This window comes from Microbulbifer mixtoriginis (SeqCode), assembly GCF_052466695.1.
In genome coordinates, this window is sequence record NZ_CP174285.1 from 4,305,172 (window position 1) to 4,362,209 (window position 57,038).

54 protein-coding genes (2 of these 54 only partly in view) are annotated in these 57,038 nt (G+C 50.1%); 19 read left to right on the top strand and 35 right to left on the bottom strand.

Going from position 1 to position 57,038, the window contains the following annotated elements; translation table 11 throughout:
* The 10 genes from ACJJI0_RS18810 to ACJJI0_RS18855 form a co-directional block, all read right to left on the bottom strand.
* Positions 1–19 carry the 5' portion of a VWA domain-containing protein gene (locus ACJJI0_RS18810; protein ID WP_252084568.1) on the bottom strand. Its footprint begins 986 nt before the window's first position, so the window shows 19 of its 1,005 coding nt (coding positions 1–19); its start codon is at positions 17–19; the stop codon falls past the left edge of the window.
* Positions 16–1,098 (bottom strand): VWA domain-containing protein, encoded by a 1,083-nt coding sequence (locus tag ACJJI0_RS18815; RefSeq protein ID WP_444883765.1) that lies wholly within the window; start codon positions 1,096–1,098, stop codon positions 16–18. Before ACJJI0_RS18815 ends, ACJJI0_RS18810 begins: the two co-directional genes overlap by 4 nt.
* Positions 1,088–2,392, bottom strand: a complete 1,305-nt coding sequence (locus tag ACJJI0_RS18820) for a hypothetical protein (protein WP_444883766.1) — start codon at positions 2,390–2,392, stop codon at positions 1,088–1,090. The genes ACJJI0_RS18815 and ACJJI0_RS18820 overlap by 11 nt, the downstream gene beginning before the upstream one ends.
* Positions 2,393–2,439: 47 nt before the next feature.
* Positions 2,440–3,234: a MotA/TolQ/ExbB proton channel family protein gene (locus tag ACJJI0_RS18825; protein WP_252084571.1), complete on the bottom strand. Its 795-nt coding sequence runs from the start codon at positions 3,232–3,234 to the stop codon at positions 2,440–2,442.
* A gap of 25 nt (positions 3,235–3,259) precedes the next feature.
* Entirely contained in the window at positions 3,260–3,466 is a 207-nt protein-coding gene (locus tag ACJJI0_RS18830; protein ID WP_444883767.1) for a hypothetical protein, read from the bottom strand.
* A 13-nt stretch (positions 3,467–3,479) separates the two neighbouring features.
* Positions 3,480–5,570, bottom strand: a complete 2,091-nt coding sequence (locus ACJJI0_RS18835; RefSeq protein WP_444883768.1) for a PEGA domain-containing protein — start codon at positions 5,568–5,570, stop codon at positions 3,480–3,482.
* Between the two features lie 274 nt (positions 5,571–5,844).
* Positions 5,845–7,398, bottom strand: a complete 1,554-nt coding sequence (locus tag ACJJI0_RS18840) for a tetratricopeptide repeat protein (protein WP_444883769.1) — start codon at positions 7,396–7,398, stop codon at positions 5,845–5,847.
* Positions 7,399–7,493: 95 nt separating this feature from the next.
* Positions 7,494–8,717, bottom strand: coding sequence for a hypothetical protein (locus tag ACJJI0_RS18845; protein ID WP_444883770.1), 1,224 nt, complete (start codon positions 8,715–8,717; stop codon positions 7,494–7,496).
* Positions 8,718–8,734: 17 nt separating this feature from the next.
* On the bottom strand, positions 8,735–9,892 hold the full coding sequence (locus tag ACJJI0_RS18850; RefSeq protein WP_444883771.1) for a hypothetical protein: 1,158 nt from the start codon (positions 9,890–9,892) through the stop codon (positions 8,735–8,737).
* A 166-nt stretch (positions 9,893–10,058) separates the two neighbouring features.
* Positions 10,059–11,354 (bottom strand): tetratricopeptide repeat protein, encoded by a 1,296-nt coding sequence (locus ACJJI0_RS18855; protein WP_252084577.1) that lies wholly within the window; start codon positions 11,352–11,354, stop codon positions 10,059–10,061.
* A gap of 585 nt (positions 11,355–11,939) precedes the next feature.
* On the opposite strand from ACJJI0_RS18855, the gene ACJJI0_RS18860 reads away from it, so the two are divergent.
* The 3 genes from ACJJI0_RS18860 to ACJJI0_RS18870 all read left to right on the top strand — a co-directional run bounded on the left by ACJJI0_RS18860 (position 11,940) and on the right by ACJJI0_RS18870 (position 15,098).
* Positions 11,940–13,007 (top strand): branched-chain amino acid aminotransferase, encoded by a 1,068-nt coding sequence (locus ACJJI0_RS18860; RefSeq protein ID WP_444883772.1) that lies wholly within the window; start codon positions 11,940–11,942, stop codon positions 13,005–13,007.
* A gap of 373 nt (positions 13,008–13,380) precedes the next feature.
* A complete protein-coding gene (locus tag ACJJI0_RS18865) occupies positions 13,381–13,977 on the top strand; it encodes a Yip1 family protein (protein WP_252084579.1) in 597 nt (198 codons plus the stop codon).
* 185 nt (positions 13,978–14,162) lie between these two features.
* A complete protein-coding gene (locus ACJJI0_RS18870; protein ID WP_444883773.1) occupies positions 14,163–15,098 on the top strand; it encodes an alpha/beta hydrolase in 936 nt (311 codons plus the stop codon).
* A gap of 15 nt (positions 15,099–15,113) precedes the next feature.
* Here the strand turns inward: ACJJI0_RS18870 and ACJJI0_RS18875 are convergent, their stop codons facing one another.
* The gene (locus tag ACJJI0_RS18875; RefSeq protein ID WP_252084581.1) at positions 15,114–15,599 is read right to left on the bottom strand and encodes a hypothetical protein; all 486 of its coding nucleotides are present in this window, start codon (positions 15,597–15,599) and stop codon (positions 15,114–15,116) included.
* 257 nt (positions 15,600–15,856) lie between these two features.
* Here ACJJI0_RS18875 and ACJJI0_RS18880 point away from each other — a divergent pair, with 257 nt between their 5' ends.
* Complete coding sequence (locus tag ACJJI0_RS18880; RefSeq protein ID WP_444883774.1) at positions 15,857–17,158, top strand: parallel beta-helix domain-containing protein; 1,302 nt, start codon at positions 15,857–15,859, stop codon at positions 17,156–17,158.
* The gene (locus ACJJI0_RS18885; RefSeq protein WP_444883775.1) at positions 17,151–18,305 is read left to right on the top strand and encodes an SO2930 family diheme c-type cytochrome; all 1,155 of its coding nucleotides are present in this window, start codon (positions 17,151–17,153) and stop codon (positions 18,303–18,305) included. The genes ACJJI0_RS18880 and ACJJI0_RS18885 overlap by 8 nt, the downstream gene beginning before the upstream one ends.
* A gap of 92 nt (positions 18,306–18,397) precedes the next feature.
* Here the strand turns inward: ACJJI0_RS18885 and ACJJI0_RS18890 are convergent, their stop codons facing one another.
* From ACJJI0_RS18890 to rsxA, 7 genes are all read right to left on the bottom strand, one after another.
* Entirely contained in the window at positions 18,398–19,108 is a 711-nt protein-coding gene (locus ACJJI0_RS18890) for a TetR/AcrR family transcriptional regulator (protein WP_444883776.1), read from the bottom strand.
* A gap of 354 nt (positions 19,109–19,462) precedes the next feature.
* Positions 19,463–20,176: an electron transport complex subunit E gene (locus ACJJI0_RS18895; protein WP_252084585.1), complete on the bottom strand. Its 714-nt coding sequence runs from the start codon at positions 20,174–20,176 to the stop codon at positions 19,463–19,465.
* Positions 20,176–20,880 carry an electron transport complex subunit RsxG gene (gene rsxG / locus ACJJI0_RS18900; RefSeq protein ID WP_444883777.1) on the bottom strand — a complete coding sequence of 235 codons (705 nt, stop codon included), beginning with the start codon at positions 20,878–20,880 and terminating at the stop codon, positions 20,176–20,178. Before rsxG ends, ACJJI0_RS18895 begins: the two co-directional genes overlap by 1 nt.
* A complete protein-coding gene (locus tag ACJJI0_RS18905) occupies positions 20,880–21,932 on the bottom strand; it encodes an RnfABCDGE type electron transport complex subunit D (RefSeq protein WP_444883778.1) in 1,053 nt (350 codons plus the stop codon). The genes rsxG and ACJJI0_RS18905 overlap by 1 nt, the downstream gene beginning before the upstream one ends.
* Entirely contained in the window at positions 21,932–23,959 is a 2,028-nt protein-coding gene (gene rsxC, locus ACJJI0_RS18910) for an electron transport complex subunit RsxC (protein WP_444885954.1), read from the bottom strand. Before rsxC ends, ACJJI0_RS18905 begins: the two co-directional genes overlap by 1 nt.
* 116 nt (positions 23,960–24,075) lie before the next feature.
* Positions 24,076–24,690 carry an electron transport complex subunit RsxB gene (rsxB, locus tag ACJJI0_RS18915; protein WP_444883779.1) on the bottom strand — a complete coding sequence of 205 codons (615 nt, stop codon included), beginning with the start codon at positions 24,688–24,690 and terminating at the stop codon, positions 24,076–24,078.
* 9 nt (positions 24,691–24,699) lie between these two features.
* Positions 24,700–25,275, bottom strand: a complete 576-nt coding sequence (rsxA, locus tag ACJJI0_RS18920; RefSeq protein ID WP_444883780.1) for an electron transport complex subunit RsxA — start codon at positions 25,273–25,275, stop codon at positions 24,700–24,702.
* Between the two features lie 354 nt (positions 25,276–25,629).
* On the opposite strand from rsxA, the gene yghU reads away from it, so the two are divergent.
* Positions 25,630–26,505, top strand: a complete 876-nt coding sequence (gene yghU, locus ACJJI0_RS18925; RefSeq protein WP_444885955.1) for a glutathione-dependent disulfide-bond oxidoreductase — start codon at positions 25,630–25,632, stop codon at positions 26,503–26,505.
* Between the two features lie 83 nt (positions 26,506–26,588).
* On the opposite strand, the gene ACJJI0_RS18930 is transcribed toward yghU, so the two are convergent.
* The 4 genes from ACJJI0_RS18930 to ACJJI0_RS18945 all read right to left on the bottom strand — a co-directional run bounded on the left by ACJJI0_RS18930 (position 26,589) and on the right by ACJJI0_RS18945 (position 28,701).
* Positions 26,589–26,831 (bottom strand): hypothetical protein, encoded by a 243-nt coding sequence (locus ACJJI0_RS18930; protein WP_444883781.1) that lies wholly within the window; start codon positions 26,829–26,831, stop codon positions 26,589–26,591.
* Complete coding sequence (locus tag ACJJI0_RS18935) at positions 26,809–27,303, bottom strand: hypothetical protein (RefSeq protein WP_444883782.1); 495 nt, start codon at positions 27,301–27,303, stop codon at positions 26,809–26,811. Before ACJJI0_RS18935 ends, ACJJI0_RS18930 begins: the two co-directional genes overlap by 23 nt.
* A gap of 41 nt (positions 27,304–27,344) precedes the next feature.
* Positions 27,345–27,593 carry a hypothetical protein gene (locus tag ACJJI0_RS18940; RefSeq protein WP_252084591.1) on the bottom strand — a complete coding sequence of 83 codons (249 nt, stop codon included), beginning with the start codon at positions 27,591–27,593 and terminating at the stop codon, positions 27,345–27,347.
* A 169-nt stretch (positions 27,594–27,762) separates the two neighbouring features.
* The gene (locus ACJJI0_RS18945) at positions 27,763–28,701 is read right to left on the bottom strand and encodes a D-2-hydroxyacid dehydrogenase (protein WP_444883783.1); all 939 of its coding nucleotides are present in this window, start codon (positions 28,699–28,701) and stop codon (positions 27,763–27,765) included.
* A gap of 147 nt (positions 28,702–28,848) precedes the next feature.
* Between ACJJI0_RS18945 and ACJJI0_RS18950 the strand changes: the two genes are divergently transcribed.
* Positions 28,849–29,751 (top strand): EamA family transporter, encoded by a 903-nt coding sequence (locus ACJJI0_RS18950; RefSeq protein WP_444883784.1) that lies wholly within the window; start codon positions 28,849–28,851, stop codon positions 29,749–29,751.
* 28 nt (positions 29,752–29,779) lie between these two features.
* Here ACJJI0_RS18950 and metG read toward each other — a convergent pair whose 3' ends face one another.
* Positions 29,780–31,807: a methionine--tRNA ligase gene (metG, locus tag ACJJI0_RS18955; protein WP_444883785.1), complete on the bottom strand. Its 2,028-nt coding sequence runs from the start codon at positions 31,805–31,807 to the stop codon at positions 29,780–29,782.
* A gap of 214 nt (positions 31,808–32,021) precedes the next feature.
* Between metG and apbC the strand changes: the two genes are divergently transcribed.
* Positions 32,022–33,173 carry an iron-sulfur cluster carrier protein ApbC gene (apbC, locus tag ACJJI0_RS18960; protein ID WP_252085959.1) on the top strand — a complete coding sequence of 384 codons (1,152 nt, stop codon included), beginning with the start codon at positions 32,022–32,024 and terminating at the stop codon, positions 33,171–33,173.
* Positions 33,174–33,910: 737 nt separating this feature from the next.
* Complete coding sequence (locus ACJJI0_RS18965; RefSeq protein WP_444883786.1) at positions 33,911–34,303, top strand: hypothetical protein; 393 nt, start codon at positions 33,911–33,913, stop codon at positions 34,301–34,303.
* A gap of 3 nt (positions 34,304–34,306) precedes the next feature.
* Here the strand turns inward: ACJJI0_RS18965 and trhO are convergent, their stop codons facing one another.
* Positions 34,307–35,308 (bottom strand): oxygen-dependent tRNA uridine(34) hydroxylase TrhO, encoded by a 1,002-nt coding sequence (trhO, locus tag ACJJI0_RS18970; protein WP_444883787.1) that lies wholly within the window; start codon positions 35,306–35,308, stop codon positions 34,307–34,309.
* A gap of 199 nt (positions 35,309–35,507) precedes the next feature.
* On the opposite strand from trhO, the gene ACJJI0_RS18975 reads away from it, so the two are divergent.
* On the top strand, positions 35,508–35,768 hold the full coding sequence (locus ACJJI0_RS18975; protein WP_252084598.1) for a hypothetical protein: 261 nt from the start codon (positions 35,508–35,510) through the stop codon (positions 35,766–35,768).
* 243 nt (positions 35,769–36,011) lie between these two features.
* Positions 36,012–36,521: a hypothetical protein gene (locus ACJJI0_RS18980; RefSeq protein WP_444883788.1), complete on the top strand. Its 510-nt coding sequence runs from the start codon at positions 36,012–36,014 to the stop codon at positions 36,519–36,521.
* Positions 36,522–36,759: 238 nt separating this feature from the next.
* On the opposite strand, the gene ACJJI0_RS18985 is transcribed toward ACJJI0_RS18980, so the two are convergent.
* From ACJJI0_RS18985 to ydiJ, 4 genes are all read right to left on the bottom strand, one after another.
* Entirely contained in the window at positions 36,760–37,161 is a 402-nt protein-coding gene (locus tag ACJJI0_RS18985) for a 3D domain-containing protein (protein ID WP_252084600.1), read from the bottom strand.
* An 809-nt stretch (positions 37,162–37,970) separates the two neighbouring features.
* The gene (locus ACJJI0_RS18990) at positions 37,971–38,372 is read right to left on the bottom strand and encodes a 3D domain-containing protein (RefSeq protein WP_444883789.1); all 402 of its coding nucleotides are present in this window, start codon (positions 38,370–38,372) and stop codon (positions 37,971–37,973) included.
* Positions 38,373–38,889: 517 nt separating this feature from the next.
* Complete coding sequence (locus ACJJI0_RS18995) at positions 38,890–39,642, bottom strand: tetratricopeptide repeat protein (RefSeq protein ID WP_444883790.1); 753 nt, start codon at positions 39,640–39,642, stop codon at positions 38,890–38,892.
* 68 nt (positions 39,643–39,710) lie between these two features.
* On the bottom strand, positions 39,711–42,749 hold the full coding sequence (ydiJ, locus tag ACJJI0_RS19000) for a D-2-hydroxyglutarate dehydrogenase YdiJ (protein WP_444883791.1): 3,039 nt from the start codon (positions 42,747–42,749) through the stop codon (positions 39,711–39,713).
* A 242-nt stretch (positions 42,750–42,991) separates the two neighbouring features.
* Here ydiJ and ACJJI0_RS19005 point away from each other — a divergent pair, with 242 nt between their 5' ends.
* The 3 genes from ACJJI0_RS19005 to ACJJI0_RS19015 are packed head-to-tail and all read left to right on the top strand — an operon-like array spanning position 42,992 to position 46,373.
* Positions 42,992–43,954, top strand: a complete 963-nt coding sequence (locus ACJJI0_RS19005) for a YbgA family protein (RefSeq protein ID WP_444883792.1) — start codon at positions 42,992–42,994, stop codon at positions 43,952–43,954.
* An 8-nt stretch (positions 43,955–43,962) separates the two neighbouring features.
* Complete coding sequence (locus ACJJI0_RS19010) at positions 43,963–44,898, top strand: MerR family transcriptional regulator (protein WP_444883793.1); 936 nt, start codon at positions 43,963–43,965, stop codon at positions 44,896–44,898.
* Positions 44,895–46,373, top strand: a complete 1,479-nt coding sequence (locus tag ACJJI0_RS19015; RefSeq protein ID WP_444883794.1) for a cryptochrome/photolyase family protein — start codon at positions 44,895–44,897, stop codon at positions 46,371–46,373. The genes ACJJI0_RS19010 and ACJJI0_RS19015 overlap by 4 nt, the downstream gene beginning before the upstream one ends.
* 95 nt (positions 46,374–46,468) lie before the next feature.
* On the opposite strand, the gene ACJJI0_RS19020 is transcribed toward ACJJI0_RS19015, so the two are convergent.
* Positions 46,469–46,666, bottom strand: coding sequence for a CPXCG motif-containing cysteine-rich protein (locus ACJJI0_RS19020; protein ID WP_444883795.1), 198 nt, complete (start codon positions 46,664–46,666; stop codon positions 46,469–46,471).
* Positions 46,667–46,994: 328 nt separating this feature from the next.
* On the opposite strand from ACJJI0_RS19020, the gene ACJJI0_RS19025 reads away from it, so the two are divergent.
* A complete protein-coding gene (locus ACJJI0_RS19025) occupies positions 46,995–47,435 on the top strand; it encodes a YqaA family protein (RefSeq protein WP_444883796.1) in 441 nt (146 codons plus the stop codon).
* A gap of 152 nt (positions 47,436–47,587) precedes the next feature.
* On the opposite strand, the gene ACJJI0_RS19030 is transcribed toward ACJJI0_RS19025, so the two are convergent.
* From ACJJI0_RS19030 to ACJJI0_RS19045, 4 genes are read right to left on the bottom strand one after another with little or no spacing between them, the layout of a single operon-like run.
* Positions 47,588–47,914 (bottom strand): hypothetical protein, encoded by a 327-nt coding sequence (locus tag ACJJI0_RS19030; protein ID WP_444883797.1) that lies wholly within the window; start codon positions 47,912–47,914, stop codon positions 47,588–47,590.
* Positions 47,915–47,961: 47 nt separating this feature from the next.
* On the bottom strand, positions 47,962–48,894 hold the full coding sequence (locus ACJJI0_RS19035) for a DUF4124 domain-containing protein (RefSeq protein WP_444883798.1): 933 nt from the start codon (positions 48,892–48,894) through the stop codon (positions 47,962–47,964).
* A gap of 59 nt (positions 48,895–48,953) precedes the next feature.
* Entirely contained in the window at positions 48,954–49,676 is a 723-nt protein-coding gene (locus tag ACJJI0_RS19040) for an aspartate/glutamate racemase family protein (protein ID WP_444883799.1), read from the bottom strand.
* A gap of 29 nt (positions 49,677–49,705) precedes the next feature.
* Complete coding sequence (locus ACJJI0_RS19045) at positions 49,706–50,725, bottom strand: S41 family peptidase (RefSeq protein WP_444883800.1); 1,020 nt, start codon at positions 50,723–50,725, stop codon at positions 49,706–49,708.
* Between the two features lie 503 nt (positions 50,726–51,228).
* On the opposite strand from ACJJI0_RS19045, the gene ACJJI0_RS19050 reads away from it, so the two are divergent.
* The 4 genes from ACJJI0_RS19050 to ACJJI0_RS19065 all read left to right on the top strand — a co-directional run bounded on the left by ACJJI0_RS19050 (position 51,229) and on the right by ACJJI0_RS19065 (position 55,188).
* The gene (locus ACJJI0_RS19050) at positions 51,229–52,437 is read left to right on the top strand and encodes a pyridoxal phosphate-dependent aminotransferase (RefSeq protein WP_444883801.1); all 1,209 of its coding nucleotides are present in this window, start codon (positions 51,229–51,231) and stop codon (positions 52,435–52,437) included.
* Positions 52,438–52,571: 134 nt separating this feature from the next.
* Positions 52,572–53,048 carry an Lrp/AsnC family transcriptional regulator gene (locus tag ACJJI0_RS19055; RefSeq protein WP_226644702.1) on the top strand — a complete coding sequence of 159 codons (477 nt, stop codon included), beginning with the start codon at positions 52,572–52,574 and terminating at the stop codon, positions 53,046–53,048.
* A 639-nt stretch (positions 53,049–53,687) separates the two neighbouring features.
* Positions 53,688–54,092, top strand: a complete 405-nt coding sequence (locus ACJJI0_RS19060; RefSeq protein WP_444883802.1) for a DUF4345 family protein — start codon at positions 53,688–53,690, stop codon at positions 54,090–54,092.
* A gap of 142 nt (positions 54,093–54,234) precedes the next feature.
* Entirely contained in the window at positions 54,235–55,188 is a 954-nt protein-coding gene (locus ACJJI0_RS19065) for an AEC family transporter (RefSeq protein ID WP_252084612.1), read from the top strand.
* 18 nt (positions 55,189–55,206) lie between these two features.
* Here the strand turns inward: ACJJI0_RS19065 and ACJJI0_RS19070 are convergent, their stop codons facing one another.
* Both ACJJI0_RS19070 and ACJJI0_RS19075 read right to left on the bottom strand, forming a co-directional pair.
* Positions 55,207–56,049: a sterol desaturase family protein gene (locus tag ACJJI0_RS19070; RefSeq protein ID WP_444883803.1), complete on the bottom strand. Its 843-nt coding sequence runs from the start codon at positions 56,047–56,049 to the stop codon at positions 55,207–55,209.
* Positions 56,050–56,234: 185 nt separating this feature from the next.
* Positions 56,235–57,038 carry the 3' portion of a helix-turn-helix transcriptional regulator gene (locus ACJJI0_RS19075; RefSeq protein ID WP_444883804.1) on the bottom strand. 264 nt of this gene lie beyond the right edge of the window, so only the last 804 of its 1,068 coding nucleotides appear in the window; its start codon lies off the right edge, out of view — the gene reads right to left on this strand; it ends in the stop codon at positions 56,235–56,237.

The following is a 57,038-nucleotide window of genomic DNA, read 5'->3' on the forward strand; positions in this document are numbered from 1 at the left end:
TCTTTGAAGAACCAATCATGGCCAATCCCTTGATGGGGCGAGAAAAGATCCTTGAGTTTGCATGGCCAGTTTCCAGTATTCACTGGCCGCGAAAGGGTCGCCTTCCATTGGAGTGAGAATGATATTGATCGGAACATTCTTGGGAAGCACTTTAACCGCACGTTTGAATAAATTACGGCGTTCCCTACCTGAGACAGTGGCACTTCTGGGTGGCTTCATACCTTGTGTAGGCAGGCCATCGGTGATCAAAATAATGTTATCGGGTAAAGGTGTCATGGCGTGAATGGCATTGAATACCCTTTCTAAACTAGTGCCATTTTCTGGCACGATTTCATCCAATTGTTTGATTGCTTTATCCAACTGGTCACGATCATCTACATTGAGCCAGCGATCTTCCGTCCCGGTGATTGCGGCGCGAAAAGATGTATTGAAAGTATAGATCTGGTACTGACTGTCTGGTGGTAACTGGGCGGTGAGCCAGGAAACGGTATTGATGGCCCGACGCCATTTTTCTGTCTGACGTTTAACCCTTGATGACATATTGCGGGCGCGAATAACTTTGATAAGTTCATCACCGAGCATTGAAGCAGAGGCATCAAGTAAAATCAGGATGCGATTACCACCAAGTCGAAGCCCTGTAAGGTATTGACGGTCACCATCTCCACTATATTTGCGGACATTGTTACCGAGCTTCTTATTTTCTTTCTCTAAGTCCTTTTTGGCCTGTTCTAATTTTTTGAGTTTGTCTTGTAATCTTTTTATGTCTTCCTTTTCATCAATACTGTCCACTTCGGCAATATTGCCTTTTACCTCCTCTATTTGTTCGAGTATACGACGTGCAAGTCCTTGTGCCTCTGCGAGTTCATCGCTGACGATATCCAAGGTGTTGCGTGCCAATACAAGGTGCTCCTCCCCAATTTCAACCTCTTCCTGTAGCAGGTTGACTTCAGCGCTCAAGTCCTCAGTTTCTACTTCGATTTCGTGATCGGAGCCATGCTTAATAATTAGAAAAATTAGTGCAACCGCACCAAATCCACAGGACATAATGTCTAGAAAAGATAAGCTGAAGGTAGAAAAGCGACGCTGTTTACGTCTCATAGCGTTCCACACTGATTGCAGTTATGACGTCATGGCGATCTGCAATTCCGATCTTATCTCCGGCGTTTAGGTTAACCGGTGCTGCAATTTCCTCACCGTTAAGCATCAGACGAATTCCCGCATCTACTCTTAATGCAAGACGCCCCGCATGGTTGGTAACCGTCGCTGCTGGGTGCTCAGGAGGGGTGGGAGTAACCTGAAATTTATCTTCGTGCCAGAAAACAAATAGTGGTTGTTGTGCGGCAAGGGCGCGATGGCCATATAAAAGATGTGTGGCTACGGCTTCTGAAGGTGCCTCTAAATGTAGGCTGATTTCACTTTCCGGGGCGGCTCTGACACTGCTCACTAATCGCAAAGCAGAGTCAGTACTGCGCAACTCTTTCCAGCGATTCTTAATAGATTGGGCAGTGCTGTCCCTGGATAGAAGATGCATACGCTGGGCTATCTGCAGACCACCGGGAATTTCTGCCCAGCGATGGGATATAAAGCTCACACTGCCACTATCTGCAAGGTTTTCAATCATTGCCCGAACACGGGAAAGAATAGGAGCTGTAGCGTCCTGAAGTTGGCGCAAAGATATTTTTGCCGTACGATCATCTAACTCTGCAAGAACCTCTCCCTGACTCATTGCGCGGCTGACCCACTGGGGCATCAAATCATAGAGTTGCTGTTCGGATTCTGCAGAGTGCAGTGGATCAAAACGACACTGCATAACGAAAGCATCCGTGAAAACTCTTGCCCAGGCCTCTTGAAAATGACATAGGCCTGCATCTGCAACACTCTCCGATGATTTTACGGTGGCTTGGTTATCCACCGAAATACGGGAAACGAGAGTTTGATGTAGTTGCAGTTCTACATGCATTTGCAATCCAGCGGGGGCCAAGTCACCAATAGCAGCACTGGCAGAGTCAACCAGGCCAACCACATTCATATTGCTTTCTTTAATAATCCCGAGTAACAGCGCTAATTGCTCGCGGGTAAAATTGCCTGGTACTGCTAGCACCAGTTCTTCGGGAAGATCACAGTGTTCGGATATTTCTTGTAAGTGGCAGTAGGCAAGATCGGCATGGTGGCGGCAGCGCTGGTTGGTTGATTTTAAAGATTCTAAACTCAGCCTTCGCCAAAACTGGTTGTTGACTTGGGTGGGGTGACTGCGGGCACGCATTTGCGCTGCGGTGCCTATGTGAATACGTCCCGGTTCAATTACCGCAATACCGGGGCTTTCCAGAACTTCCGTGGTATCGATAAAAACTCTTAAACCACAGTCATTGATTTCAAGGACACCTTGTCCCATGGAGTATTCCTCGCGGCGAATATCCGAGATGATAATTTTGAGTTCGGCTAGCTGATTTTGAGAAATCTCAGCAGGCGGTTATCGCAATAGTTCTGTGTATCCAAGACCAGTCTTTCTTGCATAAGCTGTAACTGGTGGGTAAAAAACATAATGACAATGCTGATCACCAGGGCAATGAAGGTTGAGTTGAAGGCGACCCCAAGGCTTACGGTAACCCCGGCAATATCACCCTCTACTGCTTTATGGGCTTGAGACAGTGCCTCGCCGATGCCGCGCACGGTTCCGATAAACCCGATCGAGGGAATTGCCCAAGTGATATAGCGCACCATTGCTAATTCCGAGTCGAGCCGATCGCCCTCTGTTTCGCACACTTCTTTCACGGAATTGGAAACTGCAGCCACATTTTTGGTAGAACCGAATCTTTGTAGCGCGGTGAGTAGTGCTCTTGGCACGAGATAACTTCGTTCCTCTTCGGGTAGTGCTTGTATGGGGCGGGACAGGTCGCGGGTGTCTTCGGGTAATATAGGTGTGCCTTCGCTGATATTAAGAAGGGCTTTATCGAGCAGTTTACGCTCGCGTATGCTGCGGTGTGCCTTTAGGCCCATGATTGCCATGGCCCACAGCATCAGTACAAAGCAAGCTTCCTGCTCGTAGTCTTTCATCACAATATAAATGGAACGTTGCTGAACGTAGGTTTCTCCTGCTGCCTCCCGTGCAAGCTGTTCCTCTATCAAGGCATCTGCGTTAGGGCGAATGATGGCAACATAAATGGCGTGAACCAGGATAATAGATCCCAGCAGAGCAAAAATCTGGAACACAAAGTCTGAGGATTTGAATTTCATGATGGTGCCCTTGGCGGCTTCTCTTTTAAATATCCACAGGATAGGAAACAGATAAATCTTCAGAAATTTCTTCTGAAGACTTGTAATCATCTGAACGATTGCCCTTGCGTTTGTTTTTTTCTGTTTTTTCCTTGTTCGCCTGAGCAACGGTTATCTCATTGGTATCTTCTTTCTCTTGGGCAAATAAGTAAGAGGGTAAAAGAATGATGAGTATTAAAATGATCCTGAACATCTTCACTCCTTCTTTAATTAATCCAGCGCGCGACCCTAAATCCAATATCATTGCGGGGAGCTTCGCCATAATCACGGTAAGATAAACGCAGTTCGGTTAACCCTGAATGACGCCAGCTGGAGCCGCGAATTACATGGTAGTCGCCATCCTGTGGGCCAATCGGATTTTCTTCCAGGCGCGATGAGAGTCCGGTACCAATGGTATAGAGGTCGTGAATCCACTCAGAAACATTGCCACCCAAGTCGTATATACCAAGAGGATTTGGACTGTAACTGCCGACGGGAGCTGTGGCTGCATAGCGATCGCTATAGGTACGTAATACTGCCGGGACCAGCTTGGCAGCGTGGCTGTCGGCATAGTTACCAGAGTTGGCGCCGATAGGTAGTTCATTGCCCCAGGGGTATTTACGCATGGTGCCCTTATCATAGCGTGCCAACCAGGCCCATTCGGCTTCTGTGGGAAGACGATAGCCATCTGCCGCTGAATCAAACCCAACTATTTTGCCGCGCTCGGTTAGGTATACAGGGTTAAGACCTTCACGTTCACTGAGCCAGTTGCAAAATAAAGCCGCATCGGCCCAACTGACATTGACGACAGGCAGGTTGTCATTATCCAGGCTAACTCCATTCACATGCCTTGAGGTATGCATACGTTTAAAGCGTCTGAATTCTCCGTTAGTGACTTCGGTGGCTCCGATATAAAAAGGACGATTGAGAGCGACTTGGCGCATCACCTCATTGGCACGGCGCCCTTGTTCACGTCGTGAGGATCCCATAGTGAATACAGCATTGGGGCGCATTAACTTCATGGTTCCATTCGCGCCATGTTGATAGGATGCCGGAACCTGCTGCCAGCGAGCCTGCTCTTTGGTCAACAATACTGCGCGTACCGTCTGCTCCAGCTTGTCGCTTGGGATTACTCTGGTATCAAATGCTTGGTAGCCATTCTTCCTCACTTCAATTTTGTGACTTTTTGTTGGGAGGTTGAATGACTGTCCGCTTTTACCCGCATATTGCCCATCAATATAAACCTCTGCATCAGTGGGTACACTCGTTACAAATACCCTACCGTACACGGCGTTTAAGTTAACGCTGAGATCCCGTTCCATTCCGGCGGAAAGGTCTATGGTGTGTACTACAGAGGCGTAACCTTCTTTAAAAAAGCGTAATCGATGAGCTTCTCCTGATGACAATTCAAGTTCAAGAGGAGTGTGTCCGCGGAACTCCCCATCAACAGTTACACTGGCGCCTTCGGGAATTGAAACAACTCGTAATAGTCCATCGGCTGGGCCCAGATTTACCGTGGGAAGGGCTTGGTCCACACCGGCGGTAACTGCTATTGGGACATCGACAGTTTTATGTTCTGGTAGGGAGATGGAGACAACCCTATCCCCTTGCACCAGCTCTGTATTGAGAGGTGTTGTGCCAAGAGTTTTTCCATTGGAGGTGACAGTGGCACCTGGGGGATTACTACTAATACGTATATTGGCCCAGGCTGGACGAAGTTTTGCTTGCAAGCGATGAGTGTTGTCGAGCCCTTCGACTTTGATTACTTGGGTATAGGGGAGATAACGATCGGAGAGAATTGTTACCCGAAGGGAACCTGGACGTATATTTTCCACCAGTCCGTTTGTATTGGGCACTTCACCGCCATTGATTATTATTTTGACTGGAACCGGGGGGTCTGTTTCAACTTGCAGATGGCCTGGCAGCTTATCCAGGGTCACTGCATGGCGGCTGTGCCCATCGCTGCCGACTTCAACCTCACCACTCTTGGATAAATAACCATCTGCACTGATGGTGTAACTGTAGTTTCCGGGAAGCACCAGATGTCCATCTCCCAGTGGCAGGGCAAAGCCATCAATATTGACTTTTGCATTGTTAGGCACGGTTTCAAATATGAGGGAGCGGGCGATGACTAAGTAGGTCAGCGCCAAGAGACTTAATAACAGGCAGGCCGCTACTACCAGTGCACGCTTGGACAGGAACAGGCGAGCACGGTTAGAGCTGACTTGAACCGGTGTGAAACCTATAGGTTCGATGAGAGGTGAGTCATCGATTACAGGTTCATTATCGCGAACTGAGACCGCCTCTTTCACTGCCATTTACACTTCCCTATTGCTGTGTCGTTATGGAGTTATCGCAATAATCTGGTACCGATGAAATACGCGCCAAAGCGCATCGGGTACCAAGGCTGGGTTGGATGTTTTTTGTGTGAAATAAAGCTTAGCTCGCTGCCACCGGAGGGTTGGCGATCAGCGAGCCGTTTGTCACAGAACACCTCTTTTCCTGTGAATGAATCTTCTGATTCATCTTAGGATTTGCCCCTTGCGCATATCTTCTTTATTGGATTTTCATCTCGCTCAGGGGTTCTTGTCTTCAGCTATTATTAGCGCCGTTTACTTTCTCTGCGCACTGAATGACCACTTCGGTGACAGGTTTTCCGGGTTTTACAATGAACTCACGCCGTACATCCCGATACCCATCGCGGGTACCAATGGCTGTGTAGCGACCGGGTTTTAAGGCGATTTCTCGTTGGTCAAAATTACCCAGTCGTCCAACATGGTAAATCGTGACACTGGTACTACGATCGGATTTGAAACGAACGGGTAGAGGTATCAGAGCTTGGGTAAGCGCATTTTCTAGGTCTTCTATTTGCTGAACTAAGCGTGGTGTTTGACTGTTTACTTTACGTGCATCGGCTAAGATAGTGCGGGCAAAGTGGTTGCGCTTACCTTCACTAAGGGTAAGGGGGTCTTTGAGTAATTCTTGTAACTGATCATCTAATTTGGCCCTGACAGAAGAGCGTGCCTTCCCCGTAACTGCAGCAACCAGGCTACTATCCTTTTTCAACAAGGCCGTATAACTTTTAAGAGCATCACGCCAATCTTCTTTTTTTTCCTGTGAGCGTGCCAAGCTCAGTAGTTTATTAATTTTCTCCCGCTCCATACCATTTTTTGCCTGTTGTAGGCCGATGGTCGGTGCTTTAGCAGTAGGCTTTAATGCTTGCGCTTGATTGAAGAATTGTTTTGCGGATGTGTAATTTTTATCGGCAATCGCTGCGTAGCCCGAAGACATAGCCTTTTGGTAGTCTCTCTCAGTGATTTCTATTTCAACCTTTGCCAGTAATGCTTGAGCTTCAACAGTCTCAGGGTCAACCGAGAGTGATTGCTCAAGAGATGACTTAGCTTGGTCTAGGTCGGAATCGGAGTAGGCGTCTTTTGCCTGAATATATCTCCACCAGGCAGAGGGTAATTTATCGGTCCGCTCAAGCCCCTTGAGACCTCTTGGGTGATCTTTAGAGATAGTAAGTACAAGATTAAATGCATCTAGTGCAGAATCCTTATCCCCTATATCCAAAGCACGTTTACCCTCGCTAAGATGTAACTCAATTCGCTCGGGAATACTGTCACGCAATGTCTCTAGTGCTTGTAAGGATTCCCGGTATTTTTCCAGAGCTTGCATGAATTGTCTTTTTCGATAAAGGCTATCAGCCTTTAGAGCTAGATCTTCAGCGGAGTAGAAATCTTCGAATGCCCATAACTCAACCTGACGTTCTTGTAGCTCCTCTTTAAGGGCGAGAATATCTTGCAGAATTTTTTGCACATCCCTGCGTTGCTGCATGATTTCAGCATCGGAATAGGGGGATGCCTGTGCCGGATCTTCCTCGGGTGCATTTATTGTTTTGGCAACAGCGGTTTTATCGGTTTGTAATTTTGGAGTTTGCACAACTTGGGGAAGTCCCCAGAAAACCCCTACCAAGCCACTGAGCATTACTGCCCCCAGCAAAAAAGGCCAGTATGAATTTTCCCTTTCCGGCTTGTCAGTTTTAGGGCTGGTTTTCTTGGGGATGCGAGCTTCCTCACCGCCAAAGCTAAACTCTGCGGGCTCGATCGGAGTTGAATCTTCCTTGGTGTTATTGCGGTGCTGCATAGTGATTCCGCCGTTTTATTAAGTTACCCAGTGAAGATCTTGGGTGCTTGCTAAGGGTTAAAATCTGACCGGTTTACCTCGATAAGGTCTGCACTTCATATACTGGTTTCGGAAGACGCTGTTTCGGCTTCATAAATTTCTTTCAAGATTTCCCTCCACTGACGATATTGGTTCTCTACTGTGCCGCTCAGGGTGACGGTGCGATCTTCCAGTTCGACAATTTGTGGTTCGACTTCAGCCTCCATGGAGTCTCCCAATTCCTGCAGAGCTTCCAGATGCATCTTGGCATCTGCGCGACGATCAAAGCCGCTCTTAATTAAATAACCGCCAGCACCAATACCTACCTGTCCAGCAGCCTGGGCACTGCCTCCTCCTGCACCGGCTGCGGCAATACCGCCGATAATGGCCGCGGCTCCCATGATGGTGTGGTTGCGGGCTTTACGCTTGAGTTCGCGCATTTGCCGAACTTCCTCATAGCTGCGTGCTCGCCACTCTTGGTAGGGTACTTCCATAGTTTTGGCAAAAGTGCCGTAGTATTCCTGGAGTGTGTCCACAAATAGATAATCGCGCTCACGGATTTTTCGTACTCGCTGCAACATAGGATCATTTTCTGCAGGTAGAGCGCTCAGGTAATAAATACCTTCTTGGCTTTGCTGCAGATAGCGCGTAAAGGCTTCGGGGGAAAAGCTCCTGGCGAAGCGCATCTCAGAGATAGTGCGGATTTCAGCAATCTGTTGATTGGATAGCCCTTGTCGATAATTCAACATGTCATTGGAAACCCGGTTATAGATTCCCTGAAAGGCATCTCCTTCAGTAGGGTGCTTACGATCATAGGCGTAGTGAGAAGCGTATTCCGAATATTCCTTGGTAAACCAGCGTTGACCACGGGAATCGGTAACGGTCACTTCCATGGTGAGAATTTCACCATCGGATTGGATTATCTTTCCAGAAACTGTTACATCAATATTGGTGCGGGCAGATGGGATAACTCTCACTGCCCCCCAACCCAGGCTGGACTGCAATGAGTCAGCCAGGGTAACTGCCATAAAGCGGGACTCAGCCTGGCGTAATTCGGGAAAGACCAGGGTGTCTTCGTCAACTTCAACAGTGTCTATACCGGGATCGAACTGGATAACGCCGACGTCCAGCAGGCGCTCTTCCGCAATATTTTTGTCCTCAATGGTGAGGGGAGTAAATGCAGTAGTTCGTACTTCGGTTGTGGTACATCCGCTAAGTAGTGCTAGCAGTAACCCAGCAGTTATCAATGCGAGCCGAGCTGTAAATAAACAGCGATAGTTTTTTCGAGTTAAAAGTGCCATCTATGCGTCCTCTGTAACTACTTCGTCGCATTTTTATATTTTCGATACTCTTCCCAGAGCTTTTCCCGTAATTCAGGATCGGTCTCCCGTGTGGCGGCTTCACGAATTTGTCTTGCCACTACATCGTCATCGGTACCACTGGGAATATCTGCAGGCACCACTGGCTGTGAGCCGCTGTGGTTGTACTCCCCTTGGCGCCCCTTAGTGGGTAAACCGGGGCCTGTTACCTGGCCGCTGGAATTGTTTTGCTGTGGGCCCCCGCCGCTGGGTGCTCCGCTTCCGGGTGGAGGGGGGATTTCGGCTTCCGCAGATTCAATGAGATCTTCCAGTGATTCTCCCGGTGGCGCTTCATCCATTGCCTCTTCCTCGCCCTCTTTTGAAGCGGAACCAGGCCTGTTACGGACATAGTCCCGTTCACGCAGGATCATGCCGTCGTAGCTCACCATGGTGGATTCGAAGCGGCCCTCAAGCTCTGCGACTCTCTCCGCGGCTGTGCTGGGAACTTCATTGGGCGCACTGCCAGCGCGAGTAGAGCCATTACTGGGTTGACCGTTGGTGGACGCACTGCTACTTGAGGCCGAACTACTCGACGAGGAGCTGTTCGAGGAAGAACTACTTGATGAGGAGCTACTTGAAGCCGAAGCTGTTTGCTCCTCCTCGGAGAAGTCGATCTCATCCGGCGGGGTGCCGTCCTGGCTAGAAGAGGGATCTGGAGGCGTACGTCTTTCATCCGGAGATTGCTGTGAATCAGTGTAGACAGGGGATGATGGAGAGCGATTGCGGGAATCTGCCTCCGGCATGCTATCACCTGCTGAGGGTTCACGGGAGGAACGTTGATTTTCACTGGAAGCTGTTCCGGACTTTTGTTGGGACTCTCGCTGTGCCGTTGGCATATTCGCGCTGGGTTGGCTCGAAGAACGACTACTGGGTTGCCCACCACTGCTACTGGACTGTGACTGGTTAGAGCTCTGTGAACTACTGCTAGAACTGCTGCTTGATGAGGCGCTGCTCTGAGACTGAGATTGCGAGCTGGAAGAGGGCATCGCCGGTGGTTGTGATTGGGTTTGCTGGCTTTTACATCCAGTAATCACTGTAGTCAGTACAACGACAGAGAACAGAGTGTGCCAGCTAATGCCCTGGCGGTGACTTTTTCGTACCGCTTTCCGAGTTGTCATCTCTTTTCTCCTAGAAGGGCTTGGCGTTATGCCGGGAGGGCGCGATCAATTCTGCGACTCCCCGGCTGCCCGGAAAATGGCTGGTGTGGAAATTTAAAAGTAGTTGTTATTTGATTATTTGCGCGCTCTCCACAACACATCACTCAGTGTCTTTTCAGTGAATCACTCAATCGAAAACAAAGCGCTGAACAATACCGCGTGTTGCTACCGCTTCACCATCTTCAAAGCGCGGCCGGAATTTGGCGCGTTTAAGTATGTTTCGGACTTTGGAGCGAATCTGTACTTTATCGGATGGGTAGGCTCTGAGGATTTTAATATTGCGTGCTTTGCCAAAGGCAGTGACATCGTAAGAAACAGTGATATGTGAGTTGGCCAGGGCTTTGCTTTCCGATTCCAAAATCGGCAGGGCAGGAAGTGCGATCGGGCGACCAAAAATATCCTCAATTTCATCGCTGGAGGCACCATTGTCCCACAGAGATTTATAAGCCTCTCCATAAGTGCGGCGCGCGGAATGCCATTTATTGAACATCATATACCAGTCGCCCAACTCGACTTTTGCTTTTGCAGATGCGGCCGGGGGCGATTGAGGGTTACGCTGGTAGACATCAACGATTCGGGTAATCGCTTTTTTGCCAGTATTGAAGCTCTTCATTCGATAGTGGTCTACCATACTGCGCTGACTTACATCGGGGCCGCCGCCAAAGCTGGTATTGACGACGAGCGGCGCCTGGGCCTCTCCTTTGTAATTGGCGAGATAGTAATTCGTTGCTTTCAGCCCGCGTAGTGCGTCCACAAGACGTAGATCGTTGGAGCCAAAATTTTTGCTGATGATATCGACTGCGAGGGTGTAGAGCTTGGTGGCGTTGATTAGGTGCTCGACCAGAGTCTCACCTTTCTTCTCAACATAAGACTGTAGGTGCCAGCGACTCAGGTTATTGATTACAGGCAACATCCGAGGATCTTTTTTACCGTAATTTTTTTCGTGCAACCAGTAGAGATACTGTTGGTTGTCGTTGGCTTCTTCCCATTGATTCAACGCAATCTGGCTTTCTATTAAGCGTTCAATCATCGGTATCTGGCTGAGGGAATAGAGGCCCTCATTCACTCTATTAACTAACATTGCACGGCGGAATTCGGTGGCGGCTTCCTCATGGGCTCCAGCTTTCTGCAGTGCAGTGGCCAGGCCCAGCAGCTGCTCATCAATACCGATACCATAGGCACCATACTCAGCTTCAAGATCTTCAATGCGTTCACGGTAATATTCGACAGCCTCTGAGGGGCGCAGTTGTCTTCGGTTTTTTTTCAGCGGTTTGGAGGCGGCTTCAATAAAGGCCTGGGGAGGGCCTTTCGGATCTGGATTCGCAGTGGCGTCATCTGCGGCAATGGCGCCGTTACACAGCAGTGCTGTGGCTGTAAACATCAAGCCGATAGCAAGGCGATTGCAGGTATCTATCTGTGTCACGATTGAACCACTTCCATTCCGGTTTACTTTGCCCACAGCTGTGCAATAGGCCTTAGCCATCACGCAGGGGTGTGGATCTCGTCTCCGCCCGATCGCCGGAAAACCGACAGATACGGTGGAAGCTCTCTCCTGAAATGTGGTTCTGTTACAACTCTGAAGGCACGTCTTTTTACTCATAGCCGCTCAGAGAAGCCGCATCCGGAGGCTTATTTTTGCGCTCCTGGCTGCGTATTAAACAGTATAGCCAGCACAGTCTGTCATCAGAGGGATTGTGACGGAGACTTCAACCAACCGGTGAATAGGTTACCGGGATGCCTGCGGGCACTCTTTCGGTTTAGCAGCTGGGGAGAAATAGCAGTGCCGAAGGTCGGCAAGTAAGTGCCAAAAATTTTTAGAGTAAATTTAAGTGACTACTCGATGGCTCTGCGCTGCAGGGGTAAAAACAGGAGTATTTGGATTTTCATCCTATATGAATAGGTTTGATTAGGTGAAAACGGCTAAAGCCATGGGGTCTGTGGTCACTACATTTGGATTGCTGGCCGACAGGCGCCATAATCAGCCGATTCGAATGAGAGGAGAGTGCCGGTGAGCATCTATATCGATCCCGAAGTGGCCGCAAGCCTGCGTGGATATGAAATACCCGAGAGGCTGGGCTTCGGGACGGCAATGGCCCCTATAATGTTTCGTGCAGTCTATCAGGACGGTTGTTGGAGTCAGGGTGAGTTGATTCCCTATGCACCCTTGTCGATAGATCCTGCAGCAAAAGTGCTGCACTACGCTCAATCGTGTTTTGAAGGAATGAAGGCCTACCGGACCCAGGCTGGTGGTATTGCTCTATTCCGTCCCGAGAAAAATGCTGAGCGAATGGCCTTTTCTGCCAAACGCTTGTGTATGCCCCCGGTGCCAGAACCCCTGTTTCTCGATGCCGTGCGTACTGTTGCTTCCTATTGTGCCAACCTGGTACCCGGTAATAGCGGCGAGTCTCTCTACTTGCGGCCGTTTCTGATTGGCACCCAGGCGGACCTTACCGTATCTGCTAGCAGCTCTTATGAGTTCTATGTGATTGCCAGTCCCTCAGAGGCTTATCACTCCGGTAGCATGCGTCTTTGGGTGGAGAGGGAAGATGCACGCGCCGCAGTGGGTGGCACCGGGGATGCCAAGGTTGGCGGTAACTACGCGGCCTCTCTGTTGAGCGTAGGGCGGCTCAAGGAGCGCGGTTACGATCAGTCTCTATGGCTCAATCCGTCTGACCGAAACAGCGTAGATGAACTCTCTGGCATGAATTTCTTTGCGGTAATTGAAGGGACATTACATACGCCAGCACTGACCGGCTCCATCCTGGAGGGTATTACCCGTTATTCACTATTGGAGCTGGCCGAAAGCCTGGGCTATCAGGTCGTAGAGGAGTCTATTCCGGTTGATCGATTACTCAGCCAGATAGCTTCTGGCAGCTGCACAGAGGCTTTTGCCTGCGGTACTGCTGCTATTATCAGCCCTATTAGCGTTATTGGTGATGCAGAGCATTGCTATGAGCTGCAGCAGGCTCCAGGTCCTGTGGCCGAAGCTTTACGTCAGGCGCTTCTGGATATTCAAGAGGGGCGGGCAGAGGATCGCTTTGGCTGGATGCAGACTGTTGAACCTGCGAGCTTCTGAGCTTAGCTAAATAATTAAAAGTAACCGGCTGTAGGTTGGTGGCTGGTTACTTTTTTTAATTAGCAAAATTAGCATGGCAGCATTTGATTTTTCTCTACTTCTGTCTCTTTCCCTTTAGTCTGGGGTTGTTTGGTATCACCTCATGCTTTAAAAATGTTTCCGCGAGAAACGTGCATGTAAGCATTCCCGCCAATCTCTTTTCTACGGTTGACTTGAACGACTGTTGCTCCTACAAGTAACTCGATACAAGAAGAAACGCACTGGAGCTTTTGGGGTGGCCTTTTGGTAGTACCTTCATATTGACCGGCAGTTCCAAGATCAATTTGACTAGATAGGTCGCACTCAGAGTTCCCTAGAACCTGAGGAAAACAGAATGTTGACCCATATGTTCGGCCTGATGCTCCAACCTCGCAAGCAGTGGGAGTTGATTAGCTGCCTCCCCGAGAAAAAACTTCGCCGACAAATCTCCTACGTTATTATTTTGGCACTATTCCCTGCAATCGCCTGGTATTTTGGCACTACTCAGGTGGGTTGGAGTATCGGCAATGGGAATCCGGTAAGAATAACCGGCCAGAGTGCGTTGGAATTGGTAGCGGTTTTCTATTGTACGATGGTATTGGCGGTTGTCTCAATTGGTTACTTAATTCACTGGATGGCGAGAACCTATGGTGCAGAAACGCACCCGATGAAAGGTGTAGTCGTGGCAGGGTTTACAGCAACTCCAATATTTTTGGCAGGTATTGCGGGAATCTATCCGGTGTTGTGGTTGGATATTCTGTTGGCAACTGTGGCGGTAGCTTATGCGGTGTATCTACTTTACCTGGGGATTCCTATTGTTATGGGTGTCTCAGAGGAGCGAGGATTTCTTTTTGCCAGTGCAATTATTACTGTTTCCCTGGTTATCGCTGTAATAATAATGGTGGGCACGGTATTGTTTTGGAGCTATGTGTCCGCTCCTGTTTTCCACTGATTTTATTTTTCACAGATCACTACCTGTGAATTTTTGTGTTTATCTGCCAGTCGGTTTTACTTGAGCCGGCTGGCTTACCCCCTTCATTTATCAGCTTGTCTTGAATCTATTTTATCTCAACTCAATTGTAATATTCCTTTCTGCACCAAAACACTATGGGTGCTGTTACTCTTTGGAGGTCTCTTTTGAGGAAAGTAAATCCGCACCTCTCTGAATTTCTCAGAGTATGCAATGAGTTGTTATCAGAGCGTACAGCCAAAGGTCATGCCTTTAGTGTTATCGACTCTCGCGAGAGGTCGGAAAGGATGATACAGGAATATGTTACAGACATCCCAGGCATTGACCAGGTGATAGATGATGAAATCTATACCAGTGGATACAATGTCCCCGTGAGGATATTTAACCCTAATTCGAGCTTGGCACTACCGGTTCTTTTATATCTGCACGGGGGTGGTCATATGCTGGATAGTGTTAAAGCCTATGACCCTATTTGTCGTAAAATGGCGATAGCTACACAGCATATTGTGGTGGCACCAGAATATCGGCTTGCTCCAGAAAACCCCTATCCAGCCAATGTTGAAGATACTTGCGCTGTAGCTCGTGGAGTCTGGACGAGTCTTGCCCGACACAAGATCGACTATCAAAAGTTACTCTCAGTAGCGGGAGACTCTGCAGGTGGTTCTTTATCGGCAACTTTGTCGCATATAGCACAATTTGACACTGGGATTTATATAGACAAACAGGTTCTCATTTATCCTTGTGTTGACTATACGGCAGGCTGTCAATCTTACCAAAAATATGGGAAAGGATATTTTCTAGAAGCTGAGAAATGTTACTGGTTCTTTGAAAAATATTTTCGGGATGGCCAGTGTAGAAAGTCGGCATCTCCACTTTATATGGATTTTACTCAAAGGCTGCCAAAAACTCTGGTGATTACAGCAGAGTTTTGTCCCTTGTGTGATGAGGGTAAATTTTACTTTGAGAGGGTGAGGTCGGCTGGTGCACACGCTGAGTATATACACTTTGAGGGTGTTATACATGGATTTTTAAATGTTGAAGATTTGCTCAAAGATATTTGTGCAGAAGCTTATGAAAAAATAGGTAGGTTTCTGAACAGCTAAATTATTGTAAATTCTTCAGCCAGGCTTGTAATGGTACTTAAGAATATAGCCATTGCTGAGCTCCAATTGCTCAGAAGCTTCTTTTCCAATAGAGAGTTCAATTTCAGTGATCGCATTGATTATCTGTGTGGGCTCGACATCAATGCATTGAATACTCATTGAATAAATGGCACCTTCTTTACTGTCAACAGAATATTCAATAACTTGCAGAAAAAGACTATCTGTTCCATATAAGATTTTAATACCGGGGCCCTTTAATAGGGGGATAGTATATTTTACAGCCCCCCAGGGGCCATCGCAGCGAATTGCCTGGTACTCTGAGGGCGCTGTTTGGGCAGATGTAGACTTAGATTCCTTACTTAGGGTTAATTCACTCAATATCTGTCGAGTATGAAACTGCCATCCCTCTGGAGTTGTAATCTCAATTTTTAAAGTCGGTTGAGCAAGCACCTGAAAACTTAGAAAGGCAAATGGCATTAAAATCAACTTGCGAAATTCCATCTTGATTGCGATTCCTTAGGGAATGTGGGGTACGGGCAAACGTGCTTTCAATAATTGGTTGCATGAAGCGCCAAGCTGGTAGCCCTGCATGTTTTCTAGTCTTTCAAATAATAATAGTGTCTTGAAGGGTATCTAGGGGTCAGATAGTATGCAGAAGCTTGCCTAGCAAGTTTTTTTGCGCGACTTAATTGGTACATTCGTACCTACCAAAGCCAGATGTAGTAGCTACAAACAATAATTCAAACAAAGGGTGAAGCATGAAGACCTTGTCCTACATCGGGGTGGCTCTCACGTTATTACTAGTCTCCGCCTGCGGAGAGAAGAAAGCCCCTCAATCAAATCCTGCAACTAATGACGTTGATTTTCAGAAAAAACTGTTGAGGCAACTTATTGCTGCTAAGCCAGGTGATGTCATTATTGTTCCTGAAGGGGAATTTCAGATTGATCGTAGTCTTTCTCTAAATGTTGATGATGTCACTATTCGTGGTATGGGAATGGATAAATCTATCCTCTCCTTTAAGAGTCAAATTCAAGGGGCTGAGGGACTGTTGGTCAATGCCAACGATTTCACGATAGAAAACTTGGCAATAGAGGATACGGTGGGTGATGCCTTAAAAATTAATGAAGGGCAAAACATTATTATTCGTAATATTCGTGTTGAGTGGACTAATGGTCCATCTACAGAAAATGGTGCCTATGGAATTTATCCGGTGCAGACACGAAACACCTTGGTGGAAGGTTCAGTAGCTATTGGCGCCTCAGATGCTGGCATTTATGTCGGTCAGTCTCGCAATGTGATTGTGCGGAACAATCGCGCTGAGTTTAATGTGGCGGGCATCGAAATAGAAAATACTATCGGTGCTGATGTGTATGGTAATGTGGCAACCAATAATACGGGGGGTATTCTGGTTTTTAATATGCCAAATTTGCCTCAGCCTGGGCATAGTACGCGTATTTATGATAACGATATATTTAAAAACAATGTAAAAAACTTTGGGCATGAAGGAACCCCTGTGGCTGCAGTTCCTGCAGGATCGGGTATCGTGATTAATTCCAATGATCAGGTTGAGATATTTGATAACAAGATTGCGGATAATGATACTGCCAATATTATTGTGAGTAGCTACTTTACTGCGGGTTATTACAGCGATAAGTCGACTCAGGCAGACTTCGATCCATATCCGGAAGGTATTTATATCTATAACAATCACTTTGCAGGAGGTGGTTCATCACCAGACCACTTAGAACTTAAGGCGCTAAAGTTAGCGCGTTTTGGACTGGGTGGAAGCTTGCCCGATGTACTTTGGGATGGTGTTGTGGATAGCAAGAAAATGTTTGAGGGCGCCCTGCCAGACCACCTTCGGCTATGCATCGATAACACGGATGTGGGCATATTGAATATTGATTTCCAAAATAACTATCAAAATATTTCCACCGATATTTCTGCTCATCAGTGCCGTCTGAAAAAGCTACCAGAGGTCGTTTTGAAATTTGACCGGCCGGATGAAGAAAAAAGCGCGGGAGATCATTTGGCTGTCTTGGAGGGGGGGAATGAATAAGTGGAATTACTTGGTGGGCTCTTTCCTTCTCCTTATTACTACATTAATGGTCACCCTCAGTGGCTGCGAGAAAGCCCAAGCCCCAGTTCAACTATTTGCCGAAGATGCTATTCCTGAGAGGCTTAGTGACTGGAATCTGGTCAATATTATTGATAACGGTTTGATCCCCAACGCAGGTGTGCTGCCGTACGATTTAAATACTGGGCTTTTTACCGATTACGCCCATAAACTGCGAACCGTGTGGATGCCCGCCGGCACCTCGGCAGAGTATGGTGAGGAGCAGTTTGAGTATCCGGTGGGCACGGTACTTACCAAGACTTTTTACTATCCAAGAGGAGAGGGTAATACAGTTCTGCGCACCGATAATTTTACTCGGGACTACCTTGAGGGGCGCAGTGGAGAAGCTTTGGATATGCGGGCTGTGCGTTTGATTGAGACCCGTCTGTTAGTAAAACGTCAGAGGGGCTGGCAGGCGATCCCCTATATTTGGAATGCGGCTCAAACTGAAGCCGTTTATGAAATCGCTGGTGATACCACACATTTTAAACTGGTGAACGACTCTGGGGATGTCTCAGAATTTACTTATGTGGTGCCCGATGCCAATCAATGCGCCGGTTGCCATGCTGACAACTTTACTGGAAAGAAGATTTCCCCACTCGGCCCGAGAGCAAGACACTTAAATCGAGATTTTACCTATCTTAGTGGAACAGAGAATCAGTTATCCCACTGGCAGAAAGTGGGATATCTCAAAGGGCTTCCCGCGCTGATATCACTACCAAGCCAGGCTAGTTATGCAGATACTTCAAAATCGCTAGAAGATAGAGCTCGCGCCTACCTCGATATCAACTGCGGTCACTGTCATAACCCGGCCGGTGCCGCTGACACATCGGGGCTGATGCTTCATCACAGTGAAACAGACTGGCGCAAGATGGGCTTGTGTAAACCACCAGTAGCGGCGGGTACTGGCAGTGGAGGGCGGGTATTTGCCATAGTACCGGGAGAGCCGGATCACTCAATTTTGAATTTCCGTGTAGAGTCCAGCGATCCGGGCGCGATGATGCCGGAGTTAGGGCGAAGTTTGGTACATGAAGAGGGGGTGAGCTTACTACGCCAGTGGGTGGCGGCTATGTCGGGGAGTTGCTCATAGTGCAGTGAGTGATGTCAGGCTGGCCACTCAAGGAAGAAGGCGGCACAGTGTTTGGGCACCGTGCCGCTAACCTGTGAGATAGTCTTTATATTTCAGCCGTATGCTGCGGTCTCGGCAACTTGGGTAGCTGTTGTAGGAATTAAGCCGCGAACCATCATGGTGACTGTGCGCTCAAGCAATGGGGAATCCAGTGCAATGGAGCCACTCAAAATTTCATATTCCAACTTGAGAATAGTGCCATGAGCGATTTGCGCAGCGGCTTCTGGATCAACAACGCCCAGCAAGTGGAAGAATTCCTGAATTAGGGACTCTCTCGCATGGCTTGACATGCGTACCGCCCTGGTCAGTTGCTCGTTGCGCAGCGCCTCATTGCGGAAGGCCAACTCAACCAAACGGCGGTCACGATCTTCAGCCTGGTTGCGCACATGTGTGAGGATGAAGCGGGTGAGCTGCTGCACCAACAGTTTGTGACTACTACTCGATGCGCGCTCTTGTGAAGAGAGGTTGCGAGCCGCATTGAAACTTTCTTCTTGAAGTTGGCGTGTGCTTTCTAATCCCTGCTCAACGAAGTAAGTGAATGAATCACTGATCAGATCGTTGAGGTCTTTAAAATAGTAGGTAGTGGCGGCCAGTGGTACATTCGCTTCGCGAGCTACGGCGCGGTGGCGGATACCGCGAATCCCCTCTTTTACGATTAGTCGCAGGGTGGCCTCTAGGATGGCCTTGCGGCGCAGGCGGCTGTCGGCTCGCTGTGCGCGGCGGCCGTGATAGACCAGATCAGACTTTCCATTGTCTACAGTCATAGCAGTATCCCTGTTCTTTTTGTGTTGGCTCCGATCGCTCTAGCAAGCTGTTCGGTCGTGCCATTCTAGCCAAACGAATTCAAAAAGAGAGAATAAAGCTATTACATTCGATTACACGAAGATTGCACAAGTCAGAGGCTTCACTTGTGGTTTTTCTACGTGAATCTCCTCAATATGGTGCACTTTTGTGTAGGGGGCTTTTATTGAATCAGAAAATAAAGATTTAGACGTCAATCCTAGGTCTTTTTCTCACCGGAATATGACAATTACTCGGCAAGTAGGTCAGCGACAATCGAATAGCTTTCGCTACACTAAACGATTGTCGTAGGGAATAAGGGCTTGTTTGGGGCAATCTTAAGAGATTTTTCCAGTAACGCGCACCCGTTTGGAGCCAGGTACAATTCTGATTTGCTGACTGCGGCGCCGTTCAATACCTGCATCAATAGCATTTTTCGCTGCAATCAGTAGACCGGCTACCAGAAATGCACCGGGCGGTAACACCGCCACCAGCACACCGGGATAATTACTTCCCAGCAAGTTTAGGCTCCAGTCTTTGGCCATAGGCCCCAATAGCAAATCCATATCCGAAAACAAAGTGCCCTGGCCGAGTATTTCCCGCACGGCGCCGATAGCAATCAGCACTGCGGTAAAGCCAACCCCCATCATAAAACCATCGACCAGTGACGGCAGCACTGGATTTTTACTGGCGAAGGCATCGGCGCGGCCGAGGATGGCGCAGTTGGTAACAATCAATGGAATAAAAATTCCCAGCACCAGGTAGAGCTCATAAGTGAAAGCCTTCATCAAGAGTTCGACACAGGTGACGAAGGTGGCGATGATCATTACCGAGGCGGGTAAACGCACGGTGTCGGGCATCTGTTTCCGTACTAGGGAAACTGCCAAGTTGGAACAGGTGAGTACACCAGTGGTGGCGAGCCCCAGACCAATAGCGTTGACCACTGAGCCGGTAACTGCCAATAAGGGGCAGAGCCCCAAAAGCTGAACTAGGGCGGGGTTATTTTTCCAGAGTCCGTTGTGGGTAATTTCTGCGTAACCGGGGGTCGCCATTAATTCTGCTCCGTATTGGGCTGAGCCTCATCAGTATTTTCCGCTTCAGGATTTTCCACCTCAACGGCTCGCTTGGACACAGGTGCACTGAATATTTGCTGATGGTTGTTGGCGACAAACTCCAGCACCTGATGTACTTCAGCAACCACTGCGCGGGGGGTGATCGTTGCACCGGTAAATTGGTCGAAGACCCCGCCATCTTTTTGAACTCTCCACTCACTAGAGGGAGGGTTTTTCAGTGAGAGGCCATCGAACTGAAGAATCCAATCACTTTTTTTAAGTTCGACCTTATCACCAAGGCCCGGCGTTTCACTGTGGCTGGTGACCCGTACACCAGCTATGGTGCCATCGCGGTTGACGCCTACCAGCATTTTGATTGGGCCCGAGTAACCGTCTGGTGCCACCGCCGGTACAATGACCGCTGAAATCTTACCGTCTTTGCCACGCGCTAAGTTGATATCGCCACCCTGAGAGAGCCCTAGTTGATTCCAGTAGGTCTTGGGAATTGGATAGGTGTCCACAAGTAGGTCATTGCTGTGGCGATCCAGAGGAATAATTTCCAGCAGGGCTTTGGCAGAGGCTGCGCGTATCGCCCGTTCAATGGGCTCTCGGGTGGTGATCTGGGTCACTGCCAGAGTGCCTGCAGTGACCAGGGCAAACAGGGTCAGCACAACGGCATTGGTGGCCATAGACTGCTTGAGCATCAGTGCTCCTCCAAGTCAGTAGCGCGACGCGCCCGCTTGTGGCCATAAGTGCGTGGCAGGGTGTAATTATCAATGGTGGGTGCGGCAAAGTTCATCAGCAGTACCGCAAAGGCCACGGCATCCGGGTAGCTGCCCCAGGCGCGGATAATATAAGTGAAGAGTCCAACACCGGCACCGAAGATCAGGCGCCCCTTATTACTGGTACAGCCACTGACCGGATCTGTGATGATGAAAAAGGCCCCGAACATGGTAGCGCCGGAGAACAGGTGCAGCAGTGGTGAGCCTTCGGAAAGAGAGCTGCCGCTGTCGTAGAAAAACAGAGAGATCAGGGTCAGGGTTGCGAGCATGGCTACTGGCGCGTGCCAAGTGATAATGCCGCGAAACAATAGAAAAAGTCCGCCCAACAGGAACCCGAAACTGATGGTTTCCCAGCCGGCCCCGGCAAAAGTCCCCTGGCTGAAAACCGGTTCCATCTCGTAGAGTTGTGACAGCAACACTGACTCGTTGAGGCGCACGATTTCCAGGGGGGTGGCACGGGTGAAACCATCCACGTTGTAACTGCCAAAGACCAGGGAGATGGCCTCGCCAATATCCGGTGCACCACCGATCACATCCGCTGCGCCAACCCAGCGGGTCATATCCACCGGGAAACTGATCAGCAATACCACATAACCCACCATGGCCGGATTGAAAGGGTTGTACCCCATGCCGCCATATAGCTGTTTAGCCAATACGATGGCCACGGCGCTGCCGACTACCGGCAACCACCAGGCACAGTATGGAGGCAGAGCAATGCCCAGTAAGAGTGCCGTGACCATGGCACTGTAGTCACGCAGGTAGAAAGCCACGGGCCTGTCCCGCAGTTTCATGATTGCGGCTTCGCACAGCAGAGCGGTAATTACAGAGAAGGCAATATTGATCAACACGCCGATGCCGAAATAAATCACCATGGCCAGAACACCAGGTGCGGTGGCGGCCGCTACCTGCAACATCACTTTGGCCGTGTTATCGCCGGAGCGGGCGTGGGGGGAGGTGGCTCGCATCAAGGACATTACTGGCGACCATCCTGTGCGGCTTTTTGCTCTCGCATCTTGTCTTCCAACTTTTTCTGCAGCTTTTCCAAGGCAGTCTCAAAGGCCGCCAGGTTGGCATCATTTTCATTTTTGGCTTTTTGCAACCTTGCCTCGGCTTTGCCAAGACGCTTCTGCAGGGCCTCGATATCTGCGGCGAGTCGCTCGGCGTCGCTCATTTGAGAGCGAGCTTCTGCCGAGGCACGCGCCTTAGTGATAGCGCGCACGGCGGCACTGGTCTCTTCCTGACTGGGCTCTCTGGCGGGATCGCGATCGGCGCGACGCCTGGCCAGGGTGAGCTTGTGTTCGGCTTCCTGCAGTTTTAACTCGGCAGCCTTGAGTTGGGCTGCCAGCTGGTCGCGTTGACCTTCTTCTGCGGCCTCCACCTTATTGCGCAGGCGTTCGACGCGGCTTTCAGCGCTGGAGAAGGTGCGCTGGGCACGGGCGAGCAGCTGCTGGGGATCCTCCTGGCGGGATTTAACCCGGGCCAGGGCAGCGGCGACGATATCTGCTTGTTGCTTGCTCTCTTTGGCTTCCTCGGACTCGGGGCTCTGCTCGCGCTGTTGGCGCGCCAGTTCGGCTGCCTTGCGGCGTGCCTCACGTTTGGCTTCTTTTTCTTTCTCGGCCTTTTCCAGACGGAGCTTGCGGAATTCAAAACGATCGCGGGCGCGGTCGGACTTTTCTTTCTCCTCCTCCGCCAGGCGTATTGCCCCTTTGGCCGCGCGGTAATACTGCACTAGCGGAATGGTACTGGGGCAGACATAGGAGCAGGCGCCGCATTCGATGCAGTCGAACAGATTATAAGCTTGCAGCTTTTCGCGCTCATCGGCGCGTGCATACCAGTACAGCTGCTGTGGCAGCAGTGAAGCAGGGCAGGCCTCGGCGCAGTAACCGCAGCGAATACAAGCCTTGGCTACCGGTGCTGGTGGCAACTCCTGGTTGGTGGGCACCAATAGGCAGTTGGTGGTTTTGACTACAGGGGCGCGCTCATCGTCGATGGTGTAACCCATCATGGGGCCGCCGATAATCACCTTTTGCATCTGGCCGCGGTGGATACCGTGGTGTTTGAGAATATGGTGAATGGGAGTACCGATGGGCACATCGATATTGCGCTGGCGCTCCAGGGCTTGCCCAACAACCGTGGTTACCCGGCTGATTAGAGGTTCACCATAGCGAACGGCGCGATAAATGGCCCTGGCGGTACCCACGTTCTGGCAGACGATGCCGACATTGGCCGGCAGGCCCTGATTGGGTACTTCGCGGCCGGTGAGAATCTGGATAAGTTGCTTTTCCCCACCAGATGGGTACTTGGTGGGGAACACTACGATATCAAAGCGGGTATCTCTGGCGGCTTCGCGCATGGCGGCAATGGCCTGCGGCTTATTGTCCTCAATCCCGATCAATACGCGCGCAGGTTCATCAAGGATATAAGAGATAATGCCAACCCCGGCGATAATCTCTTCAGCGCGCTCGCGCATCAGCATATCGTCGGCGGTAATGTAAGGCTCGCACTCGGTCCCGTTAATGATCAGTGTGTCGATTTCCGCCCCGCCGTGGGGATCGAGCTTTACCGCGGTGGGGAAGCCCGCACCGCCCATGCCGGCGATGCCGCAGTCGCGAATTTTCTCCAGAAGTTCAACAGGCGAAAGCTGGGTGTAATCCTCACAGGATTGCAGTTCACACCAGTGCTCCTCGCCGTCGGTACGGATCACAATACTGTCCTCGGCGAGCCCCGAAGGGTGGGGGACGGCGCAGGGCTCTATGGCCACGACTTTACCGGAACTGGGGGCGTGCACAGGGCTGCTGATCAGGCCATCCGCCTCGGCAATTTTTTGGCCCTTTAGTACGTCATCGCCGAGTTTGACCAGGGGCAATGCAGTGGCACCACTGTGTTGCAGCAGAGGCACAATCAAATCCTCGGACAGGGGAATGCTGCCAATGGGTTCGCCGGTACTCTGTTGCTTGTTTTCCGGTGGATGTACGCCACCGTGGAAATCATTGGGGCGCAGTTCCCGCGCCTTTTCGCTGGCGATTAGCTGTGCCTCGCGGGCGGCGCGACGCTCCTCTACCGCTTCGCGCCGCTGGTTTTTTTCCTGTAGTGCTGTGCGGTTTTCATTTTCGGGGTTCAAACTGCACCTCCCCGTTGATCTGTTTGCTGCGGGCGACGGTCAGTGGCAATCAGCTGGATACCGTCTTCGGGCTTTTGTGGATGCCAATCTTGTAGCGGCATATCTACGGGCACCATATCAATACAATCCACGGGGCAGGGCTCTACGCAGAGATCGCATCCAGTGCATTCGTCGGCAATTACGGTGTGCATATATTTGGCTGCGCCGGCGATGGCATCCACCGGGCAGGCCTGAATGCACTTGGTGCAGCCAATACATTCGGCTTCGCGAATAAAGGCCACTCTTTTTACATCTTCGACCCCGTGCTCTGCATCCAGGGGCATGGGTTCCATATCCAGCAGGTTGGCCAGCTCGTTGATGGTGGCTTGACCGCCTGGGGGGCATTTGTTGATGGCGTCTCCATGCACAATTGCTTCGGCATAGGGACGGCAACCGGGATAGCCACACTGCCCGCACTGAGTTTGCGGCAGCAGGGCATCGACCTGCTCTACCAGAGGGTCCCCCTCCACCTTAAAGCGAATGGCGGCAAATCCCAGCAGGGCGCCAAACACCAGAGCCATACCGCCGAGTACCAGCAGGGGGTAGGAAATCTCAGAAATCCAGTCCAGCATCACGTAACCCTATACCAGACCGCTAAAGCCCATAAATGCCAGGGACATCAGCCCTGCGGTGACCATGCCAATAGCGGCCCCGCGAAATGGCAGCGGTACATCCGCGGCAAACAATCGCTCGCGCATGGAGGAAAAAAGAATCAATACCAAGGAGAAGCCTACCGCGGCGCCAAAGCCATACAGGGTGGACTGTATAAATGTGTGGGCCTTCATGGTGTTTTGCAGCGCTACGCCCAGTACGGCACAGTTAGTGGTAATTAGCGGCAGAAAAACGCCCAAAACCTTGTACATCAGTGGGCTGGTTTTTTCGATAAACATACGGGCGAATTGCACCACTACCGCGATCACCAGAATAAAGGAAATAGTGCGCAGGTATTCGATGCCAAAGGGCTCAAGCAAATAGGTATTCACCAGGTAAGAGCAGATTGAGGCCAGTGTGAGTACAAAAGTGGTGGCGCCAGCCATACCCACGGCGGTCTCCAGTTTGTTGGAGACACCCATAAAGGGACATAGCCCAAGAAACTGCACCAACACATAGTTGTTGACCAGGATGGTGCTGAGCAGGATGACTGCAAATTCGGTCATATCAGGTCCGGTTGAAGCCCAGGAACAAAATGATGCAAGCGCCTTGGCGGAGTCGAGGTGCCCCGGTGAGAGGCAGAGGGCCTGGGGCTCCGTCGAATGTCGCGCAGGGCCGGTATTATGGGTGAGTCGCGGGGGGCCTTCAACTCAGAGGGGGATCTTCTGGCAGCAGAGGACCCCCGTAAGGTGCCAAGCTAGGTTCTGGCTTTGAGAATAGTTGGTACCTCTGGGCTAGGGCGCGATGCTTGCGAGAGGCGATTTAAGGTTTCCATGGATTTATTGGCGCGACCCTTTACTCTCGGGGAGTATGCCCTTATCTCTATTGGATTAACCCGTAACACCAGTTGGAGCTCTGTAATGCCGGATCAACCCTATACTCCGCCCAAGGTTTGGAAGTGGGATGCGGAAAGTGGTGGGCAGTTTGCCAAAATTAACCGCCCCATAGCGGGAGCCACCCATGATAAAGAATTACCTCGGGGCAAGCACCCGATGCAACTGTACTCCCTGGGAACCCCCAATGGTGCCAAGGCTACGATTATGCTGGAGGAGCTTCTGGCACTGGGGGTTGAAGGGGCGGAATACGATGCCCACTTGATTCGCATCACTGAGGGCGAGCAATTCGGCAGTGGTTTTGTGGATATCAATCCGAATTCAAAGATCCCAGCCCTGGTGGACCACAGTACGACACCACCAATTCGGGTTTTTGAAAGCGGATCAATTCTTCTGTATCTGGGAGAGAAATTTGGCGCCTTTCTGCCGCATACACCGGAGCAGCGTACCGAGACTCTCAATTGGCTGTTTTGGCAGATGGGGGCGGCGCCCTATCTCGGTGGAGGCTTTGGGCATTTTTATGCCTATGCGCCCGAGAAACTGGAGTACCCCATCAATCGTTTCGCCATGGAGGTAAAGCGTCAGATGGATGTGTTGGACCGGCAACTGGCTAAGCACCAGTTTATCGCTGGGCGTGAATACACCATTGCAGATATCGCCATCTGGCCCTGGTACGGAGCCCTGATCCGTAATGAGGCCTATGATGCCAGCGAATTCCTGCAGACCGAGAGTTACAAACACCTTGTGCGCTGGTCTGATGAAATTGCACAGCGACCGGCGGTACAGCGTGGGCGTATGGTGAACCGCACCTGGGGGGATCCCAGTAAGCAGCTCCATGAACGCCATGACGCCAGTGATTTTGAGGAAAAAACCCAGGACAAAATGGCGCAAAAAGACAGCTGAGCAGTATTGAATGGCAGTTTTTTCTATTGCACGCCCAGGGTGAGATGGTTGTCTCTCTGCTTATTTAGCTTTAGCGAAATAGCTTATAGGGCGCGCATAGAGAGTGCGAATTGAATGATTTGTGAGGTGTGTGGCAGCTGCCAGAGTTTTTCGGTAATAAAGCCGGCGGCAAAAGCGAAGCCGAGAATGGCCACTATAGGAATTTTGCCCAGCTGCTGGTTGACTTGCCTTTGCTGTTGATCAAACAAACGCAACGCACTGCGGCGCTGTTTTTCAGCGTCCACACGGCATTGTGTAATTTCTCTATTTAATTGTCTCAGCGACATCTTGTAGGGCCTCTTTTACCTGCCGTTTGGTTTCTTCAAATCCCAGCAGAGGGCGCAGCTTTTGCTGATAAAGCAACACACCGAGGAAAAGGGCAATTTGTATCAGTACAAATACAAGGAAACCGATATAGATCGATTGGCTAAAATAGTAGGCAATCAAACCAATGCCACCGCAAAGGCTGACGAGTAGTGCGGTTCCCAGGGGTACCAGCATCAACTGCAGAATAATCAGTCTTTTCCCGGCTGTTAGGGTTCTCTCCAGCTCTAGCTGAAATAAGCGCTGAATATTACCCATCCATGCAGTTATAAGAGTGAGAGTGGCTTCAACACGAGCCATAGTCTCCTCTAAACTGCCGCCAGTGTCGCTACTATAACCGTTACCGCTGCCTTCAGCGGAACCGTCCCGCCCGCGCTGTTGCGCGGTCGGGTCGGAATTCTGGTCAGTTCCCTGGCGTTTTTCTCCATTGCCCATCGGCGGTTTCCTTACCGGTTAAAACGGCAAACGCTTTGGCTTTATTTAAAAAGCTTGGCGATTGCCCAGCCGACCACAAAAGCACAGCCGACTGCGAGGATCGGTCTTTCCCGCAGGGAAGACTCCGCTTTTTCCATAACCTCTGAAGCGCGTTGCCTCTGTTGCTGGACAGAAGATCTCGCTCTCTGTCTCAGGTTTTCAGCAGCATCAGAAGCGGCCTCTCCTGCGAGATTATAGGCCTGTTGCAGCTTATCCCTGCTGGAGTTATGTGGAGATCTTGCAGTTGCCATCGGGTTGCTCCTTTTCAGGGGATGATTGCCGCAGAATTCTATAGTCGCAGCAATCAATTCACAGAAGCATTGGCTCTTTATTTAGGGTAATAAAAAATAACTCCGAACTGTTTTGGTGAATTTAGTTATATCGCTATTGATCGGTGTCTCTACAGGGGGCTGATGGCATTTATGGTGTGAGTGTCCGTTTCCAGGCCTCAATATTGTTTACCACACCATCGAGTAAGCGCTGGCGGCTCTCACGGCTGATCCAAGCGTTGTGAGGCGTGACAATCAGGTTGGGAATATCAGTGGCCAGTAGGGGGTGACTCGCCGGTGGGGGCTCTTCACTCAAAACATCCAGTGCGGCGCCGCCGAGCTTTCCACTGCGCAGTGCGTCGGCCACGGCCTCCTCATCCACCAAGCCGCCCCGTGCGGTATTGATCAACAGTGCGCCGGGTTTCATGTTGGCGATAAAATCGCGATCGATCAATTTCTCCGTCTGCTTCGTGAGGGGGCAGTGCAGACTGATTACATCAGATTCCTTTGTAAGCTGCGCCAATGGTGCCCGGTCAGCGCGTTTTTCTCCACTGAAGGATTCCGCCACCAAAATCTGCATATCCAGGGCTTCCCCCAGTTTGGCGACCCTTTGCCCTAATTCACCATAACCGATTATTCCCAGGGTTTTACCAGCTAGTTCTACGACAGGATGATCGAGTAAACAGAAAATTTCCGACTGACTCCAGCGGCCGGTCATGACGTCCTGATGGTAGTGATGCCAGCGGGAAGCGAGGGCGAGAATTAGTGCCAGGGTGTGCTGTGGTACCGAAGCGCCGGCGTATCCCTGCACGTTGCGCACGGGAATGCCCAAGTCCTGTGCGGCTTGCAGGTCAATATTATTCGTGCCTGTAGCGCACACACAGATCAGCTTGAGAGAGCGGGCCTGCTCCAGAAGCGTGCGGTCCAAAACCACTTTATTAGTAATAACTACGTCCGCATCGGCGATACGTTCGGCGGTTTGCTTGGCTGTGGTCTCATAGAAATCCCAATGATCTAGACTGTTTTTTAGGGACTGTATATTCAACTCCCCAAGTTTCATGGTCATTGCGTCCAGAAATACTCCGCGCATGGAATCTCCTCAATTTCCTGTGTGAGATAGCGGCATGCTACGTCAGCAGAGGTCGAATGCAATGGCTTTTATAGGACGGCTGCAGATCTTGTAGGGTTGGCTACGGTTTGTTTACGGGCCTTTCTGTCACAAATGAAGAGGGCCTTTATGGGAATATCGATAACTGCAGCATCATTGGTTTTAATCTCGGCATTTCTTCACGCGGGCTGGAATTTACTGGGAAAATCCCGCACCCCCTCCCCAGCTTTTTTCTGTATCGCCACCCTTAGTGTGGGTTTACTACTTCTCCCCCTTGGTCTCTGGGTCCTGTCACAGGCTCATTCACTGCCGCGTGCTTTCTGGTTGTTGTTACTGGCCAGCGGTTTTTTTCAGATGATTTATATGGGGGGGCTGGCATTGGCCTATCAGCGCGCCGATATCAGCCTGGTTTACCCCATCGCACGGGCTCTGCCGGTACTCCTTGTGGCACTGGCAACGGTGTTGTTAGGACAGATTCTGCCCTGGCAAGCCTGGCTGGGCATGTTGTTGGTGACGATCGGCTGTTTGCTGGTGCCGCTGGTGTATTTTCGTCAATGGCACTGGAGCGTGTACTGGAGAGCGGACTGCGCCTGGGCTCTGGTAGCGGCACTGGGTACGGTGGGATATTCATTGGCGGATAAGGGCGCACTGCTTTATTTGGAAGAGGCGCTTGGCGACGCGGTAACACCTGCGGTGGTGGCGTATAGCTACTTGGGCTTGCAGTTTTTTGTCAGTGGAGTCTGGTTACTGTGTGGCTGTATGAGTCGAGTGGGGCGTGGACAATTATTAGAAAATCTGCGGGATTTGAAGGTTGGTATCTTGACCGGCCTGATGATGGGAGCGACTTATGGACTGGTGCTGCTGGCGATGACGATGACGGAAAATGTGAGCTACGTGGTCGCTTTACGCCAGCTCAGTATTCCATTGGGAGTGGGATTTGCTATTTGGCTGTTGGGAGAACCGGCACACAGACCCCAGCTGTTAGGCGTAGGGCTGGTGTGCGCCGGTTTAATTGCGGTATCGCTGCGCTAAGGTGGACAGTGTCCACCTCCAAAATAAATTACATTACGCGCATACCGGGCTTGGCGCCTGTGTGGGGTTCGAGAATCCACAGGTCTTTACCGCCTGGACCGGCGGCCAGCACCATGCCTTCACTCACACCAAAACGCATTTTGCGCGGAGCCAGGTTTGCTACCATAACGGTGTGCTTGCCCACCAGGTCTTCCGGCGCATAGGCACTCTTGATACCGGCGAATACCTGGCGGGTCTCTCCGCCCAGGTCCAATGTCAAACGCAGCAGTTTGCCGGCGCCCTCGACGTGTTCCGCCTCGGCGATCAGGGCGATACGCAAGTCCACTTTGGCAAAATCGTCGAACTGGATCTGCTCGGCGATAGGGTCTTCTGCCAGCGGGCCACTGGCCGCTTTGACTTCAGCCTGTAGCTGGGCCAGTGATTCCTGTGCGGCTTCCATCACCGCATCTACCTGGGTTTTTTCCACCCGTTGTAGCAGCGGTTTAAATTTTTTGATCTCGTGGTCCGCTAGCGGTGTGGTGGCCTGGGTCCAATCCAGCTCACTGTTGAGGAATTCCGCTGCCTTTTGCGCGGTATTGGGTAGTACCGGTGCCAGCCAGGTGATCAGGGCGCGGAACATATTTACGCCTTGAGAGCAAATCGCCAGTACTTCGGCTTCAGTGCCTTCCTGTTTGGCAAGGGACCAGGGTGCCTTGTCGGCGATCCAGGCATTGGCGGCATCGGCCAGGGCCATTATGTCGCGCATGGCGCGTGCGTATTCGCGCTGCTCGTAGTAATCGGCAATACGCGGTGCGGCCTCGACAAATTGATTCCACAGCTGTTCATCGGCCAGTTCGGTGGCGAGCTTGCCGCCGGCCTTACTGACAAACTTGGCGGTGCGCGAAGCGATATTGACCACTTTGCCCACCAGATCGGAATTTACCTTGGCAATAAAATCGTCGAGGTTGAGGTCCAGGTCATCCACGCCCGCAGTGAGTTTGGCGGCGAAGTAATAGCGCAGATATTCCGGGCTCAGATGGTCCAGGTAGTTGCGGGCATTAATAAAGGTGCCACGGGACTTGGACATTTTCTTGCCGTTAACGGTGAGGAAGCCGTGTACGCACACTTTATTGGGGGTGCGGAAATCGGCGGAGTCCAGCATGGCCGGCCAGAACAGGGCGTGGAAATTGACGATATCCTTGCCGATAAAGTGATATACCTCGGCATCGCTGTCTTTTTTCCAGTAATCGAGCCAGTCGCTGCCATTCTTATCACAGTAATTTTTCAGGCTGGCCATATAGCCGATGGGGGCGTCCAGCCATACGTAAAAGTATTTGCCCGGCGCATCGGGGATTTCAAAACCGAAGTAAGGCGCATCGCGAGAGATGTCCCACTCCTGCAATCCCTCTTCGAGCCACTCAGCCAGCTTATTGGCTACTTCATCCTGCAGGGTTCCGGAGCGGGTCCAGTTGCGCAGGAACTCGGTAAAGGCGGGGAGAGTGAAGAAGAAGTGTTCTGACTCTTTTTCCACCGGCGTGGCGCCAGAGATGGCGGACACTGGATCAATCAACTCCGTGGGGCTGTAAGTGGCACCACAGGCCTCACAGTTGTCACCGTACTGATCGGGAGTGCTACAACGGGGGCAGGTGCCCTTGATATAGCGATCCGCCAAGAAGAGTTGTTTCTCCGGATCGAAGGCCTGAGTGATGGTGCGCGAAGCGATGTGGCCATTTTCACTGAGGCGGCGATAGATCATAGCGGACAGCTCGCGGTTCTCCTCCGAGTGGGTGGAGTGGTAGTTGTCCACGCCGATTAGGAAGTCGGCGAAATCCCGCTCGTGCTCCGCCTGCATGTTGGCGATATGTTGCTCCGGTGTCAGACCCAGCTGCTCAGCTTTGAGCATGATTGCGGTGCCGTGCGCATCATCGGCGCAGATGTACAGGCAGTCGTTACCGCGGGAGCGCTGAAAACGCGCCCAGATATCGGTCTGGATATATTCGAGTATGTGGCCCAGGTGCAGGGAGCCGTTGGCGTAAGGGAGTGCGCTGGTGACTAGGATTTTGCGCGTATCGGGCATCGGTTTTTCCATCGCTGTGGGGTTGCGGCCGGAGGCTCCGCTGGAGTGGCCGGAGATCGTCAAAAGACGGCGAAATATAGCAGATTTGTACTATGCCGGGGAGGTGTGGGCCATGCTCGTGTATAAAGCGGTCGGGATTGAGCCCGTCGCTGGCGCTGGGCCGCTTCATCCGACACAATGCGGTTCTGACAAGAAGCACCTAGAGGGAGATACCGTGAGCGATCACCACCACGATCATGAAGAGTTATCAAAGGAAGTGCAGGCCGAACTGGAGCGTCTGGCAGAGTGCCTTGGTCAGTTGCAGGACCCGGCCAGTGGCCTGCCGCTGGATCAACTGGATGCAGATATTGAGGTGGGCTACGAAGATGATACCGTGTACGTCGGTATTACCCTCGGCTACCCCTGCGCAAGCCAGGAAGTACATTGGCGCAAGCGGGTTACCGAGGCCTGTGAGCCCCTGATGAAGAGTGGTCCCCTAGGCGGCCACGGCTTGCAATTTGAATTATTCAGCGATATCCCTGCCACCTCATCGGCCAACGCTCCAGAGCCATTGCGTGGCGTAAAGAATATTGTCGCAGTTGCTTCTGGTAAGGGTGGCGTCGGCAAGTCCACCACAGCCGTGAACCTGGCCTTGGCGCTGGCGGCAGAGGGTGCGCGGGTCGGGTTACTTGATGCGGATATCTATGGTCCCAGCCTGCCCACCATGCTTGGTACCGAAGGGGTCCGCCCGCATGTGAAGGAACAGAAGTTCTTCGTGCCAGTGGATGCATTAGGTATCGAGACAATGTCTTTGGGGTACTTGATGACTGAGGATACCCCGGCAGTTTGGCGCGGCCCTATGGCCAGTGGTGCACTCAATCAAATTCTCACACAAACACTTTGGTGTGATGCCAAAGAAGAGCTGGATTATTTAATTGTGGATATGCCCCCGGGTACCGGAGATATCCAGCTGACTCTGGCGCAAAAAACTACTTTGGCTGGTGCGGTGATTGTGACTACACCACAGGATTTGGCGTTGAAGGATGCTATCAAAGGCGTGGAGATGTTCCGCAAGGTGTCGGTACCAGTGCTTGGTATTGTTGAGAATATGGCCCTTCATACCTGTTCCAAGTGTGGCCATAGTGAGCCGATCTTCGGCATAGGTGGTGGTGAGCGTATCGCTGAGGAATACGATACCCACCTGCTTGGCGAATTGCCTCTGGCACAGAAAATTCGCGCCGATATCGATAGTGGTCGTCCCAGTGTAACCGCAGATCCCGAGGGTGAAATTGCCGGTTTCTACCGGGAAATTGCCCGCAAAGCTGCAGCCCAGGTTTGGTTGAATGCCAGCAGCGACGAGGAACTGCCGGAAATCGAAATTAGTTGAACCCAACCGCGATATTGATCACAAAGCATTAACTTTTTATTTTTTGTGGTTTTTTAAAGGGGCAAAACTCCCTATATTGAACTCCTTCGGGCGCCTCTGTGAAATTTCGTTTTTGCAGGAGCGCTCAATCTTGATAAGCCAGAATTTAACGCAGGCTTTTCATGTCTCTGTAAAGATTCGTAATAATGACTTGTGTTGATGGCTCGCAGTTGAGCCATTGAAAAATGGGTCTTTAAATAATTTATTTATTGCGATTTTGTATTTACGGCGCCTTCGCTCGCGCTAGTGTGCCTGTTAGCCTTTATTGGTACGCTGCCGAGTTAATCGTCAGGGTTTTAGTATTTTTTTAACAGACCCAATTTATTCTGTAGATACTTATGGCAGTTTTGCCTATGGCTGCTCGAATTCAGCCTCTGCGGTAAAAAGAGTAAGTATTCCTGCTGAATATCCTCTGGCAATCGTCAAGGTATTTATGTGATTTTACTTTTTATTGGAGGGACAACTCGGATAATCAGAAAAGCCGCGATAATCCACGGAATATACCGGGAGATGTTTAGTCGGTTCGTGGATAACACTCGGTTGCGTGGTACAGACATACTGCGCCGAGGGCAATAATATCAGGAGTGCAAACCTGTGGTGGCCACCGTGTTATTGGTCTCAGGTAGGGCATACATCAGGCATTGCAGTAGCTGTAGTCGATAAAAATAACAAAGACAAAAGCGCGAGTGCTTTCATCCATGAATTTTAATATTAGCTATCGACCGATAGGGGGTATAGCGCGGGTTTTATTTTATGGGCCCGTGGGATTTGCAGAAAAAATGGAGGCGGCTGCCCGATTGGTAGAAAAGTACCGCCACCGTGTACCTTTGCGGGTATTACTGGATATGCGCTATGCGCGCACGAGGGTTACCCTGGAGGAGCAGCGGCAGTTCACCAGCTTTATAGCCGAGCATCCGGTGTTGCGCTGCGCTTATATTGCCGTTTTACATCCGCGCAACCGCTGTACTTCCCCCCTGTCGACCGACGGCACCTGCCTGTGCCGGCATAGTTCGCGGGAATTTGTTGCCGAAGCTGAGGCTGAGGCCTGGCTCACCCAGATCAAGGGCACTCCCAGGCCGGGACTTCGCTGATTACTACGCCTGCTGGGTTTTGGCCTGCTGAGCTTCCGCCTGGCGGCGCCGCTCTTCTTTTTTCTGCAGGCGTTTAGCGGTAGTCATTTCACGGGCATCTTGGCCCATGTGTTTTTCCCCGCGTTTTTTCGCCAGTTGAATCTGCTTCTCGCGCTCGCGGAAGCGGTGGCGATCGGCGTCACTCACTTTGTCATAACAATGCGGACAGCTAACTCCCTGCTCAAACTGTTCTGACTGCTGGTCCTCCTTGGTGATAGGCATACGGCAGGCATTGCACTGATCGTACTGGCCTTGCTCCAGATCGTGGTTGACGGTGACGCGTTCATCGAAAACAAAGCACTCACCCTCCCACAGAGATTCCTCTTTGGGTACTTCTTCCAAGTACTTGAGGATGCCACCGTGCAGATGGTAAACCTCTTCAAAGCCCTGTTCTTTCAAATAGGCGGTGGACTTTTCACAGCGGATACCGCCAGTGCAGAACATGGCGACTTTTTTGTGCTTGGCTGGATCCAGGTTCTCTTTGACGTACTGAGGGAACTCTCGGAAGGTTTCGGTATTGGGGTTGAGAGAATCTTTGAAAGTACCTACCTGGAATTCATAGTCGTTGCGGGTATCCACAACAACGACTTCCGGGTCGCTGATTAGGGCGTTCCAGTCTTTTGGTTTGACGTAGGTGCCAACCACTCGGCGGGGGTCAATGCCCTCTACGCCCATAGTGACAATCTCTCTCTTCAATTTGACCTTGCTGCGCAGAAACGGCATCTCGCCAGTGTAGGACTCCTTGTAATCCAGCTCGGCAAGGCGCTCGTCTGATTTCAAGTAGGCGAGGATGGTGTCGATGCCCTCGCGGGAACCAGCAACAGTGCCGTTAATGCCCTCTCGGGCCAAGAGTAGGGTGCCGCGCACTTGGTTTTCCAGCATAACGTCAAGCAGGGGAGTGCGCAGAGACTCAAAGTCCTCCAGAGTGACGAACTTGTAGAGTGCACAGACAACGAATTGATTCATGGTACTTCCTTAAATGCAGTCCGGAGCGTAAATCCGGGGCAGAAAAAATCGCCGCGCATTTTATCGCAAAAAAAACAGCTTGTCGTACATTTAGCAAGCGCTCCAGCTGTTGTCCCAGCACAACAATATTTGTTGACCGGGGAGCCGCAACTTGTCAAAGTTCTGGCCGAATTTTCAGGGTCATAGCGAGGTGAACCCCATGGGCGAAGAATTTGCACCGAAAGAGTCAGAATTGAGCCAGATCTACCGCGAGGGCGAGGTATCTGTGCAAATCGATATATTCGAGGATGGTGAGGGCGGTTGGCTGCTCGAAATTGTCGATGAGAATAACAATTCCACCGTGTGGGAGGATGCCTTTGAGACAGAGCAGGATGCCCTTGAGGAAGCATTGGACGCTTTGCGGGAAGAGGGCATCTCTACTTTTGTCGGCCCTGTTCAAGAAGCGGATGGCGGCTGGTAGATAGTTTTGCTGTGACCTCAAAGTGCACCTGCTGCTGGTGGATGTCTTCCCGGTAGTCCTGGGAGGCGGCTCTTTGCGCCCAATATGCCGATAACTGCTATGGTTATGGTGAAGGGAATCGCGACTGTGTGACAGCACACCCCAATCACAGCGCCGTCGCGAGGCAACTGTGGAGCTTTTGTCTCCGGCGGTGCTACCAAACCAGCGGTTGCCTTCCCCATGATAATGCGCGGTATTTTTATCATGGTCTGCTTGCAGATCCCGCCCCTTCCCCTCCATGCCGACCCCTTGGTGCCACTTGCCCAACAGCAGCTTTATGCAGACCTCAAGGAGGTTCGCCTAGTTGCGAAGCTGCATGGTTACGCAATAGTGGCGGGGCGCCACTGCATTGATTGCGATGAGAATCTAGCGATTTATATACGCCGTATTGCCAGGCCGGGTGATGTAGTTGGTAATAATCAGTCAGATGGTGATCGTTATACCTATCCGGGGCGGTATCTCGACTATATGACGAAAAAGCTGGTAGAAAAAACCCGCATGTTTTACGGCTATTGCTATGAGGGGCTGCCTTCACTGTTATGGTTGACCGAGTACCGGTCGGGGGATGTTTGGATCAAGTCTGAATACCTGCTTTTACTCACGGGTGAAAATCTGGAGCACCGTTACGTAGAGGGGCATCAGCCGAGTGTTTTCCATTTGGAGAGTGCGAACTGTAAGGAATTACCGGGGATTTTGATGGAAATGGAGCCCTAGAAATTGTGGCCTTTTTCAGTCATTTGAGGAGAGAGTGAGCCGGCATTGTTTCAGGGGCTTCTTTGCATAAGGGCCTCGAGAGAACAATTATAGTGCTCTCTAATCAAGTCCTTATTAATAATGGACCGGTAAGTAATTAGCGGTCATCCACTTTTTACTCTGATTCCTACTTTACGACAGAAATAAAAAAACCCCGCTGGAGGGCGGGGCCAAAAGGGTCGTTGAAATCAGTTCTGCTTTACTTTACCGGTTCAAAAACAATTTTCAGTTTCTTCTTACCCCAGGCGCGAGCCTTGCGGATATCTTTTTCCATCCAAACATCAATACGGTTTGTGAAGCGTTTGTTCATGCGGTCACGCACAGTGTAAGTACCGGGCAGACCTTCAATCTGTACTTTAGCGCCGTTGGTCAGGCCGTGCTTTTCCAAGTCACGGGAAACGGCAATGATTTTATCGCCTGGACGCAGGCGGTTGTTCCAGGCAGCTACCCAAGGGTCGCTATCTGTCTGGCCGGGCACCGAGTTATACGCGGTAGCGTCGACAACCATGGTTTTCTTAAGAGCGGCTGATGCATTGACACTTACACCAATAGCAAGCAGGGCGGCGATGAAAAAAGCAGTGTTACGCAGAGTCTGTTTCATGATGTCCCATTACCTCCAGGAATCAAATGGTCGCAAGCCAAAAGATGCTTACGAAATTTCCAAGTGCTTTTGGAAATGGTTGATTAATATTTAATCAACGCCGGTTATATTACTGGGGATTTGGGTTGAGGCAACTTTTTCTTATTTGGCGACAAAAGGCCTTAAAGAATGGCTGGTTATTGTGAGTGCTTAAAACCAATAACCCTTTTTAGTCTTACTTTTAAGATTTTTGTTTGTGATTAGACGCTACTACTGGTTACAGAATTCCTATTTTTTTCTGATTAAGAAATTTCATTTTTTAGGTGGGATTTGCAGTGACAGCGATGTCATTCTACGGTTTACAAACTATTTTCTTGGATCGGCTTTCTAATTCGTACGAGAAAAGTAAAAAATTTCCCTGAAACTATTTGTGACCATTCCGCCAAAACTGTCTGCTTTGCAGGGAAAACCTGATTTTAGGTGGAAAAACTGCTTCGTCACTGATTTTTTTGGCAAAGAAATGGGGTAAATAAGAGCTAAAGGGTGGCTACCCAACTCTGTTGTAGAGGCTCGACTATCTGTGGTGAGACTATAGGAAGTAGACTCTGCTGCAGAGATACAGAGATGCAGAGATGCAGGGATGCAGAGATCTCTTCTTTCAACGTTCCAAGCGCATAAGTTTGAATAAGCCTCTAACTAATCATTACTAATAATCGATGGCATAAAGTTAGAGAGCAGTAATTCTCTCTATTGATTGTTTACCTAACGGCAGAAATAAAAAAACCCCGCTGGAGGGCGGGGCCAAAAGGGTCGTTGAAATCAGTTCTGCTTTACTTTACCGGTTCAAAAACAATTTTCAGTTTCTTCTTACCCCAGGCGCGAGCCTTGCGGATATCTTTTTCCATCCAAACATCAATACGGTTTGTGAAGCGTTTGTTCATGCGGTCACGCACAGTGTAAGTACCGGGCAGACCTTCAATCTGTACTTTAGCGCCGTTGGTCAGGCCGTGTTTTTCCAAATCACGGGAAACGGCAATGATTTTATCGCCTGGACGCAGGCGGTTGTTCCAGGCAGCTACCCAAGGGTCGCTATCTGTCTGGCCGGGCACCGAGTTATACGCGGTAGCGTCGACAATCATGGTTTTCTTAAGAGCGGCTGATGCATTGACACTCACACCAATAGCAAGCAGGGCGGCGATGAAAAAAGCAGTGTTACGCAGAGTCTGTTTCATGATGTCCCATTACCTCCAGGAATCAAATGGTCGCAAGCCAAAAGGTGCTTACGAAATTTCCAAGTGCTTTTGGAAATGGTTGATCAATATTTAATCAACGCTGGTTATATTACTGGGGATTTGGGTTGAGGCAACTTTTTCTTATTTGGCGACAAAAGACCTTAAAGAATGGCTGGTTATTGTGAGTGCTTGAAATCAATAACCCTTTTTATTTTTATATTTAAGGGTTTTGTTCGCGCTTATACGCTATTGATGGTTACAGAATTCCTATTTTTTTATGATTAAGAAATTTCATTTTTTAGGTGGGGTTTACAGTGACAGCGATGTCATCCTACGGTTAACAAGCTATTTTTCCGGATCGGCTTTCTAATTCAGATGAGAAAAGTAAAAAATTTCCCTGAAACTATTTGTGACTGCCCCACCAAATTAGTCTGAATTGAAGAAAAAACGTGGTTTAACGCAGCAAAACGGCTTCGTCGATTCATTTTCTGGCAAAGAATTTGGGGAAAAGTGAGGGCTAAAGGGTGGTTCCCCGGTTCTGCTGTACCGGTTCTACCTGCTGGCGAAGCGCAGCCAAATAGTCACTATCCTCTTTTAGGTCGGGTAATTTGTGCTGTAAATCCAGTTCTACCGCTTTCTCCAGCCAACGAATGGCCTCTTCAAGATTTCCTTGCCACTCACATACCTGCCCAAGATTGAAATAAGTAATAGAAAGGTTGTGCCATTCCTCCTGATTGAGCAGACCTTCCAGGGCACTTTTATAGAGGAGATAAGCAGTGCTGAGGAGGTGTTCACGTTGCGTGGCCAACTCTTCGCTGGCAGCTTGGCGGTGGTAAGTGTGTGCCAGGGCAGAGCGCACTCTTGCGCTGGAGTGAGGTAGTTGTGCACCTGAATCCAGGTAGCGCAGAACTGATTGAAACTGGGCCCGCGCCAGCGGGTAGAGATCTGGCCTCGATTTGGCCCCCAAGGCATTTAGTACTATGCCGTAGCGGTAGCGCAGGGTGTGCTGCTGGGAGGGATAGGCGCCGAGAGCGGAAATGGCTTTTTCATAGAGTGGCAAGGCATCGCCAAAATTACCCTCGCGGGCGAGTGCCTCCGCTTCGTTGACCCAGTGGATCGCCCCCAGGGTTTCTCCCCCGTGAGATTGAGCGCTGTGAGTCTGGGTATTGTTGGGGAGAACGTCCGAAATAAGGGAGACTGCCGCTAATAGTGCGGTTAGGCAGAAAAGTGCATAAAAAAATATGTATAAATGAGGCAGTGGTTTATGCATAGGGATTTTCACGCTTGGCCCGATGACGTATGGGGCCATAGTTACGGCCCTCATACGTCAGTAAATCCCTAGTTATCGAGTTGTGCCAGTAATCCCTGCAGAGGATGGCGCAGACTAACACCTGCAAAGCGGCTGGCTTGGCAGCGGCAGGAGTATCCGGTGGCGAGTTGGTTGTGCTCCCCACCATTGAGTTTGGGAGCCCAGGACTGCTGGAAGATCACCCGCGATGTTTCCTTATGCGCGGTCTCGTGGCCATAGGTCCCAGCCATACCACAGCAGCCGAGATTTTCACTCTGCAGCTCCAGGCCCAGGGCGGCGAATACCGTTTGCCAATCCTTGAGTGAGGCGGCGGCATTGGTTTGCTCGGTGCAGTGCGGCAGTAGTTGAAAGCTGCCAGGTTTTACCCGAGCGCGCTGTTGCTGCAGGTGATCTTCTTGTTGAACCAGCCATTCTTGTAACAAATGTACTTTCGGAGCGCGTTCCCCTAGGAGTTTCTTGTATTCAGAGCGATAGGTAAGGGTCATGGAGGGATCAATGCCCACCAGGGGGATGCCGCTCTCCGCCAGGTTGTTAAGCATCTCACTATTGCCTTCGGCAATTCGTTGGAACTGGCGTAAAAAACCATGAACGTGGAGGGGTTTGCCGTTGGCCCGATAGGGAGCGAGAATCGGCACAAAGTCCAATTGTTTGAGCAGGCGCAAAATATCCGCTACCACTTCGGCATCAAAATAGCTGGTGAAGGCATCCTGCACAATGATGACCGCGCGGCTGCGCTGGGAGGGCCCCAGAGTATCCAGGCAGGCTTTTGTAGCGGTGGGTACTCCCAGTTCTCTCATGCTGGTTTGCAGGGTTTTTTGTGAGAGCTGTGGGCTGTCCACCATGCCGAAAACACGCTCCATCAAAAAAGATACAGGCTTCAGCTTTAGCGGCCAGTTGTACAATTGCGGTAGTCTGGCTAGATGCGGCATCAGGAATTCCAGTCCGCCCACGGCGTAATCCTTTAGCGGGCGTAGGTAGCGGCTGTAATAAAGCTCCAAAAACTTGCTGCGAAATTCCGGCACATCCACGCGAATAGGGCATTGCCCTACACAGGATTTACAGGCTAGGCAGCCCTGCATGGCTTCATTGACTTCGTGGTTGAAGTCGTACTCGCCGCGGGTTTTTGCCAGGGTATTTACGATGCGTTTGGGCAGGCCGACAAAAAAAGAGCGCTCGCGGTATTTACGCGCGCTGGCTACTGCGTCTACATCGTGTTTACTCAATAGACGCAACCATTCTCGCATCAGCGAGGCACGCCCTTTGGGGGAATGGATCCGGTTGCGCGTGGCCTTGTAGGAAGGGCACATGGCATCGTCTGGATTCCAATTAAAACAGGCACCGTTGCCGTTGCAGTGCACACCCTCGTCGTATCCCTCCCATACTTGCGCGGGAATTTGTCGATCGTATTCACCGCGGGTGCTCACCACATCAATTTTCAGCAGGCTGGCGCTGTCATTGGGTGTGGCAATTTTGCTGGGGTTTAATTGATTGCGTGGATCGAAAGCGGATTTAATTTTCTGCAGCTCGGGATACAGCTCTCCGAAAAATTCCGGGGCATATTCGGAGCGAACGCCTTTGCCGTGTTCTCCCCACAGCAGCCCTTTATACTTTTGTGTCAGTGCTACCACCCGGTCGGTGATGGGACGAATTTGTGCGGCCTGTTGGGGATCTTTCATATCTATTGCCGGGCGTACATGTAATACGCCGGCATCCACATGGCCGAACATACCGTAGTCGAGGCCGGCCTCATCCAGCACTGCGCGGAATTCGGCAATAAAATCGGCCAGGTTTTCTGGTGGTACGGCAGTATCTTCTACAAAGGGAATCGGGCGCTTTTCCCCCTGGGCGTTGCCCAGCAAACCCACCGCGCGTTTGCGCATGGCCCAGATACGATTCACCTCGGCGTGGCCGCGGGCGACAGAATAGCCGAAGCTCTTGCCTGGCTGGCCAATGGCAGCCTCGATATGTGCAATAAATTGCTGCAGAGCTTTTTCCAGTTCCTCCTCGGTATCTGCAGCGTACTCCACCAGGTTGATACCCTTGACCGGGCGATCCTCTGCGGGAAAAAATTCACTGACGCTGTGCCAGACGATATCTTCCATGGCCAGTTGCAGTACTTTGCTGTCCACTGTTTCGATCGACATGGGGCCTGCGCCCATTAAGTCCTTGGCATCGCGCAGTGCTTCCTGGAAGTGGTCGTATTTTAAATTGACCAGAGCCACACACTTGGGAATGGGCAGCAGATTGAGTTTGGCTTCAGCAATAAATCCGAGGGTGCCTTCGGAACCGCACAATACGCTGTTGAGATTAAAGCGGTTGCCTTCACGAATATGGGCCAGGTCGTAGCCGGTGAGGCAGCGATTGAGCTTGGGGAATTTCTGCTCGATGAGTTCGGCTTTTTCCCTGGCAATCTTGTCACAGGTTTTATGCACCTCTGCAACGCGGCTATTTTCAGCGCATATTTCTTGTAGCTGAGCGTCCCCTATAACAGTGGAGTGCCACAGCTCCCCGCCCATTAACACTGTGTGTAATTCCAACACGTGATCGCGGGTTTTGCCGTAAACACAGGATCCCTGGCCTGAGGCATCCGTATTGATCATGCCACCGATGGTAGCGCGGTTGCTGGTAGAAAGTTCTGGCGCAAAAAACAGGCCGTGGGGTTTAAGTGCGGCATTCAACTGGTCTTTTACCACGCCAGCCTGTACGCGAACCCAGCGCTCTTCCACATTGATCTCAAGGATCTGGTTCATATGGCGGGAGATATCCACCACCAGCCCATCGGTAAGCGATTGGCCGTTAGTACCGGTGCCACCGCCTCTGGGTGAGAGCACTACGGAGTGGAACTCCTCCTGTTCGGCCAGTTCCGCCAGTAGTTGCAGGTCGCGGTGATTGCGTGGGTATACCACTGCCTGAGGTAGAACTTGGTAAATAGAGTTATCGGTCGCTAAAACGGTGCGGCTGGCGTAACTGGGTGTGGTGTCACCGCGGAAACCCGCGTCTGCAAGCTCCTGCAAAAACTGCAAATAGAGCGCCTGAACCTCGTCGACTTCGCGCAATGCTGGAATCATGAGCTAATCCGTACTTTCGGGGAGGAGGAGGCCGCAAATTGCCGGGGTAGCTGGTGAGATAAAGAATCACAGCCCTGCCGCTCGGTAAAAATGCGGCCCTGCATTGTAGCTATGGTGTGTATGGGCGCAAGCGGCCATAGAGACTTGATTACTTTCCAAAAGTTGTACAAAGCTATCTCTTGTACAACTAGTTGTGAGAGTCTATAAAAGAAGAACGTGAACCGATTCTGTGCAGCAAAACTATGCATATACAGCTCTTGTCTCAAAAAATTCCGGTGGGCATTAGCCGCTGCGCCGTGGGTGATCCGGTGCGTTACAACGGCAGCCACAAGCACAGTAAAGTCTGCACCCAACTGCTGGGCAATTGTTTTGACTTGCAGGCTTACTGCCCGGAGGTTGCCATTGGCATGGGCGTGCCCAGACCGCCTATTCACCTTATTGTGAGTGACCGGTTGCGTGCGGTTGGCCGGGAAGATCAGAACTTAGATGTTACCGAGGCTCTAGAGGACTATGCGGATACGATTGTCCCTGAAGTGGAGAATCTGCGTGGTTTTATTCTGATGCAGAAATCTCCCAGCTGTGGAGTGCGAACCACTCCCCACTATAAAGAAGATGGTACCGGGGTGCTGGCGCACGACTCCGGCTTATTCGCGGCACGCCTGCGCCAGCATTTTCCCCATTTGCCTATGGAAGAAGTGGGGCGGCTCAATGCCAGCGATTTACGCGAGAATTTCCTCACCCGTGTTTTTGCTTACGACGCCTGGCATCGCTATGTGGCCACCGACCTGCGCCCAGCCAGGGTCATTGAATTTTACACCGCTTATAAATATCTACTGTTGGCGCACAGTCAGCCAATGACCCGTGCACTGGGTCAGTTTGTTTCTAACTCGCGCGCATTGCCGGTGGAGGAGTTTGCCTATGAGGTGAGAGGTAAAATAATGGAGATTCTCAGCCAGTTGGCCAGCCGTAAGGACCGCACCAACGCCTTGATGCACAGCCAGGGCCACCTGAAGAGCTACCTGAGCAAAGAGGAGAGAGCCGAGCTGGCGCTACTCATTGACGAATACCGTCAGGGTAATAAGCCTTTGTCGGCAGTGCTAACGATGTTGCGCCATTATTTGCCGCGCACTCCTCACCAGTTTATCCACAGCCAGGTGTTGCTCGCCGCTGAGCCGGCAGAGCTGGGTCTGTGTGAATTTCGCTGAGAATTGTGATGGTTGAGATTGCCCCCCCTACTGAAGCCAGCTTACCAATTCGTGAGGTAGCGCGTCGTACCGGCGTGCACCCTGTCACCCTTCGGGCCTGGGAGCGGCGCTACGGCCTGTTAACACCGGCCAGAACCAGCAAGGGGCACCGACTTTATAGTGAAGAAGAGGTCAGGCGTATCGAAGAGGTACTGGCCTGCCTGGCCCGAGGTGTAGCTATTGGACAGGTGCGGGAATTATTGGCACGTGGTCCATCCTCCCTGTCAGCCAAAGAGAGAGAGGCAAACACTGCAGGTGGTTGGCGTGAGATGATCGATGAAGCCTTAAACTTGTCACAAAACTTTGACGAGCCAAAGCTTCGCAAGCAACTGGACCACTGGATTTCCACCTTACCGGCATCACTATTACTCGATCATTGGCTCAAGCCGCTGCATACCGAGTTGGCTAGGCTGAGGCGATCGCAAGCCGCGCAAGGTTTCTTTTGGCAGCTGGTTAATGAACAGTTGTTATTGGCCAACGGCATAGCTCGCAGAAATTTAAGTAAAGATCGTTTGGCTTGCGAGAGTCGAGTCCTATTGCTGGATTTCCCCGGTGAAGATCAGCGGGCCTTTGTGCAATTATTTTGCGCCACACTTTTGGCTGCCGGTATTGGCGTAGTGGTTTTGGATTATCGGGCCGTTCTGCCGGGGCTTACTGAAAATATGAGAAAGCTGGATGTGCATGCGCTGCTCTGGTACAGCCATCGGGCACAGCCAAAACCCTTACTTGAGGAGGAATTACCACGCTCATTTCAGGAGCTAAGCAAGCCTCTAAGGCTTGTGGGGGATTTCGTAGAGTTACAGTCTGCCAGCTTGGATAACCTAAAGAAAATACCGATGATATCAGTATTATCAGGTACTACAGACTTCGTGGTAACGCAACTGCGGGAGCAGCTGAAGCGATGAGCCGTCAAATATCAATACAGCGGGGCCTAGTCTGGTTCCGCAGCGATTTGCGTATACAGGATAATTCGGCGCTGTATCATGCCAGTACTCGATGCGAACAATTGGCCGCAATTTTTATCGCCTGTCCAGAAACCTGGAAAAACCACGATGAAGGCGATGCACTGGTTTCTTTTCGTATGGCCTGCTTGCAGAAACTCCAAGGGCAGTTGCAAACTTGCAATATTCCCCTGTACTTCCTCGAAGTCCCTGAGTTTTCTTTGGTTCCGGAGGCGCTGCAGCAAATTATTCAGCGTCTGAAAGTAGAGGCATTGTTTGCCAATGCTGAGTATCCTCTGAATGAGCTGCGTCGAGACAATGCCGTTCGAGAAAAACTGCTGGAACACAATGTTTCGGTTGAATACTACAGTGACCGCACCTTATTACCGCCAGGAGCAGTGAGAACGGCGAGTGGTGATCCCTACAAAGTGTTTACCCCTTTCAAGCGTGCCCTAATCCAGTTATGTGCAGGGAGCGAGGTTAAGCCCTTGCCCACGCCCAGGAAAATACCACCTTCTGCCAATAGCAAACATTGGCCGAAGTGGTTCGCAGTGGATGTAAAAGGTAATCGAAAACTAACGCAGAAAATTCCTAGCCAGTTATTGGGCTACTCGCTCAATATTGATGGATCAGGTAGGGTTAAAGGTTGGGAGAGTGGTGAGCAAGCTGCGCAAAAGTGCTTGAAAGTTTTTGCCAAAATTATTGATCAATATCAGGCCGAACGAGATTTTCCAGCGAAAGATAGTACCTCTCGCCTTTCCCCTTATTTAAATAGTGGAGCTATTTCTATTCGCCAGTGCGTCAAGATGGCCCTCAGCCAGAATAAAGGCCTTTGGCAGGGTGGAGATGAAGGGATTGCCTGCTGGATCAGCGAACTTATCTGGCGGGAATTCTATACACATTTACTGACTGACTTTCCCCGCTTGAGTATGGGCAGGCCATTTAAAGAGGAAACAGAACAAATTCCTTGGCGCTATGATGAAGGATTATTTTCCCTTTGGGCAAGTGGAGAAACCGGAGTGCCTATTGTCGATGCTGCAATGCGCCAGCTAAATGAAACCGGCTGGATGCACAACCGCTTACGAATGATTGTCGCCTCGTTCTTGAGTAAAAATATGCTGATCGACTGGCGTTGGGGTGAACGCTACTTTATGCAGCACTTGATTGATGGTGACTTTGCCTCAAACAATGGCGGTTGGCAATGGACCGCCTCAACCGGTACGGATGCAGCACCTTATTTCCGGGTATTTAACCCTTATAGCCAGTCGCAGAAGTTCGATCCTAACGGAGAGTTTATTCGACATTATGTGCCGGAAATTTCCTCACTAAGTAATAAGGAGATTCATGAGCCCCCAATGATTGAAGGGTATCCCCAAGTAATTTGTGATGTGAGTGCCGGGCGCAAGCGAGCGATAGAGGTATTTGCCAACCTTAAATAACCATGTTCAGAGGCAGGTTGGTAGGCAGAGATAAGTTTTGTAGAGCAGGTACTCTAGATAAATAGAAGAGAACTATGTCGACTATTTGATAGTATTCAAAACGACTCATCCTCCCTGTATAAATTGATAGAAATAGAGCCCTCTAGGTCAGCGGTAACGTGAAAAACTATGGGCTTACAGCAGACCTGGCAGTCTTCTATATATTCTTGCGGAAGTACAGAAATATCAATGAGTGTACTAAAGTGTTCGCCGCAGTAGGGACATTGAATAGTTTCTTCTAGGATTGGGTTCATGCTGGAGTAAAGTCTATCTAGTTCGAGATTTTTGAATTTTAGGTTAAAGCCTACGTAAAATGCCAGAATGATTTTATTTCTAGTTGAATGTCTGGAGTGATATTTTGAAATTCTATCTTTCTGTAATTATTGCTAACTTGCTAATAAGTTAGCTAGGAAATTAGTAGTGTTGGGGAGTTGAGGTATGTGATTGCTCAAGGGGAGTATATTTATTTTCTTGAGTATGGGTATTGACAGTTTTAGGGGTTAATGCAAGGGTAAGATAGTAAATTTTTTTGCATAAACCCTATAGGATTCTTATGGTTTTCCTGGAGGATGTTTTTGTTAAATGGGGAGTTTGGTCGAATTAGGCTTTGTCGGTCTTTTTGTTTCAGCATTTCTAGCGGCAACAATCTTGCCAGTAAGTTCGGAGATCGTATTAACCACTCTGCTGATCAATGGTTTTTCTCCAGTTGCATTGGTGACTGTTGCAACAATTGGTAATGTGGCCGGTTCATTGGTGAATTATGCTCTTGGCTATTGGGCCAGTTTGGGTATTATAAAAAAATGGTTAAGGATGTCAGAAAATGAATTTGTAAAGGCTGAGCAGCGTTTTAAAAAATATGGCCTGATTTCATTAGCTTTTGCTTGGGTTCCAGTTGTTGGAGATCCATTAACCGTTATGGCGGGGGTGTTAAGAATACGGCTGTTATGGTTTTTGATTTTGGTGACGGCAGGTAAGCTTTTGCGCTATGTGGTTGTTAGTTATATGGTGTTGCAGGTTTCCTGAATTTGGGAGGCTTGACTGCGTTGTTTGCTGAGCTATAAGCGAGTAAATTTCATATAAAATCCATGAGTGTTATATTCTGGCTATATGTACTAAATGGTCGGTCCTCATCAGTTGATGGAGTGCTGAGGGGAAGGCGCCCTCAGTTACTCAAGTCAGCTATTTAGAAAAGAGTCTTTTCCCCTGATTTGATAAAACAGTGAAGCCAGGCCAAAAATAAAGCCTATGGGCGAAGTTATTAGGCTGAGTAATGCAGCAATAATGCCGGGAATTTTATAAATTCTAGCCCCGCTTTTTATCTTTCCTCCTATGCTGATAAGTGCTGCACACCAGCTTAAAAATAAAATAGCTGGGGCTGCTGCTTTGATAGTAAAGGCCGCCCCCTGACTGTATATATAAATGGCAGTTAATAATATGCCAAACAAAAGTGTTAGCCACCCATTGAATTGAAGGAGCTTGCCTGCGACTCTTAAGTCTTTCATAGTTTAAACCGAATATTTTTTTGTCTAAATTTGCTTAAATCTTTGTTTTAAAAGTTGATATGTTTATCAGTTTCCCCACTTAACCAATTTCTCCAGTTGATTTCCAGACCTCTGATCCCGCCAATATAGTCTTTATCGACCAGATAATACGAGTGCGTACGATCACCACGCTCCAGCTTATGGACTAAACGAATTACAAAGCTTTTACCGACTGGTGTTGATAATAGAAAGTATAAAAATTGCCCGGCCTGTGCTTGTAAAGGCGCAGTCCCATTTCTTTGTGCATGTCGCCATCTTGTGTTAGGGAGCCTAAGGAATGTACTGATATCCATAAGCCTCTCATGGCGCTTGAGAGGATTTACCCATCTATAATTTTCCCAGTGACTAGTGATGCGCAGTTGCCCGTTCACTTTAGTGAGTGTTTCCATCTGCTCGGCCAAACCTTCATTTAACCAGGATTGGGCGTAGGGAGTGACAGTATCGGTTATTGCATGACTAACCTCGTGTTTAATAGTGCGGAATGTTCTGGCTCTATCCTCTTGGATGTAAACAATAATTTGGTTATCTTGAGAGAAATATATCCCATAAGAGGCTGATGGTTCTTTTCCCATTCTCTTTCTTAGGTGTTCGTAGTAGGCCTTTTTATCTTTTAGAATCAAGACCTTAACGGGTACCGTTTTATAAAAGTCAAAAAACAGAACGCGATCGTAAAATTCATAGACGAGGTTGACGTCTGTAACAATCTTGTTTAATTCCTGATTGCTCAGGTTGGTGTCAATGGCTTCGACGGAAATATCATATCGAGACCAATCAGACTTGTGCTTTCTAGGCTTAATAACTTCTTGTTTAACATGTTCTATTTTCTTGTCACTGAAGTGAACTTGACCATTCTCATCGGTCCACTTGTAGATATTGGCTGTCGCGCTTAGTGGAATTAGAGACAGAAGAGTAGCTAATACAGCTGGTAGGTGAGGAGTCACTGCTAGAAACTTTTAACTAATTGAAAGTTGGTACTATGATTCTTTGACTGACACCTGACTCAAGAGGCTACAATCGCCTCTTTTATCGCGGCCTCAGCTAAAAGGTGGTTAGAGTTTAACGTTGGTAACGCAGAATTACTATCATCGATAATCAATGGTATTTCGGTGCAACCCAAGACTACTGCATCACATCCATCCTGTTTGAGGTTGTTAATAGTGTCCTCGAAGTATTGCACTGTTTCCTGTCGAAATACCCCAGTGACTAACTCGCCCATAATCAGCTGCCCGATCCGTTTAACAGCCTTCTTAGGCGGCCGTAACCAACCTATGTTTGCGGTCTCTAGTTTGGACGGATAAACGTCGCTCTCAACTAACCATCGGGTACCGAGTAGGCCCAGCTTTCTATAGCCCTTGATGGTGGCTTCAGCAATAACACTGTCGGCAATATGTAGCCAGGGTAGGGGGGATCTCTCTATTACATAGTCAAAGGCTTGGTGAATAGTATTATCGGGGCAGATCAGAAAACAGGCCCCCTGGGATTTGAGCTTGTCAGCGGAAGAGAGCATTAGATCGCCAACTCTTTGAAGATCATTGGAATCTAAATATTCTACATATCGAGCCAGTGAATGAGTGTGCATGGATATCTCAGGGTGAGCATGTTCACCAAGATATTTACCACTCTCTGTGCAAATTGTTTTATAGCATAGGGCTGCACCCTCAGAGGAGCAGCCAACAACACCAATATGTTTTATCTGATTAAAATTCTTCTTTAAGTTCTTCATTCGAGGAAATCACTCAGGCTGAAGTTGATCTAGTTGAGTTTTTCTTTGTTAGTCATTACTTCTAACTGTTCACTAACTTCCTTGAGTTGTTGTGGGTTGTTTGTTGTGTTTTGAATGATATGTAGAGACTTTTGGTAAGCAATATCAAAAGCCTCCTCTTTTGAAGCGATAATATCTGGTAAAACGCCGGTACCTTCCCAGTTGCTTTTGGTAATTGGATTTACAGCTCTTGCGATAGGAATTGATACCTTGAACTCCTTATCAAGGCTGAGAAATTGTATGGGATGGGCTCCACCTTTGGTGACTTCGCCAATAATTGTGGCTCGTTCGAGATGTTTTAGATAATAAGTAAATGCTTCCGCGGCCGAAAAGGTATCTTTACTGGTTAAAACGAAGACTGGCACTTTGGCTTTTCTTTTGCCATTGAGGGTTTCGAAAGTCCAGAATTCGGTGGTGCTATCTGTTGCTCTCCAGTAAATACTGTTCAGGTGGGTGGGCTTCTCAAAAAGATAACTGCTAATTAGGCGGCCCATATTGCCATCACCGCCGCCATTATTTCTAAGATCGAAGATGATGGCATCGGTATCTTCAATCAAGGTCATTACGGCTTCTAGGCGTTTCTTTGAGACTTCGTTGACATGATCAAAGCCCCAGAAATCGATATAGCCAATGTTACCTTCGAGCACTTCAACGCGCGTAAAACCAGAATTTTTCCTGGCCAGTTTACTGAACCAATCCTCTCGCTTCGGTTGTTTCTTTGGGATGTTTGGATCGTACCAACGTACACCAAAATGCTTATCGTGTTTTTCCAGTGCCTTAGTAAGTAGATCGGCTGTTTGTTTTGGAGTTTTAATTTTTTTTAGGGCCTCGGAGTGTGCAATTTTTTGCAAGCTTTCACGAATTGAGGGGATGTTCTCCTGAAGTATATAGCGGTTGGAAATCTCAAACTCAAGCGCATCAATGAGAGACTTTTTTTGCTCTGCTGAGAAGGTGGCGGAGAAGCCGTGCGATGAGATAAGCAAGAATACAACCGCTAGATATTTCTTCATTACAGTAACCCTCTGTTTTCGTTATTCCCTCGAAATCAATATATGGGCCTGGATTGCAGAAAAAAGAGGCCGCCAAAGATAATTTCTGGCACATTTGCCTCAGTTAAGTCGGTAGGGAGGGGTTGACTGGGGGCTTGGCGGTAAGTGAAGGATGTATGACTCTTATCTTTTCTTCTGCTGTTGAAATGCGCCCAAGACTGAGCGCCATCTATGGAGTCTGGATTCGTTTATAGAGCCAGTTTGGAGAATCTGTTTCTGTGTGTGATCGGAGGGAGCAGATGTACTGGCATCTGCCTAATAGGCTGCTCGGTCGCCTGCGATAGATATTTTATGACCGGTTGATGTCAAATAGTCTATCCCACCTTTATGCGTAGACAATGTCTTCAGAATTTTCTGCGGTAATACCCATAGAAACTCCTGAGTAATGCGAAATATGCGGCTATATAGCGGTATAGATTACTTTGATGGTTGCTACCTTAGCAGGCATAAATGGCAGATAAATAGTGAAAAACGTGACAGATTTTACCCCCCAATTCAGCCTTCAAAGCGAGGCTCTGAACTGTGAGGATTCCAATGTCTGGGCGGTCAGTGACCGGGCCCATGATCTTGCCGATAAGGGGGAGGATGTCATTTTCCTCTGTGTGGGGGACCCCAACTTCGATACCCCCGAGCCAATTCTGGATTTTGCCCGCGCTCGCCTGGGTGTCGGGCGGACTCATTATTCTCCTGCCGCCGGTGAGCCGGTGTTGCGCCGAGCTATCGCGGATATCGAGAGTAAGGTATCACCCCATCCCTGCAATCCCGATGATGTTGTGGTGTTTCCCGGCGGTACCAATGCTATCTACGCAGTACTTTCCTGCCTGTTGAACCCTGGTGAGGAGATTGTTATCCCAGAACCGATGTATATCGGTTATGTCCCCATTTGTGACAGTCTCAGGCTGTCTGTAAAGCGCGTAGCCTGCCCGGCGGAACAGAATTTTGCGTTCGATGTGGGCTCGATCAAAGCGGCAGTCACCGAAGAGACCCGAGTGGTCATGATCAATACCCCGGTCAACCCCACCGGAGCAATGGCAACTCCCGAACAGTTGCGTGAACTGGCTGCCTTTTGCCGTGAGCGCAACATCTGGCTGGTGTCCGATGAAATGTACTCCATGATCACTTTTGCCCGCCGCCATACCTCATTGCGCACAGCAGCAGAGTCTCTGGACAATATTGTGGTGATTGATGGTCTGTCTAAGTCTCATGCCATGAGTGGTTGGCGTCTGGGCTGGGCGGTAGCGCGTGGCCCCCTGGTGGAGCGCCTTGCGGCATTCGCCGGAGCCACTATCTTCGGCTGTCCACAGTTTATCCAGGAAGCTGCGGCTTTTGCCCTGGAGTTCGATACCTATTTCGTGAAACAGATGCGTGACGCCTATGAGCGTCGCCGCAATTTGATCGTTGAGAGAATCGGCAAAATTCCGGGGCTTAGCTGTTACAGCCCGGATGCGGGTATGTTTGTGATGGTCAATGTTTCCGAGTTGGCCAGCTCTGGTCAGGTATTCGCCGAGGCCCTGCTAGAAGCCGAGCGGGTATCAGTATTGCCGGGTACACCTTTTGGTGAAAGTGCGGTGAATCATGTGCGTTTGACGCTAGCGGCCGATGACAGTGAGTTGTCACGCGCTCTGGACCGAATCGAGCGTTTTGTCACCTGCGCTAATCGCCAGGCTAGTTAACCCAAGTGGCGGTAGCCAGCTCTCAGCCTCTCTTGCCGGGGGCTGGCTTTTTCATCTCTGGAGGTTATAGAGTTTCAGCCTCCGGCGATTACCGCTATCCTTGCCCCCTTTCAGATTCAAAAGAAATCAGTTCCGTGAAAATTGACCGGCATAATTTGCGTATTTTGCAGGCTCTGCAAACTAACGCCCGTATTAGCAACCTGAATTTGAGTGAACAAATTGGCTTGTCGGAGAGCGCCTGCCTGGCCAGGGTGAAGCGCCTTACCAGTGAGCGTTATATCCGTGAGTTCCTTGCCGAGATCAATCTGGACAAGGTGCGCCACGCTGAGTTTTATGTGAATGTGGCCCTGAAGCGCCAGGATGCGCGCACCAGTGAAAACTTCCGGCGAATTATCAGTGATATCCCACAGATCGTTTCCTGCGTGAAGATGTCTGGTGAATTCGATTATATGCTGCGCTTTATTTGCCCTGATGCGGCAGATTTCAACCGGGTTTCCGAGCAGTTACTGGCCAATGAGGAGGCCGCTATCTCGCGTATGACTTCGCATTTGGTGATCGAGAAAACCAAGCCTTTTACCGGTTATCCACTGGAGCTTCTCTTCCAGGATTAGGAACAGGCCAGGCAGTGGGCAGGTTTAATGCCACTGCCTGCTCCTTATTTGTGGTGCGGCTTTCGTTTGCACTTTCTGACATGCTGGTCAAAAAGTGATCCTTATTCTTCGACGATACCTACAGCGAATAGAGACTGTTGCCAGCTGGTCAAGAATCCTTTCTCTTGCTTTCTTTGCTGTTTGTTCAATAGCTTGAAGCCCCAGCTCAAAGAGTTGAGCATGATTAATAGTTATCTAGCCTAGAGATTGCGGAGAGCTGCTCAGTCTGTGCCATGCGTATGACAATTTTGTTGCAGTAAACCCTGCCTTCTTGTACAAGCGTGTTAAATGTGGTGTCTCTAGTCGGCCAGATTAATTTCGGGCTGGCCCAGGTGGCGGGTGCCCATGTTGTTTTGAGTCGTTTTCTTCGGGGATTCTAATCGGTTGAATTAGCTGCCAGGCGGGTAGTCTGGCTTGATCCTGTGACGAATTTAAAGAACTTACCTCCCTTTTATGTCCATTTTGTGAGGTTGGTGATCCAATTGAAAGAGTGGCGGCTGTAACCTCATATATACTTTAGACAGGCTTCTGTGTAGCGACAGCGGTTGGAAAGCTGCTATCCAGAGGCTGGTAATCACCGCTGGTGCAGGGGAGTGGCAGTTGAAATATTTAGGGCGAGTCTACCTGACTCTCAATTTATTGGCTTTTGCGTCTATCGGTCTTGGGGCCCTGTTTAATCCGGAGTCGTTTGCCGCGGCTATTGGATTTACATTTACCTCACCTACCGCTGTGCCCGAGTTTCTTGCAACTTACGCGGGCTTTATGTTGGCAATCGCCATTCTCTTACTGATTGCGTTGGCCATGCGCCCTCACCGCCGTGCCGCCTATGCTTCACTCTCAATCTCTTACATTGGATTCGCGGCTGGCCGTCTCTTTGGCATGTTTTCCAGCGGTAGCTTCGATGAACGCAATTTATTGTTCTTCGCCCTGGAAGTGATCATGGTAATTTGGGGACTCTACTGTTATCGGGAATCTCGTTGGCTTCCCCTGCAACACGGGCATTAATCCAAAACAGCTAAATACTGGGATCGCCCTTAGCTCTGTTCACCGGTGACTTTGGCCTGTGGGCAGTTCTTACTTTTCGTGTTAATACTGAGAGAAGTCTGGCCTGGTGTTTGCCGCATCCTGTCACTGATGGATATGAGTCATGTCTCAATTCCAAAGTTTGGTGGAAGCTCTGGTTATCCTGGTTGCGCTCTGTGCCTGCGCGATTTGGTTGCGAAGTCGCGGGGTGATTCTTAGAGAAGAGCAAGGAGTATTTGGGCGTCTGGCAACAGACTTTGCGCTGCCCGCAGTAATTTTACATAGCTTGATTAAAGTCCCTTTCTCTTCCCAGGCTCTTCTTCCCGCACTGGCCTTATTTGCTGTGAGTATTGCAATCATGGTGCCTGCGTGGGCAGTGGGTAAATTGATGGGGCTGGGGCGTAAGACCCTCGGCTCGATTGTGTTGGTCGCGGGTTTTGGCGGCTCTTCGACTTTAGGGTTATCGCTGATTCGTCGGATTTTTCACGATAACCCTCTGGTTATGAGAGACAGTGTTCTCATTGGTGAATATGGCGCACTTTTATCTGTATTTACTGTCGGTGTTGCTGTGGCCATTTATTTCGGCCGGGATGAGGGAGAGCAGGTCAATGTTTGGCAGGCCTGTAAGCCTTTCTTTGTATCACCAATTTTTATCACGATGGTTTTAGGCACAATTATTTCCCTATTTGGCCTGCCCCAGGGGAATGTTACTGTGCAGCTGCTGGAGGATATATTACGGATTTCCGGACAATCCTTGATAGTGCTGGTGGCATTTAGTATCGGTCTGGCCCTGCGCCCCATCGCTGTGCGCCAACTGGCGGGCCTGATACTGGTGGTCGTCCTGTTAAAGCTGGTGGCAGAGCCTATGGTGGCATGGGCTCTGGCAATGCCAATTGAGTTACCGCACATCGAGCGGGAGCTATTGGTTTTACAGGCGGCAATGCCCTCTGGGGCGATCGCCGCCGTACTGGCGAAACGCTATGGATGCGATGGCGGTGTTGCATCCGCAATGGTGGTTGCCACCTCTTTTATCAGTTTGATAACACTTCCGTTGACTCTCTACTTTGAAAGCCAGTGATTGCACTGTAGCCATTGATCAGGCGGTTATTTTCCCAGAGTTGTCATCTGCGGAGTGCTGTTCCAGCGTGGTAGTTTCCACCTGCTGTCCGCCGTGTAGTTTGCCGTCTACAGCCTGGCGGAAAACTTCTTTGTAGTCCTTAAATTCCGTGCCCATTAGGCGGTCCCACCAAGTGAAGTAAAAACCGTAATTGCCCTGAAAACGCTGGTGATGCAGGTCGTGATGAGTTGTGGTGGTCATATTATCCAGCACGCCATCGACCCAGCTGCGTGGGTGGAATTCGCGGCCTGTATGCAGCATGGCGTTGCGGAAAATCATTATGAAAAGGAAGCTAAGCCAGATACTTGGGTGCAGTGGTATCGTTAGGGCGATCAGTGGAGAGAAAAGTCCGTTGATAAATATTTCACCGATAGAAAAGCTGTAGGCAGTCCAGGGAGTTGGGGTTCGCGACATATGGTGTAGCTTGTGGAAGTGCTTAAACAGCTTTGGGTGGTGCATTGCCCGATGGGTCCAGTAGAAATAGGCGTCATGCAGGAGAATTACCACAGGCAGGCTCAAGATGCTCCACCAGAGCGGGTAGTCATTCCAGTTCCAATACAGCTTGGCGATCCCCATATCCTGTAGCAAATTTATGCTGATGCCAAACAGGGTGAAAATACAAACGGTCAGCATGGAGTAGCTGACTTCCCGGCGAATATCCCCCCAGCTAGCACGCCGTTTTTGGATGCGGCGCCGGTTCATCCAGGCGCGAAACAGCCAGCTCGCGCAGATACTCATCACAGAAGCCGCCAACACATAGCGAAATAGGGTCAATTTAAAGTGGGTGGTTCCGTAATCAGCCACATCTGCGAAGAAATCCATCTTTTTCACCATCCTTTTTCATCGGCGTTGCTAAACGGGCAGCGTTGGATATTGAGGATCTATTGGGATTCTAGGTGCTACTCACATGGGGAGCTTTTGCATCAGTGCCTGCAGTCTGGGGGGCTTTGCTGACTGAGGCTTACGGAAAATGAAAAAATGCTGACGAATTCCGAATTGCTGCCCTCTTAGGCGGGCAGCTTGTCGCGACGGTACTCGGTTGGGGTCTGGTTGTGACGACGCTTAAAAGCAGCATTAAACGGGCTGAGAGATCGGTAGCCGATATCCAGGGCGATGGTCAGCACTGGTAGATGCGCCTGTTCCGGATCGGCCAGGCGGGCGCTGGCCTCATCAATGCGAAATTGATTGAGATATTCATTGAAGTTTCGATAGCCCAAGTGGCGGTTTATCAGTGTACGCAGCAGGTGCTCGCGGGTATCCAGTTGCTCCGCCAGTTCGCGAATAGTCAACCCGGTGTGTCGATAGCCTCCACTTTCCATATGCTTTTGCAATTTAGCCAATTGCATCTGCTGCTGCTCATCCAAGGTTGGTACAGGTGCTGGAGGTGGGGCTTCCTCTTCAGGGATATCTGTTGCTGGTTGTGGTAGAGAGTCGCCCAGGGCGCTGGGTGAGAGCGCAAGCAGCCATAAACAGGCTGCCAGGGACAGCAGGCTGGCGAGTAGGGCGTGAAGAGTTGGCACACCATTGGGGACGGGGCGGTAGGCAAACAATGATTCAGCACTGATAACGATCAGCATATAAGTGCCCACCGCAATCAACAGTATGGCGCGCAAGCGACGGCGCTCCTCGACCAAATCCGAGTGAAACTGCCCGAGTAGAGTGAGCATGCCCAGGCCAATCAGACCTAAGCGGGTAAATTGGGACAGATTAAAAAAAACCTCTTCGGCGCTATTGCCTAAAGGGATTGGCGAGTGACTAGCGGCGACACTAAAGGCAATGGAGAGGCCGATAGGCATCCAACCCCAGCGGGG

Excerpts from the sequence above, each read along its gene's own strand:
- ACJJI0_RS18815 (WP_444883765.1), bottom strand. The coding sequence starts at position 1,098 with ATGAGACGTAAACAGCGTCGCTTTTCTACCTTCAGCTTATCTTTTCTA.
- ACJJI0_RS18985 (WP_252084600.1), bottom strand. The coding sequence starts at position 37,161 with ATGAAACAGACTCTGCGTAACACTGCTTTTTTCATCGCCGCCCTGCTT.
- ydiJ (WP_444883791.1), bottom strand. The coding sequence starts at position 42,749 with ATGATTCCAGCATTGCGCGAAGTCGACGAGGTTCAGGCGCTCTATTTG.
- yghU (WP_444885955.1), top strand. The coding sequence starts at position 25,630 with ATGCCGGATCAACCCTATACTCCGCCCAAGGTTTGGAAGTGGGATGCG.
- ACJJI0_RS18885 (WP_444883775.1), top strand. The coding sequence starts at position 17,151 with ATGAATAAGTGGAATTACTTGGTGGGCTCTTTCCTTCTCCTTATTACT.
- ACJJI0_RS18830 (WP_444883767.1), bottom strand. The coding sequence starts at position 3,466 with ATGTTCAGGATCATTTTAATACTCATCATTCTTTTACCCTCTTACTTA.
- ACJJI0_RS18930 (WP_444883781.1), bottom strand. The coding sequence starts at position 26,831 with ATGTCGCTGAGACAATTAAATAGAGAAATTACACAATGCCGTGTGGAC.
- trhO (WP_444883787.1), bottom strand. The coding sequence starts at position 35,308 with ATGAATCAATTCGTTGTCTGTGCACTCTACAAGTTCGTCACTCTGGAG.
- ACJJI0_RS19065 (WP_252084612.1), top strand. The coding sequence starts at position 54,235 with ATGTCTCAATTCCAAAGTTTGGTGGAAGCTCTGGTTATCCTGGTTGCG.
- ACJJI0_RS18875 (WP_252084581.1), bottom strand. The coding sequence starts at position 15,599 with ATGGAATTTCGCAAGTTGATTTTAATGCCATTTGCCTTTCTAAGTTTT.
- ACJJI0_RS18945 (WP_444883783.1), bottom strand. The coding sequence starts at position 28,701 with ATGCGCGGAGTATTTCTGGACGCAATGACCATGAAACTTGGGGAGTTG.
- ACJJI0_RS18880 (WP_444883774.1), top strand. The coding sequence starts at position 15,857 with ATGAAGACCTTGTCCTACATCGGGGTGGCTCTCACGTTATTACTAGTC.
- ACJJI0_RS18965 (WP_444883786.1), top strand. The coding sequence starts at position 33,911 with ATGAATTTTAATATTAGCTATCGACCGATAGGGGGTATAGCGCGGGTT.
- ACJJI0_RS18845 (WP_444883770.1), bottom strand. The coding sequence starts at position 8,717 with ATGGCACTTTTAACTCGAAAAAACTATCGCTGTTTATTTACAGCTCGG.
- ACJJI0_RS18975 (WP_252084598.1), top strand. The coding sequence starts at position 35,508 with ATGGGCGAAGAATTTGCACCGAAAGAGTCAGAATTGAGCCAGATCTAC.
- ACJJI0_RS18980 (WP_444883788.1), top strand. The coding sequence starts at position 36,012 with ATGGTCTGCTTGCAGATCCCGCCCCTTCCCCTCCATGCCGACCCCTTG.
- ACJJI0_RS19045 (WP_444883800.1), bottom strand. The coding sequence starts at position 50,725 with ATGAAGAAATATCTAGCGGTTGTATTCTTGCTTATCTCATCGCACGGC.
- ACJJI0_RS18905 (WP_444883778.1), bottom strand. The coding sequence starts at position 21,932 with ATGTCCTTGATGCGAGCCACCTCCCCCCACGCCCGCTCCGGCGATAAC.
- rsxA (WP_444883780.1), bottom strand. The coding sequence starts at position 25,275 with ATGACCGAATTTGCAGTCATCCTGCTCAGCACCATCCTGGTCAACAAC.
- ACJJI0_RS18940 (WP_252084591.1), bottom strand. The coding sequence starts at position 27,593 with ATGGCAACTGCAAGATCTCCACATAACTCCAGCAGGGATAAGCTGCAA.
- ACJJI0_RS19015 (WP_444883794.1), top strand. The coding sequence starts at position 44,895 with ATGAGCCGTCAAATATCAATACAGCGGGGCCTAGTCTGGTTCCGCAGC.
- ACJJI0_RS18840 (WP_444883769.1), bottom strand. The coding sequence starts at position 7,398 with ATGCAGCACCGCAATAACACCAAGGAAGATTCAACTCCGATCGAGCCC.
- ACJJI0_RS18935 (WP_444883782.1), bottom strand. The coding sequence starts at position 27,303 with ATGGGCAATGGAGAAAAACGCCAGGGAACTGACCAGAATTCCGACCCG.
- ACJJI0_RS18950 (WP_444883784.1), top strand. The coding sequence starts at position 28,849 with ATGGGAATATCGATAACTGCAGCATCATTGGTTTTAATCTCGGCATTT.
- ACJJI0_RS18895 (WP_252084585.1), bottom strand. The coding sequence starts at position 20,176 with ATGGCGACCCCCGGTTACGCAGAAATTACCCACAACGGACTCTGGAAA.
- ACJJI0_RS19040 (WP_444883799.1), bottom strand. The coding sequence starts at position 49,676 with ATGAAGAACTTAAAGAAGAATTTTAATCAGATAAAACATATTGGTGTT.
- ACJJI0_RS18835 (WP_444883768.1), bottom strand. The coding sequence starts at position 5,570 with ATGGCAGTGAAAGAGGCGGTCTCAGTTCGCGATAATGAACCTGTAATC.
- ACJJI0_RS18995 (WP_444883790.1), bottom strand. The coding sequence starts at position 39,642 with ATGCATAAACCACTGCCTCATTTATACATATTTTTTTATGCACTTTTC.
- rsxG (WP_444883777.1), bottom strand. The coding sequence starts at position 20,880 with ATGCTCAAGCAGTCTATGGCCACCAATGCCGTTGTGCTGACCCTGTTT.
- ACJJI0_RS19020 (WP_444883795.1), bottom strand. The coding sequence starts at position 46,666 with ATGAACCCAATCCTAGAAGAAACTATTCAATGTCCCTACTGCGGCGAA.
- ACJJI0_RS18850 (WP_444883771.1), bottom strand. The coding sequence starts at position 9,892 with ATGACAACTCGGAAAGCGGTACGAAAAAGTCACCGCCAGGGCATTAGC.
- ACJJI0_RS18890 (WP_444883776.1), bottom strand. The coding sequence starts at position 19,108 with ATGACTGTAGACAATGGAAAGTCTGATCTGGTCTATCACGGCCGCCGC.
- ACJJI0_RS19030 (WP_444883797.1), bottom strand. The coding sequence starts at position 47,914 with ATGAAAGACTTAAGAGTCGCAGGCAAGCTCCTTCAATTCAATGGGTGG.
- ACJJI0_RS19005 (WP_444883792.1), top strand. The coding sequence starts at position 42,992 with ATGCATATACAGCTCTTGTCTCAAAAAATTCCGGTGGGCATTAGCCGC.
- ACJJI0_RS19025 (WP_444883796.1), top strand. The coding sequence starts at position 46,995 with ATGGGGAGTTTGGTCGAATTAGGCTTTGTCGGTCTTTTTGTTTCAGCA.
- ACJJI0_RS18825 (WP_252084571.1), bottom strand. The coding sequence starts at position 3,234 with ATGAAATTCAAATCCTCAGACTTTGTGTTCCAGATTTTTGCTCTGCTG.
- metG (WP_444883785.1), bottom strand. The coding sequence starts at position 31,807 with ATGCCCGATACGCGCAAAATCCTAGTCACCAGCGCACTCCCTTACGCC.
- ACJJI0_RS18820 (WP_444883766.1), bottom strand. The coding sequence starts at position 2,392 with ATGGGACAAGGTGTCCTTGAAATCAATGACTGTGGTTTAAGAGTTTTT.
- ACJJI0_RS19010 (WP_444883793.1), top strand. The coding sequence starts at position 43,963 with ATGGTTGAGATTGCCCCCCCTACTGAAGCCAGCTTACCAATTCGTGAG.
- ACJJI0_RS18990 (WP_444883789.1), bottom strand. The coding sequence starts at position 38,372 with ATGAAACAGACTCTGCGTAACACTGCTTTTTTCATCGCCGCCCTGCTT.
- ACJJI0_RS18865 (WP_252084579.1), top strand. The coding sequence starts at position 13,381 with ATGTTGACCCATATGTTCGGCCTGATGCTCCAACCTCGCAAGCAGTGG.
- rsxB (WP_444883779.1), bottom strand. The coding sequence starts at position 24,690 with ATGCTGGACTGGATTTCTGAGATTTCCTACCCCCTGCTGGTACTCGGC.
- ACJJI0_RS19070 (WP_444883803.1), bottom strand. The coding sequence starts at position 56,049 with ATGGATTTCTTCGCAGATGTGGCTGATTACGGAACCACCCACTTTAAA.